The sequence below is a fragment of the Burkholderia sp. 10_S31 genome, assembly GCF_056930375.1.
On sequence record NZ_JBXOWK010000001.1, the window covers coordinates 1 to 57,671 of the forward strand.

At 66.0% G+C, this 57,671-nt stretch carries 43 protein-coding genes, 2 tRNA genes, 3 rRNA genes and 2 pseudogenes (1 of these 50 running past the window's edge); 14 read left to right on the forward strand and 36 right to left on the reverse strand.

Going from position 1 to position 57,671, the window contains the following annotated elements; genetic code table 11:
• Positions 1-79: 79 nt before the first annotated feature.
• The 12 genes from rrf to phnS form a co-directional block, all read right to left on the reverse strand.
• A 5S ribosomal RNA gene (rrf, locus tag AC1Z3W_RS00005) occupies positions 80-192 on the reverse strand.
• Between the two features lie 129 nt (positions 193-321).
• Positions 322-3,203 (reverse strand): 23S ribosomal RNA (locus AC1Z3W_RS00010).
• Between the two features lie 281 nt (positions 3,204-3,484).
• Positions 3,485-3,560, reverse strand: a tRNA-Ala gene (locus tag AC1Z3W_RS00015).
• Between the two features lie 38 nt (positions 3,561-3,598).
• A tRNA-Ile gene (locus AC1Z3W_RS00020) sits at positions 3,599-3,675 on the reverse strand.
• A gap of 63 nt (positions 3,676-3,738) precedes the next feature.
• Positions 3,739-5,271: ribosomal RNA gene (locus tag AC1Z3W_RS00025) — 16S ribosomal RNA — on the reverse strand.
• The 16S, 23S and 5S rRNA genes sit together here with 2 tRNA genes alongside, the layout of an rRNA operon.
• Before the next feature lie 508 nt (positions 5,272-5,779).
• Complete coding sequence (locus AC1Z3W_RS00030; RefSeq protein WP_124835832.1) at positions 5,780-6,331, reverse strand: phosphonate degradation HD-domain oxygenase; 552 nt, start codon at positions 6,329-6,331, stop codon at positions 5,780-5,782.
• Positions 6,332-6,335: 4 nt separating this feature from the next.
• On the reverse strand, positions 6,336-7,790 hold the full coding sequence (gene phnY, locus AC1Z3W_RS00035) for a phosphonoacetaldehyde dehydrogenase (protein ID WP_057930249.1): 1,455 nt from the start codon (positions 7,788-7,790) through the stop codon (positions 6,336-6,338).
• A complete protein-coding gene (gene phnA / locus AC1Z3W_RS00040; protein ID WP_483506579.1) occupies positions 7,787-9,097 on the reverse strand; it encodes a phosphonoacetate hydrolase in 1,311 nt (436 codons plus the stop codon). The genes phnY and phnA overlap by 4 nt, the downstream gene beginning before the upstream one ends.
• Entirely contained in the window at positions 9,094-9,954 is an 861-nt protein-coding gene (gene phnV, locus AC1Z3W_RS00045) for a 2-aminoethylphosphonate ABC transport system, membrane component PhnV (RefSeq protein ID WP_057930247.1), read from the reverse strand. The genes phnA and phnV overlap by 4 nt, the downstream gene beginning before the upstream one ends.
• On the reverse strand, positions 9,944-10,864 hold the full coding sequence (locus AC1Z3W_RS00050; protein ID WP_057930246.1) for a 2-aminoethylphosphonate ABC transporter permease subunit: 921 nt from the start codon (positions 10,862-10,864) through the stop codon (positions 9,944-9,946). The genes phnV and AC1Z3W_RS00050 overlap by 11 nt, the downstream gene beginning before the upstream one ends.
• Positions 10,842-11,945, reverse strand: coding sequence for a 2-aminoethylphosphonate ABC transport system ATP-binding subunit PhnT (phnT, locus tag AC1Z3W_RS00055; RefSeq protein ID WP_057930245.1), 1,104 nt, complete (start codon positions 11,943-11,945; stop codon positions 10,842-10,844). The genes AC1Z3W_RS00050 and phnT overlap by 23 nt, the downstream gene beginning before the upstream one ends.
• Positions 11,946-11,979: 34 nt before the next feature.
• The gene (gene phnS, locus AC1Z3W_RS00060) at positions 11,980-13,071 is read right to left on the reverse strand and encodes a 2-aminoethylphosphonate ABC transporter substrate-binding protein (protein WP_057930244.1); all 1,092 of its coding nucleotides are present in this window, start codon (positions 13,069-13,071) and stop codon (positions 11,980-11,982) included.
• Between the two features lie 254 nt (positions 13,072-13,325).
• Here phnS and AC1Z3W_RS00065 point away from each other — a divergent pair, with 254 nt between their 5' ends.
• Positions 13,326-14,435 carry a 2-aminoethylphosphonate--pyruvate transaminase gene (locus tag AC1Z3W_RS00065; RefSeq protein ID WP_057930243.1) on the forward strand — a complete coding sequence of 370 codons (1,110 nt, stop codon included), beginning with the start codon at positions 13,326-13,328 and terminating at the stop codon, positions 14,433-14,435.
• A 309-nt stretch (positions 14,436-14,744) separates the two neighbouring features.
• Here the strand turns inward: AC1Z3W_RS00065 and AC1Z3W_RS00070 are convergent.
• From AC1Z3W_RS00070 to aroQ, 4 genes and pseudogenes are all read right to left on the reverse strand, one after another.
• Positions 14,745-15,651: pseudogene (locus AC1Z3W_RS00070) on the reverse strand (IS110 family RNA-guided transposase).
• 130 nt (positions 15,652-15,781) lie between these two features.
• A complete protein-coding gene (locus AC1Z3W_RS00075; protein ID WP_057925708.1) occupies positions 15,782-17,125 on the reverse strand; it encodes an MFS transporter in 1,344 nt (447 codons plus the stop codon).
• Positions 17,126-17,167: 42 nt separating this feature from the next.
• Complete coding sequence (locus AC1Z3W_RS00080) at positions 17,168-18,022, reverse strand: shikimate dehydrogenase (RefSeq protein ID WP_175826364.1); 855 nt, start codon at positions 18,020-18,022, stop codon at positions 17,168-17,170.
• Positions 18,019-18,474 (reverse strand): type II 3-dehydroquinate dehydratase, encoded by a 456-nt coding sequence (gene aroQ, locus AC1Z3W_RS00085; protein WP_057925706.1) that lies wholly within the window; start codon positions 18,472-18,474, stop codon positions 18,019-18,021. Before aroQ ends, AC1Z3W_RS00080 begins: the two co-directional genes overlap by 4 nt.
• A 256-nt stretch (positions 18,475-18,730) precedes the next feature.
• Between aroQ and AC1Z3W_RS00090 the strand changes: the two genes are divergently transcribed.
• Together AC1Z3W_RS00090 and AC1Z3W_RS00095 are read left to right on the forward strand one after the other, a co-directional pair.
• Positions 18,731-20,623, forward strand: coding sequence for a bifunctional sugar phosphate isomerase/epimerase/4-hydroxyphenylpyruvate dioxygenase family protein (locus AC1Z3W_RS00090; RefSeq protein ID WP_483506582.1), 1,893 nt, complete (start codon positions 18,731-18,733; stop codon positions 20,621-20,623).
• A gap of 279 nt (positions 20,624-20,902) precedes the next feature.
• Positions 20,903-21,166, forward strand: coding sequence for a hypothetical protein (locus AC1Z3W_RS00095; RefSeq protein WP_057925704.1), 264 nt, complete (start codon positions 20,903-20,905; stop codon positions 21,164-21,166).
• Positions 21,167-21,240: 74 nt separating this feature from the next.
• Here the strand turns inward: AC1Z3W_RS00095 and AC1Z3W_RS00100 are convergent, their stop codons facing one another.
• Entirely contained in the window at positions 21,241-22,035 is a 795-nt protein-coding gene (locus tag AC1Z3W_RS00100) for an AraC family transcriptional regulator (RefSeq protein ID WP_057925703.1), read from the reverse strand.
• Positions 22,036-22,688: 653 nt separating this feature from the next.
• Between AC1Z3W_RS00100 and AC1Z3W_RS00105 the strand changes: the two genes are divergently transcribed.
• The gene (locus AC1Z3W_RS00105; RefSeq protein WP_057925702.1) at positions 22,689-23,825 is read left to right on the forward strand and encodes a branched-chain amino acid ABC transporter substrate-binding protein; all 1,137 of its coding nucleotides are present in this window, start codon (positions 22,689-22,691) and stop codon (positions 23,823-23,825) included.
• Between the two features lie 321 nt (positions 23,826-24,146).
• Entirely contained in the window at positions 24,147-25,457 is a 1,311-nt protein-coding gene (locus tag AC1Z3W_RS00110) for an MFS transporter (protein ID WP_057925701.1), read from the forward strand.
• 130 nt (positions 25,458-25,587) lie between these two features.
• On the opposite strand, the gene AC1Z3W_RS00115 is transcribed toward AC1Z3W_RS00110, so the two are convergent.
• The 4 genes from AC1Z3W_RS00115 to garD form a co-directional block, all read right to left on the reverse strand.
• Positions 25,588-26,025 (reverse strand): DoxX family protein, encoded by a 438-nt coding sequence (locus AC1Z3W_RS00115; RefSeq protein WP_057925700.1) that lies wholly within the window; start codon positions 26,023-26,025, stop codon positions 25,588-25,590.
• A gap of 195 nt (positions 26,026-26,220) precedes the next feature.
• Positions 26,221-26,676 (reverse strand): RbsD/FucU domain-containing protein, encoded by a 456-nt coding sequence (locus AC1Z3W_RS00120; protein WP_175826366.1) that lies wholly within the window; start codon positions 26,674-26,676, stop codon positions 26,221-26,223.
• Between the two features lie 70 nt (positions 26,677-26,746).
• Positions 26,747-27,139: a nuclear transport factor 2 family protein gene (locus tag AC1Z3W_RS00125; RefSeq protein WP_175826367.1), complete on the reverse strand. Its 393-nt coding sequence runs from the start codon at positions 27,137-27,139 to the stop codon at positions 26,747-26,749.
• Between the two features lie 290 nt (positions 27,140-27,429).
• The gene (gene garD / locus AC1Z3W_RS00130; protein WP_483506585.1) at positions 27,430-28,983 is read right to left on the reverse strand and encodes a galactarate dehydratase; all 1,554 of its coding nucleotides are present in this window, start codon (positions 28,981-28,983) and stop codon (positions 27,430-27,432) included.
• Between the two features lie 230 nt (positions 28,984-29,213).
• Here garD and kdgD point away from each other — a divergent pair, with 230 nt between their 5' ends.
• Complete coding sequence (gene kdgD / locus AC1Z3W_RS00135) at positions 29,214-30,128, forward strand: 5-dehydro-4-deoxyglucarate dehydratase (RefSeq protein WP_057925696.1); 915 nt, start codon at positions 29,214-29,216, stop codon at positions 30,126-30,128.
• Positions 30,129-30,266: 138 nt separating this feature from the next.
• On the opposite strand, the gene AC1Z3W_RS00140 is transcribed toward kdgD, so the two are convergent.
• Both AC1Z3W_RS00140 and AC1Z3W_RS00145 read right to left on the reverse strand, forming a co-directional pair.
• Positions 30,267-30,818: a hypothetical protein gene (locus AC1Z3W_RS00140; protein WP_057925695.1), complete on the reverse strand. Its 552-nt coding sequence runs from the start codon at positions 30,816-30,818 to the stop codon at positions 30,267-30,269.
• Between the two features lie 195 nt (positions 30,819-31,013).
• Positions 31,014-32,591 (reverse strand): aldehyde dehydrogenase (NADP(+)), encoded by a 1,578-nt coding sequence (locus AC1Z3W_RS00145; RefSeq protein ID WP_175826368.1) that lies wholly within the window; start codon positions 32,589-32,591, stop codon positions 31,014-31,016.
• 59 nt (positions 32,592-32,650) lie between these two features.
• Here AC1Z3W_RS00145 and AC1Z3W_RS00150 point away from each other — a divergent pair, with 59 nt between their 5' ends.
• Together AC1Z3W_RS00150 and AC1Z3W_RS00155 are read left to right on the forward strand one after the other, a co-directional pair.
• A complete protein-coding gene (locus AC1Z3W_RS00150) occupies positions 32,651-32,848 on the forward strand; it encodes a hypothetical protein (RefSeq protein ID WP_483506586.1) in 198 nt (65 codons plus the stop codon).
• Complete coding sequence (locus tag AC1Z3W_RS00155; protein WP_124832705.1) at positions 32,845-34,236, forward strand: MFS transporter; 1,392 nt, start codon at positions 32,845-32,847, stop codon at positions 34,234-34,236. The genes AC1Z3W_RS00150 and AC1Z3W_RS00155 overlap by 4 nt, the downstream gene beginning before the upstream one ends.
• 62 nt (positions 34,237-34,298) lie before the next feature.
• On the opposite strand, the gene AC1Z3W_RS00160 is transcribed toward AC1Z3W_RS00155, so the two are convergent.
• The gene (locus tag AC1Z3W_RS00160; protein WP_057925692.1) at positions 34,299-35,024 is read right to left on the reverse strand and encodes a site-2 protease family protein; all 726 of its coding nucleotides are present in this window, start codon (positions 35,022-35,024) and stop codon (positions 34,299-34,301) included.
• Positions 35,021-35,974, reverse strand: coding sequence for a DUF2167 domain-containing protein (locus AC1Z3W_RS00165; protein ID WP_175826369.1), 954 nt, complete (start codon positions 35,972-35,974; stop codon positions 35,021-35,023). The genes AC1Z3W_RS00160 and AC1Z3W_RS00165 overlap by 4 nt, the downstream gene beginning before the upstream one ends.
• A 257-nt stretch (positions 35,975-36,231) precedes the next feature.
• Here AC1Z3W_RS00165 and AC1Z3W_RS00170 point away from each other — a divergent pair, with 257 nt between their 5' ends.
• On the forward strand, positions 36,232-37,080 hold the full coding sequence (locus AC1Z3W_RS00170; RefSeq protein ID WP_057925690.1) for a helix-turn-helix domain-containing protein: 849 nt from the start codon (positions 36,232-36,234) through the stop codon (positions 37,078-37,080).
• Between the two features lie 234 nt (positions 37,081-37,314).
• Here the strand turns inward: AC1Z3W_RS00170 and AC1Z3W_RS00175 are convergent, their stop codons facing one another.
• From AC1Z3W_RS00175 to AC1Z3W_RS00200, 6 genes are read right to left on the reverse strand one after another with little or no spacing between them, the layout of a single operon-like run.
• A complete protein-coding gene (locus tag AC1Z3W_RS00175) occupies positions 37,315-38,526 on the reverse strand; it encodes an acyl-CoA dehydrogenase family protein (RefSeq protein WP_057925689.1) in 1,212 nt (403 codons plus the stop codon).
• Positions 38,523-39,380 (reverse strand): hypothetical protein, encoded by an 858-nt coding sequence (locus AC1Z3W_RS00180; RefSeq protein WP_483506588.1) that lies wholly within the window; start codon positions 39,378-39,380, stop codon positions 38,523-38,525. Before AC1Z3W_RS00180 ends, AC1Z3W_RS00175 begins: the two co-directional genes overlap by 4 nt.
• Positions 39,381-39,434: 54 nt before the next feature.
• Positions 39,435-40,091 (reverse strand): methionine ABC transporter permease, encoded by a 657-nt coding sequence (locus AC1Z3W_RS00185; RefSeq protein ID WP_057925687.1) that lies wholly within the window; start codon positions 40,089-40,091, stop codon positions 39,435-39,437.
• Positions 40,084-41,277, reverse strand: coding sequence for a methionine ABC transporter ATP-binding protein (locus tag AC1Z3W_RS00190; protein WP_483506589.1), 1,194 nt, complete (start codon positions 41,275-41,277; stop codon positions 40,084-40,086). The genes AC1Z3W_RS00185 and AC1Z3W_RS00190 overlap by 8 nt, the downstream gene beginning before the upstream one ends.
• An 18-nt stretch (positions 41,278-41,295) precedes the next feature.
• Positions 41,296-42,714, reverse strand: coding sequence for an LLM class flavin-dependent oxidoreductase (locus tag AC1Z3W_RS00195; protein ID WP_483506591.1), 1,419 nt, complete (start codon positions 42,712-42,714; stop codon positions 41,296-41,298).
• 10 nt (positions 42,715-42,724) lie between these two features.
• Positions 42,725-43,585 carry a MetQ/NlpA family ABC transporter substrate-binding protein gene (locus AC1Z3W_RS00200; RefSeq protein WP_057925684.1) on the reverse strand — a complete coding sequence of 287 codons (861 nt, stop codon included), beginning with the start codon at positions 43,583-43,585 and terminating at the stop codon, positions 42,725-42,727.
• Positions 43,586-43,997: 412 nt separating this feature from the next.
• Here AC1Z3W_RS00200 and AC1Z3W_RS00205 point away from each other — a divergent pair, with 412 nt between their 5' ends.
• The 5 genes from AC1Z3W_RS00205 to AC1Z3W_RS00225 all read left to right on the forward strand — a co-directional run bounded on the left by AC1Z3W_RS00205 (position 43,998) and on the right by AC1Z3W_RS00225 (position 50,280).
• Entirely contained in the window at positions 43,998-45,362 is a 1,365-nt protein-coding gene (locus AC1Z3W_RS00205; RefSeq protein ID WP_057925683.1) for a 2-hydroxycarboxylate transporter family protein, read from the forward strand.
• A gap of 159 nt (positions 45,363-45,521) precedes the next feature.
• Positions 45,522-47,435: a sensor histidine kinase gene (locus AC1Z3W_RS00210; protein WP_124832700.1), complete on the forward strand. Its 1,914-nt coding sequence runs from the start codon at positions 45,522-45,524 to the stop codon at positions 47,433-47,435.
• Positions 47,425-48,786 carry a sigma-54-dependent transcriptional regulator gene (locus AC1Z3W_RS00215; protein ID WP_124832699.1) on the forward strand — a complete coding sequence of 454 codons (1,362 nt, stop codon included), beginning with the start codon at positions 47,425-47,427 and terminating at the stop codon, positions 48,784-48,786. The genes AC1Z3W_RS00210 and AC1Z3W_RS00215 overlap by 11 nt, the downstream gene beginning before the upstream one ends.
• A gap of 25 nt (positions 48,787-48,811) precedes the next feature.
• Complete coding sequence (locus AC1Z3W_RS00220) at positions 48,812-49,153, forward strand: DUF3579 domain-containing protein (RefSeq protein ID WP_057925680.1); 342 nt, start codon at positions 48,812-48,814, stop codon at positions 49,151-49,153.
• Between the two features lie 272 nt (positions 49,154-49,425).
• Positions 49,426-50,280 carry an alpha/beta fold hydrolase gene (locus AC1Z3W_RS00225; protein WP_124832698.1) on the forward strand — a complete coding sequence of 285 codons (855 nt, stop codon included), beginning with the start codon at positions 49,426-49,428 and terminating at the stop codon, positions 50,278-50,280.
• Between the two features lie 104 nt (positions 50,281-50,384).
• Here AC1Z3W_RS00225 and AC1Z3W_RS00230 read toward each other — a convergent pair.
• The 5 genes and pseudogenes from AC1Z3W_RS00230 to AC1Z3W_RS00250 all read right to left on the reverse strand — a co-directional run.
• Positions 50,385-50,640: pseudogene (locus tag AC1Z3W_RS00230) on the reverse strand (chlorhexidine efflux transporter); the annotation flags it as partial.
• A gap of 183 nt (positions 50,641-50,823) precedes the next feature.
• Complete coding sequence (gene opcM / locus AC1Z3W_RS00235; RefSeq protein ID WP_483506593.1) at positions 50,824-52,359, reverse strand: multidrug efflux transporter outer membrane subunit OpcM; 1,536 nt, start codon at positions 52,357-52,359, stop codon at positions 50,824-50,826.
• Positions 52,360-52,369: 10 nt separating this feature from the next.
• Complete coding sequence (gene ceoB, locus AC1Z3W_RS00240; protein ID WP_124832697.1) at positions 52,370-55,585, reverse strand: multidrug efflux RND transporter permease subunit CeoB; 3,216 nt, start codon at positions 55,583-55,585, stop codon at positions 52,370-52,372.
• Positions 55,586-55,630: 45 nt separating this feature from the next.
• A complete protein-coding gene (gene ceoA, locus AC1Z3W_RS00245; RefSeq protein WP_124832696.1) occupies positions 55,631-56,848 on the reverse strand; it encodes a multidrug efflux RND transporter periplasmic adaptor subunit CeoA in 1,218 nt (405 codons plus the stop codon).
• A 31-nt stretch (positions 56,849-56,879) separates the two neighbouring features.
• Positions 56,880-57,671: the 3' portion of an alpha/beta hydrolase gene (locus tag AC1Z3W_RS00250; protein ID WP_057925676.1), read on the reverse strand. It continues 69 nt past the right edge of the window; the window shows 792 of its 861 coding nt (coding positions 70-861); its start codon lies off the right edge, out of view; the stop codon is at positions 56,880-56,882.

A 57,671-nucleotide genomic window follows, 5' to 3' on the forward strand; every position in this document is an offset into this window, starting at 1 on the left:
CGGCCATCGCCCTTTTCCTTTTCCGACGCCGCAAATGCAAAAACCCCCGCCTTTCGGGCGGGGGTTCTTGGCTTAGGGAGCCTGACGATTACCTACTTTCACACGGGAATCCGCACTATCATCGGCGTAGAGTCGTTTCACGGTCCTGTTCGGGATGGGAAGGGGTGGGACCGACTCGCTATGGTCATCAGGCAAAGAGGGTTGTTGCGCTGGCTTCGCAGCACAACCAATCTTGGAAGAAGCAGTAATTTAGGTTGTGTGTATCACACACGAGAATCCAACCCGTCCGACGCGCTCTCTAGCGCGAAACAGACTTGTTATAGGATCAAGCCTTACGGGCAATTAGTATCAGTTAGCTGAACGCATTACTGCGCTTACACACCTGACCTATCAACGTCCTGGTCTCGAACGACCCTTCAAGGGGATCTAGTCCCCAGGGATATCTCATCTTAAGGCGAGTTTCCCGCTTAGATGCTTTCAGCGGTTATCTCTTCCGAACATAGCTACCCGGCGATGCCACTGGCGTGACAACCGGTACACCAGAGGTTCGTCCACTCCGGTCCTCTCGTACTAGGAGCAGCCCCCTTCAAATATCCAACGCCCACGGCAGATAGGGACCAAACTGTCTCACGACGTTTTAAACCCAGCTCACGTACCTCTTTAAATGGCGAACAGCCATACCCTTGGGACCGGCTACAGCCCCAGGATGAGATGAGCCGACATCGAGGTGCCAAACACCGCCGTCGATATGAACTCTTGGGCGGTATCAGCCTGTTATCCCCAGAGTACCTTTTATCCGTTGAGCGATGGCCCTTCCATACAGAACCACCGGATCACTATGACCTGCTTTCGCACCTGCTCGACTTGTCGGTCTCGCAGTTAAGCACGCTTATGCCATTGCACTATCAGCACGATTTCCGACCGTACCTAGCGTACCTTCGTACTCCTCCGTTACGCTTTGGGAGGAGACCGCCCCAGTCAAACTGCCTACCATGCACTGTCCCCGACCCGGATCACGGGCCAAGGTTAGAACCTCAAACAAACCAGGGTGGTATTTCAAGGACGGCTCCACCGAAACTAGCGTTCCGGTTTCATAGCCTCCCACCTATCCTACACAGATCGGTTCAAAGTCCAATGCAAAGCTACAGTAAAGGTTCATGGGGTCTTTCCGTCTAGCCGCGGGTAGATTGCATCATCACAAACACTTCAACTTCGCTGAGTCTCGGGAGGAGACAGTGTGGCCATCGTTACGCCATTCGTGCAGGTCGGAACTTACCCGACAAGGAATTTCGCTACCTTAGGACCGTTATAGTTACGGCCGCCGTTTACCGGGACTTCAATCAAGAGCTTGCACCCCATCATTTAATCTTCCGGCACCGGGCAGGCGTCACACCCTATACGTCCACTTTCGTGTTTGCAGAGTGCTGTGTTTTTATTAAACAGTCGCAGCCACCAGTTTATTGCAACCCCTTCACCCTCTGCGCGCAGGCGCATCAAGCTACAAGGGCGTACCTTATCCCGAAGTTACGGTACCAATTTGCCGAGTTCCTTCTCCCGAGTTCTCTCAAGCGCCTTAGAATACTCATCTCGCCCACCTGTGTCGGTTTGCGGTACGGTCATCGTTAGACTGAAGCTTAGAGGCTTTTCTTGGAACCACTTCCAATTGCTTCGCTCCCTAAGGAGCTCGCGCCACACCCTTGAATTACGCACCCGGATTTGCCTAAGTGCCTTCTCCAATGCAGCGACCGGGACTTCCAACACCCGGACAACCTTCCGCGATCCGTCCCCCCATCGCATCTAACAATGGTGCAGGAATATTGACCTGCTTCCCATCAGCTACGCATTTCTGCCTCGCCTTAGGGGCCGACTCACCCTACGCCGATGAACGTTGCGTAGGAAACCTTGGGCTTACGGCGAGGGGGCCTTTCACCCCCTTTATCGCTACTCATGTCAGCATTCGCACTTCCGATACCTCCAGCACCCTTTACAAGGCACCTTCGCAGGCTTACGGAACGCTCTCCTACCATGCGTGCAAAGCACGCATCCGCAGCTTCGGTATATAGCTTAGCCCCGTTACATCTTCCGCGCAGGACGACTCGATCAGTGAGCTATTACGCTTTCTTTAAAGGGTGGCTGCTTCTAAGCCAACCTCCTGACTGTTTTAGCCTTCCCACTTCGTTTCCCACTTAGCTATATTTGGGGACCTTAGCTGGCGGTCTGGGTTGTTTCCCTCTTGACACCGGACGTTAGCACCCGATGTCTGTCTCCCGTGATTGCACTCTTCGGTATTCGGAGTTTGCTATGGCGGGGTAATCTGCAATAGACCCCCCAACCATGACAGTGCTCTACCCCCGAAGGTGAGACACGAGGCACTACCTAAATAGTTTTCGGAGAGAACCAGCTATTTCCAGGTTTGTTTAGCCTTTCACCCCTATCCACAGCTCATCCCCTAACTTTTCAACGTTAGTGGGTTCGGACCTCCAGTACGTGTTACCGCACCTTCATCCTGGCCATGGATAGATCACCTGGTTTCGGGTCTACGCCCAGCAACTGAACGCCCTATTCGGACTCGCTTTCGCTACGCCTGCCCTATACGGTTAAGCTTGCTACTGAACGTAAGTCGCTGACCCATTATACAAAAGGTACGCCGTCACCCCTTACGAGGCTCCGACTGTTTGTATGCATGCGGTTTCAGGATCTATTTCACTCCCCTCCCGGGGTTCTTTTCGCCTTTCCCTCACGGTACTGGTTCACTATCGGTCGATCACGAGTATTTAGCCTTGGAGGATGGTCCCCCCATCTTCAGACAGGATTTCACGTGTCCCGCCCTACTTGTCGCACACCTAGTTCTTTCATACTGTTTTCGCCTACAGGGCTATCACCTGCTATGGCCGCACTTTCCAGAGCGTTCGGCTAACAATACAAATAAAGAGTGCAAGGCTCATCCCATTTCGCTCGCCACTACTTTGGGAATCTCGGTTGATTTCTTTTCCTGCGGTTACTTAGATGTTTCAGTTCACCGCGTTCGCTTCACATGGCCTATGTATTCAGCCATGGATACTCCAAAAGGAGTGGGTTTCCCCATTCGGACATCTACGGATCAAAGCTCGTTTGCCAGCTCCCCGTAGCTTTTCGCAGGCTACCGCGTCCTTCATCGCCTGTGATCGCCAAGGCATCCACCACATGCACTTGTTCGCTTGACCCTATAACGAGTCTGTCTTGCGACAGTCGCTACAGGTTGAGTTCTCGCGTTGTGCCGTATTCCAATTGAGCCGAACATTAAGTTCGAATCATCTTGAGATACATCGATACAATCACAACCCGGATAGCTTTCACGTCCATCTCAAGACGCTTCCGCTATCCAAATTACTTACTTCTTCCAGATTGTTAAAGAACGACAGCCGATACATACTATGTATCACTCTGACTGGCTCAATCGCCAATGACAAAGATTCGACCAAGTCGAACGCTTGTCATTGAAGATTGGTGGAGGCAGACGGGATCGAACCGACGACCCCCTGCTTGCAAAGCAGGTGCTCTCCCAGCTGAGCTATGCCCCCATGAGTACAGATAACCTCAGGTACCTACCGCCAGACAATGGTGGGTCTGGTTGGATTCGAACCAACGACCCCCGCCTTATCAAGACGGTGCTCTAACCGACTGAGCTACAGACCCCTGAGTCTGTCTTTAAATTTACAGCCGATAAGCGTGAGCGCTCAATTTTGCGAGAAGCTCTGGAAAGGAGGTGATCCAGCCGCACCTTCCGATACGGCTACCTTGTTACGACTTCACCCCAGTCATGAATCCTACCGTGGTGACCGTCCTCCTTGCGGTTAGACTAGCCACTTCTGGTAAAACCCACTCCCATGGTGTGACGGGCGGTGTGTACAAGACCCGGGAACGTATTCACCGCGGCATGCTGATCCGCGATTACTAGCGATTCCAGCTTCATGCACTCGAGTTGCAGAGTGCAATCCGGACTACGATCGGTTTTCTGGGATTAGCTCCCCCTCGCGGGTTGGCAACCCTCTGTTCCGACCATTGTATGACGTGTGAAGCCCTACCCATAAGGGCCATGAGGACTTGACGTCATCCCCACCTTCCTCCGGTTTGTCACCGGCAGTCTCCTTAGAGTGCTCTTGCGTAGCAACTAAGGACAAGGGTTGCGCTCGTTGCGGGACTTAACCCAACATCTCACGACACGAGCTGACGACAGCCATGCAGCACCTGTGCGCCGGTTCTCTTTCGAGCACTCCCGCCTCTCAGCAGGATTCCGACCATGTCAAGGGTAGGTAAGGTTTTTCGCGTTGCATCGAATTAATCCACATCATCCACCGCTTGTGCGGGTCCCCGTCAATTCCTTTGAGTTTTAATCTTGCGACCGTACTCCCCAGGCGGTCAACTTCACGCGTTAGCTACGTTACTAAGGAAATGAATCCCCAACAACTAGTTGACATCGTTTAGGGCGTGGACTACCAGGGTATCTAATCCTGTTTGCTCCCCACGCTTTCGTGCATGAGCGTCAGTATTGGCCCAGGGGGCTGCCTTCGCCATCGGTATTCCTCCACATCTCTACGCATTTCACTGCTACACGTGGAATTCTACCCCCCTCTGCCATACTCTAGCCTGCCAGTCACCAATGCAGTTCCCAGGTTGAGCCCGGGGATTTCACATCGGTCTTAGCAAACCGCCTGCGCACGCTTTACGCCCAGTAATTCCGATTAACGCTTGCACCCTACGTATTACCGCGGCTGCTGGCACGTAGTTAGCCGGTGCTTATTCTTCCGGTACCGTCATCCCCCGGCTATATTAGAACCAAGGATTTCTTTCCGGACAAAAGTGCTTTACAACCCGAAGGCCTTCTTCACACACGCGGCATTGCTGGATCAGGCTTTCGCCCATTGTCCAAAATTCCCCACTGCTGCCTCCCGTAGGAGTCTGGGCCGTGTCTCAGTCCCAGTGTGGCTGGTCGTCCTCTCAGACCAGCTACTGATCGTCGCCTTGGTAGGCCTTTACCCCACCAACTAGCTAATCAGCCATCGGCCAACCCTATAGCGCGAGGCCCGAAGGTCCCCCGCTTTCATCCATAGATCGTATGCGGTATTAATCCGGCTTTCGCCGGGCTATCCCCCACTACAGGACATGTTCCGATGTATTACTCACCCGTTCGCCACTCGCCACCAGGTGCAAGCACCCGTGCTGCCGTTCGACTTGCATGTGTAAGGCATGCCGCCAGCGTTCAATCTGAGCCAGGATCAAACTCTTCAGTTTAAACCTGTTACTGTTTTCGGTTCTTTCGAACCGGTCGCTCACTCAAAGCTGACAGGTATATGAATCACTTCATAAACCTGACTTACTTTAGTGTGAGACTCTTGATACTTTCGCTATCTGATCCGAGGATCAGCTCGCGGCCATCAAGCGCCCACACTTATCGGCTGTTAATTTTTAAAGAGCGTTTCTGCGAGGAACTTCGTGTTTCTCAGCAGCGCTGCGTTTTCAGCAGCAGAGAAGCGAGATTATGAACCGTGTTTCTCAGTTCGTCAACAACTTTTTTAACTGCTTCGTTGCGACGGCTGGGGTTCAACTCCGTGTGCGCCGGGGCTCTACAACCCGCCCTCAACCGCACCGCTTCCCTTCTTCCCCCGCGCTGCGTTTCCGTTAGCGCGAAAGAGGCGTGATTCTATGCAGTCACCGCCAATCGCGCAAGAGGTTTTTCGAAAAAAATTTAAGGCCCCGCACGCTGCCGCGTGCGGGGCCTTAAATAGAGGCAGCCGAATCGTCAGGCCACGCGCACCTGGCGCGCGACTATCTCCATATAGTGATCGAGGCTCGGCGTCGCCTTGCCTTCTTCCTTGGCCGTATCGTCCCAGCGACGCAGGCGCAGCGCGTCTGCCGCGAACGGGCGCTGCAGGAACGCCACCGTCTCCTCTTCACTGAAGACGCCGCCCTGCAGCGCAAGGCTGCGCACCGAGTCCGGCGACAGGCTCTCGAAGTAGCCGGCGTCCGTCCGGCACAGACAACGCTTCGCGTCGACGTGCAGCCGGATCGGCTCCAGCACCGCGTCGTCGAACAACGACCGCAGGAACGGCAGCACGCAATACTGATGCAGATCGTCGATCCCGCGCGCGCTCGGCGTCTCGCCCTGTCGATTCAGCAGATGCCCGAGATCGTGCAGGAACGCCGCCGCGACCAGCGCCTCGTCCGCGCCCGCCTCCTCCGCCAGCAAGCCGCTCTGCAACGCGTGCTCCAGTTGCGTAACCGGCTCGCCGCTATAGGCGACATGGCCATGCTCGCGATACAGCCCGTGAATCTCTTCTACCGTCAGTGCCATCCGCTTACTCCCAAGGCAGCGAAAACGTCTTCAGGTTCGTAAAGCTCTTCATCGCTTCCTGAACGCCTTCCTTATAGCCAAGCCCCGAATCCTTGATCCCGCCGAACGGCGACAGCTCGATCCGGTATCCGGGCACCTCCCAGACATTCACCGTTCCGACTTTCAACTCGTTCACGAACCGCACGACCGCGGCCGTACTGTCCGTACAGACACCCGACGACAAGCCGAATGCCGTGCCGTTGCTGATCCGGATCGCATCGTCGATGGTGTCGAACGTCATGACGGGCGAGACGGGGCCGAAGGTCTCCTCACGCACGATCGTCATCGCCGGATCGACGTTGTCGAGCACGGTCGGCGCATACAGCGCGCCACGCCGCACGTTGCCGGTCAGCAACCGCGCCCCCTGCGCGACCGCCTCGCCGACCCGTGCCTCGAACAGCCGCGCCGCCGCATCGTCAATCACCGTGCCCATTTGGTTCGCCGGATCGAACGGATCGCCGTACTTCCATGCACGCGTCTTCTCGACGAGCAATTCGGTGAACGCCGGTGCGATCGAGCGATGTACCAGGATCCGCTTGACGGCCGTGCAGCGCTGCCCCGAATTCCGGTACGAGCCGAGCACGGCCAGCGATGCCGCACGCTCCAGATCGGCATCGTCGAGGACGATCAGCGGATCGTTGCCGCCCAGTTCCAGTACGATGCGCCGGTAACCGGCCCGCGCGGCGATCGCCTTACCGATCGACACGCCGCCCGTAAAGGTAATCAGCGACGCATGCGGATGCGTGACGAGTTCGTCCGCGATCTCGCGCGGATCGCCGGTCAGCACCTGCAGCATCGGCTCCGGCAATCCTGCTTCATACAGCAGGTCGGCCAGATAGAACGCCGACAGCGGCACCTTCTCCGATGGCTTCACGATCACGCGGTTGTTGGTCGCGATCGCCGGCGCGATCTTGTGCGCGACCTGGTTCATCGGGTGATTGAACGGCGTGATCGCGACGATCACGCCGTCGAGCGGCTGCCGCTGCGAGAACACGCGTCGCGCCTTGCCATGAGGTGTGAGGTCGCACGAGAAACTCTGCGCGTCATCGCGCAGCGCCTCGCCCGACGCGAACTTCAGCACGTCGGCGACGCGGCCGATCTCGTAGCGGGAATCCTGTTTCGACAATCCGGATTCGAGCGTGATCAGATCGGACGCTTCCTCCATACGCTCGCGCAGCAGCGCGGCCGCGCGTTCGAGGATCTGAGAACGCTCGTAACGCGTGAGCGCCGGCCGGTACGCCATCGCGTATTCGAACGCGGCGCGCACGTCATCGACGCTCGCCAGCGGCGCCGTACCGACACGCGTGCCGGTGTACGGATCGGTGACGTCGAAAACACGGTCGCGCACCGCGCGCGTGCCGCACCAGCGCAGCGCCTCGGCGCGAAACGCAGGGTGATCCTGTCGGGGATGAGCCATCATGATGCGCTCCGGTTCAGCACGAAATCGAAAACGTCGAAGTTGCGCGGACGACGTGCAGGGTCGTCCCGCTCGATCCGACGGTTGAACAGCAACGGCACTTCCTGCTCGGACACGCCGCCGTGCGAACGCAACGGCACGGTCAGGCCGGACAGGTCGTGTTCGCGCTCGCGCGTGCCGAGCGTCACGTCGCGCCGCGCGATCACGACGAGGTCGCCGATCCGGTCGGGCGGCAGCTCGAAGCGCGAGGCGGCTTCCGCGTTGTCGAGCACGAGCTCGACGCCGTCGCGCCCGCCGACGCGCCACATCGCATCGGTCCGGTCGACACCCGGCGTCAGGTACACGGTCGCGAACGAGCCGAGCGCGCCGTGGTGCACGACGTACGGATCGGTGATCGGCAGGATCACGCGCGCGGCCTGCGCGCCGTACCAGCCGTCGAACGCATCCTGCAGATAGATCACGTTCGGGCGGCCGGTCGCGGGATCGTGCTTCGCGTTCATCCCGTGGTCGGCCGTGAGCCCGATCGCCCAGCCGAGCGCGTCCAGCTGCGCGAGATAGCCGTCCATCATTGCGTAGAACGCGTTCGCACCCGCACTGCCCGGCTCGCACTTGTGCTGCACGTAGTCGGTGGTCGACAGGTACATCAGGTCGACCTGGCGCGTCTGTGCGAGCCGCACGCCGGCCGCGAACACGAATTCGGACAGCGCCGAGCTGTATACGTCGGGCGACGGCAGGCCGACCCAGTCGAGCACGTCGACGATGCCGTTTTCCGCAAGATTCGCCTGCGCGGCCTTCTCGGCGGAAAAGCAGACGCCGTTCATCTGCCAGCCGAGCAGCCGGCGCAGCTTGTCCTTGGCGGTGACGACGGCCACCCGCGCGCCGGCGTCGGACGCCGCCGCGAGCAGCGTGCCGGCCCGCAGGTAGGCCGGGTCGTTCATCATCACTTCGGCGCCGCGACCGCCGTCGGCGGCCGGATCCCAGAAGTAGTTGCCGCAGATCCCGTGGACCGACGGCGGTACGCCGCAGACGATCGACAGGTTGTTCGGGTTGGTGAAGGTCGGCACGACGCAGTCGGCGCGCCATGCGGTGCCTTCCGCGATCATCCGGCCGATGAACGGTGCGACACCTGCCTCCACCGCACGCTCGAGATAGTCGTACTCGCAGCCGTCGACGCAGACGACGACGGTCGGTTCGACCGGCAGCCGGTAGCGCCGGCCGTTCACGTCGACGGAGCGCCCCGCGAGATCCGTCGAACTCTTGCCGGCGGGTGATTGCTCGCCGGGCAGACGCAACGCGAATGCGGCGTTCATGGTGCGGCCCGCTTGCCACGCGGCACGCGCGCGGCGATCAGCAGCAGCGCCGCAAGCGACGCGCCGAGCATCAGCAGCGACAGCGCCGATGCGGGAAGGTAATAGCCGCGCTCCACCTGGCCGATCACGACGATCGGCACGGTCGCGAAACCGGGCGGATAGACGGTCAGCGTCGCGCCGAGCTCGCCGAGCGACAGCGCGAAGCCGAGCGCGAGGCTCGCGCGCAGCGCCGGCACGAGCTGCGGCAGCAGCACGCGACGCAGCACCATCGCGGGCGGCGCACCGAGGCTCGCGGCCGCTTCGCGCAGCACGGTCAGTTCCGGGCGCAGCGCGGCGGCCGCGCAGCGATAGCAGAACGGCAAGATCAGCGCGAGCTGCACGAGCACGACGATCGCCGCGGAGCTCGACAGGTCGAGCGGCTTCTGGTGATACGCGATCAGCACCGCGAGCCCGAGCACGACGCTCGGCACGCCGTTGGGCACCATCACGAGCGCGTCGACGACCGCACCGAGGCCGCGCCGGTCGCGTCCTTCGAGCGCAAGCGCGAGCCACAGCCCGAGGATCGTGCCGATTGCCGACACGCCGAAGCCGATTTCGAGGCTCGTCAGCAGCGCGTCGTATTCGGGCGACCCGAGCCGCGCGAACCAGCGCAGGCTGTAACCGGCCGGCAGGATCGTGCCCGACCATTGCGTCGACACGCTCGACAGCGCGACGACGATGACGGGCAACACGAACAGCCAGAAACAGGCGAACGCGGCCAGCGCGAGCGCCGCGCGCGACGCATGCTTGAGCACCGTGTCGCCCCAGCCGATCTGGTGGCGCGGCACGGCTTGCCCGATACGGAATTCAGCGGACATCGTTCCCTCCCGTCGCGCGCCGGTTCACCCGGCGATAAACCGCATACAGCGCCAGCGACAGCGCGAGCATCACGACCGCGCCGGCCGACGCGGTCGGCAGGTCGAGATCGACGGTCGCGCTGCTGTAGATCGCGACCGGCAGCGTCACGAGCCGCGCGCTGCCGAGCACGAGCAGGATCCCGAATTCGTTCAGTGTCAGCAGGAAACACAGCACGGTGCCGGCGGCGATGCCCGGCCACGCGATCGGCAGCACGACGCGGCGCGCGAGCATCCAGCCGGACGCGCCGAGACTGCGCGCGGCTTCGATCAGCCGCAGGTCGAGCGTCGCGAACGACGCGAGCGTCGGCCGCACGACGAACGGCGTATAGAACACGGTCTGCGCGAGAATCACGCCGCCGATGCCGAACAGGAAATCGAGCGGCGGATTCTCGAGATGGAACAGGTGCTGCAGCGCGATGCTGATCGAGCCTTGCGAGCCGTACAGGAAGATCAGCGTGAACGCGACGAGGAACGACGGGAACGCGACGTACAGTTCCAGGAAGCGCGTGACGAGCGATGCGCCCGGGAACGGCTTGAAGAACAGCAGCGCTGCCAGCAGCACGCCGAGCACCGATGCGGTGCCCGCGCTCGCGAACAGCACGCCGACGGTCGTCAGCAGCACGCTGCGCGTATCGGGATTGCCGAAGAACATCCGGTACGCGGCGAAGCTCAGTCCGTGATCGCCGGACACGCTCAGCAGCACGAGCCGCACCAGCGGATAGACGACGAGCGGGCCCAGCACGACGATCGCGAGCGCGGCGAGGTGCAGGTCGCCCATGCGCTTGCGGCGCCGCGCGGCAGCGGCATGCGCGGCGGCCGACGCGAGCACGTGCGGCGGCAGGCCAGCTTCAGGGCTCGATAAGGACGACATCGTCTGCCTCGCAATGCAGGGAAACGCGCGCACCGCGCTCGGGAGCCGCGCCGCGGCCGCGTTGCATCGTGACGCGCACGGGTTCGTCGGGCGCCGCGTCGATCACGACCGCGATCGACAGGTCCGCGCCCTGCCATTCGACGGACGACACGGTACCGTGCAGCCCGCCCGCCGCGAGCGGTATCACGGTCAGGCGCTCGGGGCGCACGCATGCGACCTTGCCGCGCACATCGTGACGCGGATCGCCGAGCGGGAAGATCACGTGCGGCGGCAGCAGGTTGGCCGGGCCGAGATAGCGCGCGACGTAGCCGTCCTGCGGCGCGTCGTACAGCTGCTGCGGCGTGCCGAGCTGCGCGATGTGGCCATCGCGCATCAGCAGCGCGCGGTCGGACAGCACGAGCGCATCGTCGCGGTCGTGCGTCACGCAGACGACGGTCAGGTTCGGCAGGCGCTCGTGCAGCGCCTTCAGTTCGCTGCGCACCGATGCGCGCAGGTTGGCGTCGAGCGCCGACAGCGGCTCGTCGAGCAGCAGCACGTCCGGCTCGATCACGAGCGCGCGCGCCAGCGCGACGCGCTGCTGCATCCCGCCCGACAGCTGCGCGGGCAGGTGGTGGCCGGCATCGCCGAGCTGCACGAGCTTCAGCGCGTCGGCGACGCGGCGCGTCACTTCCGACGAGGCCATGCCGCGGGCGCGCAGCCCGAATGCGACGTTCTCGAACACCGACAGGTGTGGGAACAGCGCGTAATTCTGGAACAGCAGACCGAGATTGCGCTTGTGCGGCGGCGCATAGGTCAGGTCGCGTCCGGCCACGGTCAGCGTGCCGGTCAGGCCGTCGGCCTTCACGAACCCGGCGATGAAGCGCAGCAGCGTGGTCTTGCCGCAGCCGCTCTTGCCGAGCACGGTCAGAAATTCACCGGCGCCGATCGACAGCGACAGATCTTCCAGCACCGTACGTGCGCCGTAGCGCACGTTCAGGTGTTCGATCTGCACGCCGCCCGGCGCGCCGGACCGCAGCGTCGCACGCGGCTCGGCGGCGCCGAATGCGCCGGGATGGGTCAGGGCGGTTTCCACCGGGTTCATCCTCTTGCTCACTAATACAGGCGGCGTGCGCCGGTCACTTCGGCTTGACGACGTCGAGCGGCTTGCCCGAGCTGCCGATCACGTCCTTCTTCCAGCGCTCGATCCACACCGGCTTCTTCGCCATCACCTGGGTCCAGTCGACCGGGATCAGCCTCACGCCCGCGATCGCCTTCTTGACCGCTTCGCCGTTCTTGCCGGCCAGCGGCACGTCCGTGCGGCCCGGGATGCCGTACATGTCCGGCACCTTCGACTGCACTTCCGTCGACATCAGGTAGTCGATCAGCTTCTTGCCGGCGTCCTGGTTCGGGCCGCTCTTGATCAGGCCGATGCCGTACGGCAGCTGGAACGTGGTCGGCTGGTCGCCTTCCTTCGCGGCCAGGAAGATCGGCTTGACGGACAGCGCGCCGTGCTCGGCGTCGTCGAGGTCCATCTGCAGGTCGCCGTTCGCGACGCTGATCTCGTTACGCGACAGCAACACGTTCAGGTAGCCCGTGCCCTTGGTGTGGAACTTCACGCTCTGCGACAGCTTCGCGAGATAGTCGAACGCCTTGTCCTCGCCCATCAGCGTGGTCGTCAGGATCAGCACGGCCATCCCGTCGCCGGCGGTCGCCGGGTTCGAGTACGCAACCTTGCCGGCATAGCCCGGCGACAGCAGGTCGGCGAACGTCTTCGGCTGGTTCTTCACGACGTCCGGGTTGATCGCGAACGAGAAGTAGTTGTTCACGAACGTCGCCCACGTACCGTCCTCCGCTTTCGCGATCGCCGGCACGTTCTTGTAGTTGACGCTCTGGTACGGCTGCAGCAGGCCCATCTGGCCGGCTTGCTGGATGAACGGCGGCAGCGTGACGATCACGTCCGCCTTCGGCGAATTCTTTTCGATGTTCGCGCGGTTGACGACTTCGCCGCTGCCCGCCGTCACGATGTTGACCTTGACGCCTTCCTTCTTCTCGAACGCCGGCAGCACGTCGCGATAGAGGTTCTCGAGACCATCCGCCGTGTACAGCACGACCGCGTTCGCCGCATGCGCGGGCATCGCGGCGCCTTGCAGCAGACCAGCGGCGCAGGCAGCCAGCGCGAGCTTGCGGAACGCGCCGGCAGCGGCGCGCGAGGAATTCTGCAGTGTCATCTCACTTCTCCGTAGACGGAACACCAAGCGGCCGGGGCACGATCCGGCTCGTTTCAGTCGGGCAGACCGACAACCGGCCGGCCTCGCTGCCGCGCTGCAGGTGGTTTCGCGCGGCAACCGAAGGATCACAGCGTTCGATGACAACCCCGTGACGAGTGCCACAATTTCCACAAAGTGACACATTTTGCCAATATCATGCAAGTCATTCAGAAATGCCGCCCCGGTGTTTCGTCCGAGCTTTGCTGGAGAAAACCATGTCCGACCCGATTCTGCTGACGCCCGGCCCGCTCACCACGTCCGCCACAACACGCCACGCCATGCAACATGACTGGGGGTCGTGGGACACGGCTTTCAACCAGTTGACGGCGAGCGTCTGCGCGGATCTCGTCGCGATCGCGCACGGCGGCGACCAGTACGTGTGCGTGCCGATGCAAGGCAGCGGCACGTTTTCGGTCGAGGCGGCGCTCGGCACGCTGGTGCCGCGCGACGGCGTCGTGCTGGTGCCGGACAACGGCGCGTATTGCGCGCGCATCCTGAAGATCCTCGGCCGGCTCGGCATCGAAGCGATCGCGTTACCGTTCGGCGAGGATGCGGCGGTCGATCCGGCGGCGGTCGACGCCGCGTTCGCGCGCGAGCCGCGCATCACGCATGTCGCGCTGGTGCACCTGGAAACGAGCGCCGGCATCCTGAATCCGCTCGACGCGATCGCGGCCGTGTGCCGGCGGCACGGCAAGCGGCTGATCGTCGACGCGATGAGTTCGTTCGGCGCGCTGCCGATCGCGCTGGCAGACAGCGGGATCGACGCGCTGGTCTCGGCGAGCGGCAAATGCCTGGAAGGCGTGCCGGGGATGGGGTTCGCGATCGTGCGGCGCGACGCGCTCGACGCATGCGAAGGCAATTCGCCGTCGCTCGCGCTCGACCTCCACGATCAGTACGCGTACCTGCGCAAGACGGGCCAGTGGCGCTTCACGCCGCCGACGCACGTGATCGCCGCGCTGCGCGCCGCTCTCGACCAGTACCTCGCCGAAGGCGGCCAGCCGGCGCGTGGCGCGCGCTACGCGGAGAACTGCCGGACGCTGGTCGAATCGATGCGCGCGCTCGGCTTCACGCCGTTCCTCGACGCCGGCGTGCAGGCGCCCGTGATCGTCACGTTCCATGCGCCCAAGCATCCGGCCTACGATTTCCGCCGCTTCTACGACGCGGTGCGCGACGCGGGTTTCATCCTGTATCCGGGCAAGCTGACGCAGCGCGAGACGTTTCGCGTCGGCTGCATTGGCGCGATCGATGCCTGCGACATCCGGCGCGCGGTCGCGGCGATCGCGCAGGCGGTCGAATCACTCGGGATTGCCGTGCAGCGCGCGTGAGCGCTGTCGCACGAACCCGCCCGCAATCCGGCCGCAGAAACAAAAATCTATGGTCAGCCCGATTTTTGCAAGCGAGGCAGTGTTGACCTAAAGTGGACTTGCTCGAATCTATCCGGGGTCGCGGATGGGAAAGATCCCGCCCCATGATGGGAGCCGCGCCGGGCAAACCTCAAAAAGCCCACAGCATTGACGTGCTGTTTTTTGTGTCAGGTTACTTGCCCGGCCGTTGAGTCGTTTATGCCTTCACGTATCTCGCGTCGCAAAACCAGAGGTGACTACTGAAACTGAAGCCGTAAGCGATAGGAGGCGTCAGACTGAGGGAACAGCCTCGATGCTTCGGTAGTGTGTCCCTTTGGCGAGGATGGCCCAGGCGATCCTCGCCAATTTATTGGCCAGGGCACAGGCGACCACGTTCGAGTGTCGTCGCGCCAACAGACTGCGAATCCAGACGCCTAATGCATCCGTGCGGTGCTCGATGTGCTGCATGATGGTCCGCGCACATTGCACCAGCAGCCGTCGCAGTTCCTTGTCGTCGCACTTGCTGATGCCCAGTAGCGTTGGTTTGCCGCCGGTGCTGTACTGTCGCGGCACCAGACCGACCGAAGCTGCAAACTGCCTTGCCGAACCATATTGATGGGCATCGCCCAACTCGGACACCAACATGCTGGCGGTCATCGGGCCAATGCCGGGAATCTCCAGCAGCCGTTCGCTGCGTTCATCCTCGTGTAGCTGGGTAAGCAGCTCACGTTCGAGCTGGCGGATCTGCTCGTCCAGATACTTGAAATGCGCCTGCAAGCGTTCGAGCACGACCACCAACCTCGGCGGCAACGATTCTGCCTCCAGCACGGTGGGGAGTCGCCGGATCGCTGCCATGCCGCGCGGCAAGCTGATACCGAACTCCAACAGAAACGCATGCTCGGACGGGAAGCTGCTTCGCAGATCGCCTGGGCGTCCGCGAAATCGTTCTTGTTGCCTTGCCGGAACGGTTTGACGAATTGCGGAGAAATCAGCTTGGCCTCATGGCCCAGCGCTTGAAGTCGACGTGCGATCCAGTGAGCACCGGCGCAGGCCTCCATGACCACCATACAACGCGGAAAATTGCCCAGCAGCGTGAACATCTGGCTACGCGTGAGCTTTTCCTGCCTGACGCATCCTGTCCATGCAGGTGGAAGCAGTGCTTGCCGAGATCGACTCCGATCAGCGATACCGTGTCCATGATGGCCCTCCAGAAGGACAAAATCCTCACTCAGCGTAGTCCACTGAGTGAGGATCGGGCTGACCATCCTATTAAGCCCGGCGACCCAAGGTCACCGGGCGAATGCACCGAGTGTGCGTGGAGCCGGTGCTTACAGTTCGATCCGCTTGATGTCGCCGACGACGAAGATGTACGACAGCGCGCCGATCAGCGCGATCACGCCGATGAACACGAGTGCGCCGACGAACGATCCGGTCGATGCGACGATGAAACCGACGACGAGCGGCGTGACGATCCCCGCGAGGTTCGCCGCGAAGTTGAAGATGCCGCCCGTCACGCCGAGCAGGCCGTCCGGCGCGATGTCGGACACGAGCGTCCAGCCGAGCGCGGCCATCCCCTGGGCGAAGAATGCTACCGACATGATCGCGATCACGGCTTCGTTGCTCTTCACGTAGTTCGCGAGAATGATCGTCGACGCGAGCAGCAGGCCCGCGATGATCGGCAGCTTGCGCGCGAGGTTCGCCGACTTGCCGCGACGCAGCAGCCAGTCGGAGAAGATCCCGCCGAACATCACGCCGACCGACGCGGCGATGAACGGCATCACCGCGAAGAAGCCGATCTTCAGCCAGCCCATATGGCGCTCGGTCGCGAGATAGGTCGGGAACCAGGTCAGGAAGAACACGAGCGTCGAGTTGCCGGCGAACTGGCCGAGGCAGATACCCGCGAGCTGGCGCTTCTTCAGCAGCCGGCCGGCCATCGACCAGCTGAACTTCGTCTGCGCAGCCTTGCCGCTCTTGTCGCCGTCCTTGCGCGCGCTGTGCACGAGACCGCCGCCGGCCTCGATGTAGGCCAATTCCTCCGCGTTCGCGGCCGGATGATTACGCGGCTCGTGGTAGAACTTCCACCAGACCAGACCGAATACGACCCCGATCGTACCGACGACCCAGAACAGCGAGCGCCAGCCGAACGCCCCCATCAGCGCGAACAGCACGGGGCTGAAGAACGCGAGGCCGATGTATTCGCCGACGGTGTAGGTACCGGTTGCCATCGCGCGTTCGTTCTGCGGGAACCACGTCGCGACGACGCGGCTGTTGGTCGGAAAACACGGCGCTTCCGTCACGCCGAGACCGAGCCGGCATGCGAGCAGCGTCCCGACGCCGGGCACGAAGCCCTGCAGGAACGTGCACAGCGACCACAACGTCATCGACCAGTAATAGGTGATCTTGCTGCCGAAGCGGTCGAGAAACAGACCGCCCGGCACCTGCATTGCGACGTAGGTCCACGAGAACGCGGAGAACATGATGCCCATCACCGCGGCGTTGATGCCGAGCTCCTTGGTGAGCTGCGGCGCAGCCACCCCCAGCACGGTACGGTCGAGATAGTTGATCATCGTGCCGATCGCGAGCAGCGCGAGGATCTTGTAGCGCGCCGCTGTCCGCCGGACCGTGCCGGCCGCCTGCGCAGGCGCGGCGTTCGTGTGGGTGGTGTGCTGCATGGTCGTCTCCTGGTCTCTCTTTACGTCTAGTAGGTAGAAGGGTCAGCGCGCGACGAGCGACTGAAAGTGTTCGAACATCCGCTCGTCGTCCGGCGTACGTCCGGTAAAGATTTCAAATGCATCGACGGCCTGGTACACGGCCATCCCGCCGCCCGGCAGCGTCGCGCAGCCGGCCGCGCGCGCCGCGCGGATCAGTTCGGTTTCGAGCGGGAAATACACGATGTCGGCCACCCACATCCCCGTGTGAAGCAGTTCGGCCGGCAGCGGCAGGCCCGGGTGCTTGGCCATGCCGGTCGGCGTGGCATGGATGAGGCCCGTCGCGGCTTGCATCGCGGCCGCGAGATCGCCGCCCGGCGTGACCCGCGCGGCCGGGAAGCGCTGCTGCAGTTCGCCCGCGAGCGCGGCGGCACGCGTACCGTCGACGTCGAAAATCGTCAGTTCGGCGGCACCCATCTGCAGCGCCGCATGCGCGACGGCCGCGCCCGCGCCGCCCGCGCCGAGCTGGACGACACGCTCGAGCGATGCGTCGGGCAGCCCGCGGCGGAACGACTTCGCGAAACCCGACCAGTCGGTGTTATGGCCGATCCGCTTGCCGTCCTTGAACAGCACCGTGTTCACCGCACCGAGCGCGCGCGCATCATCCGACAGCGCGTCGAGGTGCTCGATCACGCGCTGCTTGCACGGATGCGTGATGTTGAGCCCGTTGTAGCCCATCCGCTGCGCGGCCTCGAGCAGTTGCGGCAGGGCGTCGACGCTCAGGCCGAGCGCGTCGAGATCGATGCGCCGGTATACGTAGCCGAACCCCTGGCGGAAACCTTCTTCCTCATGCATCGCGGGCGACAGCGAACCGCCGATGCCCTGGCCGATCAGGCCGATCAGAAAAGACGGGCGGCTCATCGTGCGGCTCCCTGGGCAAAAAGGGTCGACAGGCGCTGCAGCGCGAATACGTAGCCTTCGGTGCCGCAGCCGCAGATCACGGCTTCGGCCACCGCCGACACATACGAGTGGTGACGGAAGGCCTCGCGGCGATGCACGTTGGAAATATGTACCTCGATCACCGGCTTCGCGATCGCGGAAAGCGCGTCGGCCAGCGCGACCGACGTGTGCGTGTAGGCAGCCGGGTTGATCACGATGCCGTGCGTGTCGTGACGCGCGGCATGCAGCCAGTCGATCAACTGGTGCTCGGCGTTCGACTGGCGGAAGTCGATCTCCAGCCCGAGCCCGTCGGCCGCCGTGCGGCAACGCTGCTCGAGGTCGGCAAGGGTTTCCGCGCCATAGATATGGGGCTCGCGGGTCCCCAGCAGATTCAGGTTCGGGCCGTTCAGCACCAGTACCTTGTGCATGCTCATGTCGGTTGCGCTCCAAAAACGGGGGCGAATCGCTAGTCGACTTCGCCCCCAGACGTCAAGATTTGGCGCTAGTGTGCACTTGCGCAAGCGCAATGTCTTTTCGGGTTTTCGCTAATTTGTACCATCTAGTTAGTTTGTATAATTCTCCTCACCTCCCTAGTAAATTCGGGATATGGCGCTCGCCCTGAATTCAACGACTGGTTCATTCGGGTTCGATCGGCCGACGCCACACCCCGCTCACCCGCAGGATTCGCCCATGCAGCGCTCGATCGCCACCGTGTCACTGTCCGGCACCCTCGCCGAGAAGCTCGCCGCCATCCAGGCCGCCGGCTTCGACGGTGTCGAAATCTTCGAGAACGACCTCGTCTACTTCGACGGGTCGCCCGCCGACGTGAGGGCCATGGCTGCCGATCTCGGCCTCGACATCGTGCTGTTCCAGCCGTTTCGCGACTTCGAGGGCGTGAGCCCGGCCCAGCTCGCCCGCAACCTCGACCGCATCCGGCGCAAGTTCGACGTGATGCACGCGCTCGGCACCGACCGCATCCTGGTGTGCAGCAACGTGTCGCCCGACACGATCGCGGACGACGCGCTGCTGGTCGACCAGCTCGGCGCGCTCGCCGAAGCCGCGCGGCAGGCCGGCGTGGTCGCCGCGTACGAGGCGCTCGCGTGGGGCCGCGTCGTGAACCGGTACAGCCACGCATGGCAGCTCGTGAACGCGGTGAACAGCCCGCACCTCGGCCTCGCGCTCGACAGCTTCCATACGCTGTCGCTCGACGATTCGCCGGACGCGATCGCCGACATTCCCGGCGACCGGATCGCGTTCGTGCAGATCGCCGATGCGCCGAAGCTCGCGATGGACGTGCTCGAATGGAGCCGCCACTACCGCTCGTTCCCCGGCCAGGGCGACTTCGACCTCGCGCGCTTCACGGCCCGCGTGATCGAGTCCGGCTATACGGGGCCGCTGTCGCTGGAGATCTTCAACGACGGCTTCCGCGCCGCGCCGACCGCGATCACGGCCGCCGACGGCCACCGCTCGCTGCTCTATCTGGAAGAACTGACGCGCGCACGGCTCGCGCAGGACGGCCGCACGCCGGCCGCCGACCAGCCGCTGTTCGCGCCGCCGGCACCGCCCGCGCACGTCGGGTTCCAGTTCATCGAATTCGCGGTCGACGCACAGGCGGCGGCCACCGTCGGCGAATGGCTCGGCCGGATGCGGTTCCGGCTCGCGGGCCGCCACCGCTCGAAGGACGTGACGCTGTTCCAGCACGGCGCCGCATCGATCGTGCTGAACGCCGAGCGCGACTCGTTCGCCGATGCGTTCTTCCAGCAGCACGGGTTGTCGCTGTGTGCGTCGGCGTTCCGCGTCGACGATGCGAAGGTGGCGTTCGAACGCGCGGCCGGCTTCGGCTACGCGCCGTTTTCCGGGCGCGTCGGGCCGAAAGAGCGCGTGCTGCCGAGCGTGCAGGCGCCGGACGGCAGCCTCGAATACTTCGTCGACGAGGCGCCGAACGCGCCGACGCTGTATGAATCGGATTTCGTGCTGACCGACATCGATGGCCCCAGCGAGGTCGGCCCGCTGACGGGCATCGACCACGTCTGCCTCGCGCTGCCGGCCGACGCGCTCGATACGTGGATTCTCTTCTTCAAGACGGCATTCGGCTTCGAGGCCGAGCGCAGCTGGCTCGTGCCCGATCCGTACGGCCTGATGCGCAGCCGTGCGGTGCGTAGCGCGGACGGCTCGGTGCGGATCGCGCTGAATGCGTCGGTCGACCGCCATACGGCCGTCGCCGAATCGCTCGACCGCTATCACGGCACGGGGCTGAACCACGTCGCGTTCCGGACCGACGACATCGTGAAGACGGTCGCCGCGTTCGCAGCCGACGGCGTGCCGTTCCTGCGGATCCCGCCGAACTACTACGACGATCTCGCCGCGCGCTACGCGCTGCCGGACGAGCTGATCGACACGCTGAGCGCCCACCATCTGCTGTACGACCGCGACGAAAACGGCGGCGAATTCCTGCACGCGTATACGGAACTGGTCGACAACCGCTTCTCGCTCGAGATCGTCGAGCGGCGCGGCGGCTACGACGGTTACGGCGCGACGAACGCGGCCGTGCGGCTCGCCGCGCAGGCCCAGCGCAGGAAATAAGGGCGCACCGGCGTTCTATTTCGGGGTCGGATTGAATGGAGCAACCTCACCGCCCCCCGCCGGGCGGACGCACCATCGTGGTGAATGTCGCGACGGCGCCCCGTCCGGCAAGGCTGACCGCCCGCACCCCGAAACGGCCGCTCGGCGGGGGTTACATCCGGTAATGTTTGCCGCACCGCACCATCCAAGCGGTCACCGAGGTTTTAAGAATCGCTTAAGTCTTTCTCGGCACCATCCGCAACCAGTAACCCGATGGATATCCCGAAAAGGAGGACAGCGATGAGCGCCGTAGATGCACCCGCGGGCCGCCCGGCCGCCCCCCCTGCAAAGAAGACGATGCTGCGCCGCCTGCTCAGCCATCACGAGATCGCGACGCTGCTCGTGCTGCTGCACGCACCGATCGGCGCGAATGCCAAAGCCGACTTGCCGGCGCTGCAGGAAGCCGGCCTCGTCGAGATGGTCAAGCTCGACGCCGACACGGCACCGAGCTTCCGGCTGACCGAAGACGGCACGGCCGTCCTGAAAGGGCTCGGCTACCGCTGAGCCGCCGCTTTCCCGTTCCCCGCCCCCGTACCACCCCGATCATCCCGACCCGTCGGCCCGGCCGGCGCGTCACCTCACCCCGCCCGGTCCTGCAGCATCAGCCGGTATTCGGTCGGCGTCACGCCGACCGTCGCCTTGAACTGGCGCGTGAACGCGCTGTGATCCGTATACCCGCATAGCGCCGCGACGTCGGTCACCTTGTCGTGCGTGACGAGCAGCGCCGTGGCCGCGTCGAGCCGCGTTTTCAGCAGCACCTGGCGCGGCGTCAGGTGAAACACCTTGTGGAAGTAGCGTTCGAGCTGCGCGACCGACATCCCGGCCATCTGCGCGAGCTGCTTCAGGTTCAGCGGCTGCACGTAGTGATCCTGGATATGCTGGACCACGTCGGCGAGCTTGCTGTAGGCCGGATGCGAACCCTCGTGCGCCTTCAGGTCTCGCGAGATGCCCGCGAGGCCGACCACCTTGCCGGCCGCGTCGCGCAGCGGCTCCTTGCAGGTCAGGCACCAGCCCGGCTGGCGACCCGGATACAGATGCAGCTCGAGCTGGTCCATCAGTTGCTGGCCGGCGTTGATCGTCGCCATGTCCTGCTCGAAATAGGTGCGGCCGAAGCGGCGCGGAAACACTTCGTCGGTCGTCTTGCCGAGCAGGTCGCGCTTGTCCTTGTAGCCGCAGCGCATCGCCAGCGTGCGGTTGACGAGCGCGTAGCGGCCGTTCGCGTCCTTCACGAAAAATGCGACGTCGGGCAGCGCGTCGAACACCGGCTCGAGCAGGCGGAAGTGCGCGAGCATCGCGCCGAGATCGGTGTTGTCGGGCTGGTAGCGCAACGTATCGGACAGGCTCATGGGTGGTGCGGCAAGGAAGGACGTCATCCCGGCGTCTGCGAAGGGAGTGGCTGATGGCGTCGATTATAGGAGCGCCCTTTCGAACGCGTCGTGGCGATCTCGGGCAAGCGGGCCGGCGACTCGGCGCACGGCGGCCCGTGCAACGCGCCGCCGATCGGCGGTGATCGAGCGATTGCATACGTTGGCGCGCAGTGCGCTTGTAGTTGTGCGAACAACCATCTCGCCGCTCGCGTACCGGCACTGACGATTTCGCGTCGGCAGGCTGCATGTCGCCGCGCATCGAGCAGCGCCGGCGGCGATGGCAGCGCGCCCCGCTGGCGCCGGGACAACACGCGCCCGGACCGTCATCCTAAAAATGCCGGCGTGTCGCGTCTTGGCGCGATTGCGCACTAGGCATGACGATTTCAGCATATATCAGGGTTATCGACGATATGCCGAAATCGTCGCCGGCCACGCACCGAACGCGCAAGACGCGTGCATTTTCGCTACCTAGACTTCATTCAACGGTTACGAGATGACATCCCGTCGTCGCCGCGCAAGCCGATTCCGGCACAGCCACCGGCGCGCGGCGAGCCTGCACCGCCCTCGCATCGGCGTGCAAACCGATACGTCTCGCCCGGTTTACCGCAGCGGCCCGCTGGCCGGCTGCGGCCCAACCACGCCATCAAGGGGAAGTGAAAGTGAAGCTGAAGGTATCGCACGTCGCGCTGGCTGCTGCCTGCGCACTGTCGGGCGCACACGCCATCGCCGCCGACGTCGTCAAGATCGGTTTCGCCGCACCGCTGACGGGGCCGCAGTCGAACTACGGCACGGACATGCAGAAAGGTGTGCAGCTCGCGATCGCGGATTTCAACGCGACGCATCCGACGATCGGCGGCAAGCCGGTCACGTTCCAGCTCGACTCGCAGGACGATCAGGCCGACCCGCGCACCGGCACGACGGTCGCGCAGCGGCTGATCGACGACAACGTCCGCGGGGTCATCGGCCACTTCAACTCGGGCACGAGCATTCCGGCGTCCGACCTGTACGATCGCGCGAGGTTGCCGCAGATCTCGATGGCGACGTCGCCGCAATACACGGCGCGCGGCTACAAGACGACCTACCGGCTGCTGACGAGCGACGCGCAGGCCGGCCGCATCGTCGGCACGTATGCGGTGAAGACGCTGCACTTCAAGCGCATCGCGATCATCGACGACCGCACGGCCTATGGCCAGGGCATCGCCGACGAATTCGCGAAGGCCGTGCAGGCGGCGGGCGGCACGATCGTCAAGCGCGACTTCACGAACGACAAGGCGCTCGACTTCTCCGCAATCCTGACCAACCTCAAGGGGATGAACCCGGACGCGATCTTCTACGGCGGCGGCGATGCACAGTCTTCGCCGATGATCCGCAAGATGCGCCAGCTCGGGATGAAGTCGGCATTCGTGACCGGCGAGATGTCGCGCTCGCCGACGTTCCTGAAGGTCGGCGGTGAAGCGGCGGAAGGCGCGATCGTCTACATGGGCGGGCTGCCGAAGGAAAAGATGCCCGGCTTCGCCGGCTACGCGTCGCGCTACAAGGCACGCTTCAACGAAGACGTGATCACCTATTCGCCCTATTCGTACGACGGCACGATCGCATTGCTCACCGCGATGAAGGACGCGAACTCGACCGACCCGAAGGTCTATACGCCGTATCTGGGCAAGGTGTCGATCAAGGGCGTATCGGCGCCGAGCATCGCGTACGACACGAAGGGCGACCTGAAGGATGCGCCGGTGACGATCTACAAGGTCGAGCGCGGCGCGTTCAAGCCGGTCGACACGATCGCCGGCAACTGATCGCGCAGCCCCTGACACACACGGCGCGGCAAGCGGTTCACCCGCCTGCCGCGCCGTGTGCATTTCACGCTCGACGAAGTCCGAAGCGTTCCTCGGTGCAGCCCCGCGCTCGCGCATTTCGCGCTCCTGTAGAATCCTCCCACCCGCTTTGACGCTTCGTCTCCGTCGTGCCCCATCCCGGTGCGACGGCGCCTGTCACGCGCCCTATCCGGCGCTCGGCACACGCTCGACGACGCAGGCCGCGCCTTGCCAGTCCATGCCGATAGCGGGCTCTGGAGACGCAGCACCGACAACAACATTCGAAAACCGATCGTCCTGACCATGCAAGCTTCCGAATTGAGCGGCGTGCCTCGCGCCGCCGAACGCGCACTCACGCGCAGCGACTACAAAACCCTCGGCCTTGCCGCACTCGGCGGCGCCCTCGAGTTCTACGACTTCATCATCTTCGTGTTCTTCGCGCCCGCAATCGGGCAACTGTTCTTCCCGCACGACATTCCCGACTGGCTGCGCCAGCTACAGACGTTCGGCATCTTCGCGGCCGGCTATCTCGCGCGCCCGCTCGGCGGCGTGATCATGGCGCACTTCGGCGACCTGTTCGGCCGCAAGCGGATGTTCACGCTGAGCGTGCTGATGATGTCGGTGCCGACGCTGCTGATGGGCCTGCTGCCGACCTTCGACTCGATCGGCATCCTCGCGCCGGTGTTGCTGCTGCTGTTCCGCGTGCTGCAGGGCGCGGCGGTCGGCGGCGAAGTGCCGGGCGCATGGGTGTTCGTGTCCGAGCACGTGCCGTCGCGCCACATCGGCTATGCGTGCGGCACGCTGACCGCGGGCCTCACGGCCGGCATCCTGCTCGGCTCGCTGGTCGCGGCGGGCATCAACAGCCGTTACTCGGGCGCCGAGGTCATCGCGTTCGCGTGGCGCATTCCGTTCCTGCTCGGCGGCGTGTTCGGCCTGTTCTCCGTGTATCTGCGCCGCTGGCTGCACGAGACGCCGGTGTTCGCCGAGATGAAGGCGAAGAAGGCGCTGGCGGCAGAGATTCCGCTGAAGGCCGTGCTGCGCGACCACGGCCGCGCGGTGATCGTGTCGATGCTGCTCACGTGGATGCTGTCGGCGGCGATCGTCGTCGTGATCCTGATGACGCCCGCGCTGCTGCAGAAGCAGTTCCACCTGACGCCCGCGACCACGCTGTTCGCGAACAGCATCGCGACGCTGTGCCTGACGGCCGGCTGCATCACCGCCGGCTCGCTCGCGGGCTGGATCGGCGCGAAGCGCGTGCTCGGCATCGGCGGCCTCGTGCTGGCCGCGTGCTACTACCTGCTGTTCGTGCAGGTCGCGGCCGACGCGTCGACGCTGCCGCTGTACTACGGGATCGCCGGCTTCACGGTCGGCACGATCGGCGCGGTGCCGTTCGTGATGGTCAGGAGCTTCCCGGCCGTCGTGCGCTTCTCGGGCATCTCGTTCTCGTACAACGTCGCGTATGCGATCTTCGGCGGCCTCACGCCGGTGATCGTGTCGCTGATGATGAAGTCGAATCCGCTCGCACCGGTCGCGTACGTCGCGGCGATCTGCGTGCTCGGCGCGATCGCCGTGCAGTTCTCGAAGGATGCGAAGGACCTGAAGGACGCACACTGAACGTCGGCGCGCACGCGCCGGCTGGATGAACGAAGGGCCGAATCCCGCGGCGTGCGGGATTCGGCCCTTTTGTCTTGCTTCAGCGCAACGACGTACGCGCGTTGCCCGGTTCGGTTTGATCCGGCTCGGTTCAGCGCAGCGCGCCGTACGACGAACTCGGGCGGCGCAGCGCATCGATGCTCGCACCACCGGCGCCCGTGACGTACAGCAGCAGGAAACCGCCGGCGATCGCGACGTTCTTCCAGAAGTGGATCACCATGTCATGCTGGATCGCGGCATCCGTCGCGTCCCAGAAATTGTGTCCGATCATTGCAGTCGCGATCGTATAGAACGCCATCAGCAACGCGAGCGGCCTCACCTTGTAGCCGACGATCAGCAGCAGGCCGCCGAGCGCTTCGATCGTGACGACGACCGGCCCCATCACCTGCGGATAGGGCACGTTCAGCCCGTGCAGATAGCCGATGAAATCGCTGTAGCCGAGCAGCTTCATCACGCCACCCCACAAGAACAACGCCGCCAGCGCCAGGCGTGCGAAAAAAATGACGCCGGAATCGACGGAACGCGTCATGCCTCTCTCCTCGTATGCAATTCGGCCGTCCGCACGGAGTGCGCCCGTGCGATTCGGCGCCGCGCGGCCCTGCGGGGGCCCGCAGCAAATGGGCCAGCATAGACAGAGTTTCGGCCGCGTCCAAGAAAAAGGTTGTAGCAAATCTTTACACGGCGGCCGCCGCGCGGCCCGAAGGCGGCGGGACGGGAAAGGCGTTTAGCCCGCGTCGCTCAACAACACGCCTTTCTTGAAGATGAAGCAGCCGTAGCCGCGCAGCTCGCCGGTGACGATCACCGCGTACGTCTGCTGCGCGCGCTCGTAGAACGCGAACCGTTCGATGCCCGCGAGCGGCACCGCGCGCCCTTCCGCACGGTCGATCTCGGTCTGCACCTCGCGCTGCACGGGCGGCACCGCGGCCGCGTCGCCGACGACTTCCATCCGCCACGCGGGCGTGTCGACGAACGAGTCGAGCGGCAGCACGGACAGCACCGCCCGCACGACGCGCGCCGAATCGGCGCCGTCGATCCGCAATGCGCGGCCGACCACCGTGTGCTCCGCGACGGATTCCGCCGGGAAATTCGCGTCGCAGATGGCGATTTCATCACCGTGACCCATCGCGCGCAGCGCGTGCAGGATGTCGGCGTGCAGCAACGGGTCGAGATTCTTCAGCATGTCGGCTAGTCTCCGGGATCAGGAACGAACCGCATAACGTTACCCGATCCCGGTGGCCTTTGTGCATGCATCACGACGCCGCGACCGGCATTTCGTCGATGAAACCCGTGACCGATGCGAGGCGGCCCGACGCGTCGACGATGCCGAAGTCCGAACCCTTCACGACCGCCGCACCGTCGGACGACACGAGCGCCCACGAGAAGCGCAGGTGCTGGCCGAATGCGTCGACGTCGGTCGTGCGGCGGAAGCGGAACGCGGGGAAGCGCTCCTGCACGGCTGCGATCATCGCGTCGATGCCCGCGTGGCCGTCGCCGGTCATCAGTGGATCGCGATAGGCCGCGTCGCTCGCGTAGGTCGCATCGATCAGCGCGCGGCGCCGCGCGACGTCGGGTTCGTTCCATGCGTCGAAGTAGCGGTCGATCAGATCGGTGTGAACGGACGACGCGGATTGGGCGGTGTTCATGGCCAGGCTCCTTGTGTCGATGAGGGGACGATGGCGCGAACGTGGCGTGTTGCGTATTCGCGTGCAGTCATCGTCGCCGGCCTCGCGCGGGCGGTCGATTACGTGCGGGGTAAGGAAATCGCGCCGGCCGCTTCGAGCGTGAGGGCCGCTCCGCGCTCCGCGCGCGACCTGCGATGAAGCATGGTTTTCCTCATCGTGGATTGGACATGCAGCCGACGTTTGCTTCGTCGCAATGAAAATGAAAACGGGCGCCCGAAGGCGCCCGCATCGTCTGCCACGGCAACCGCGCTTCAGGTCACCGGCGCCGGATTGAACAGCACCAGCGCATTCGCGAGCTTCCATTGCTCGGCCCACGTGCGGCGCTTGCCGCTCGCGACGTCGAGCATCAGCCGGAACAGCTCCCAGCCCACGTCCTCGATCGAGGCCGCGCCGGTCGCGATCTGCCCCGCGTCGAGATCCATCAGGTCGTGCCAGCGGCGCGCCAGATCGCTGCGCGTCGCGACCTTGATCACCGGCACCTGCGCGAGACCGTACGGCGTGCCGCGGCCCGTCGTGAAAATATGCAGGTTCATCCCCGCCGCGAGTTGCAGCGTGCCGCAGATGAAGTCGCTCGCGGGCGTCGCCGCGTACAGCAGCCCCTTCTGCCGCGCGCGATCGCCGGGACGCACGACGCCGGCGATCGGCGCGCTGCCCGACTTCACGATCGAGCCCATCGCCTTCTCGACGATGTTCGACAGGCCGCCCTTCTTGTTGCCGGGCGTCGTGTTCGCGCTGCGATCGACGCGGCCGCGCTGCAGATAGCGGTCGTACCAGTCCATCTCGCGGATGATCTCGCGGGCGACGTCCTCGTTCGCGGCGCGCGACGTGAGCTGCGCGACGCCGTCGCGCACTTCGGTCACTTCCGAGAACATGATCGTCGCGCCCGCGCGCACGAGCAGGTCGGCCGCGAAGCCGACCGCCGGGTTCGCGGTGAGCCCCGAGAACGCGTCGCTGCCGCCGCACTGCACGCCGACGACGAGATCCGACGCCGGGCAGGTCTCGCGACGGCGGCGATTCAGCCGCTCGAGGTGCGATTCGGCCATCGTCATGATCGAGTCGATCATCGAGTTGAAGCCGACGTGCGCGGCGTCCTGCAGGCACACGACACCGCCGTTGTCCGTCGCGCCGTCGGCCGCCACCGGAATCGCGCCGGGCGGCAGCAGGCGCTCGGGCTGCAGCTTCTCGCAGCCGAGGCTCACCGTCATCACCTCGCCGCCGAAGTTCGGGTTCAGGCTGATGTTGCGCAGCGTTCGGATCGGGATGTCGGCATCGGGCGCATCGATCGCGACGCCGCAGCCATACGTATGCTCGAGCCCGACCACGTCGTCGACGTTCGGATAACGCGGCAGCAGTTCTTCCTTGATCCGCTTCACCGCATGCTCGACGACGCCGGACACGCACTGCACGGTCGTCGTGATCGCGAGGATGTTGCGCGTGCCGACCGAGCCGTCGGGATTGCGGAAACCCTCGAACGTATAGTCTTCGAGGGGCGCCAGCGGCGGCGCGGCACGCGTGGCGAGCGGCAGGTCGTCGAGCCCCGGCGGCTCGGGCATGCGCATCGTGCGCTCGTTGACCCAGCTGCCGCGGCGCAGCTCCGTGAGCGCGTAGCCGATCACGACGTTGTAGCGGACGATCGGGTCGCCGGCCGCGAGGTCGGTCAGCGCGACCTTGTGACCTTGCGGCACGCCTTCGCGCAACGTCAGGCCGTCGGCGAACGTCGCGCCTTCGGGCAGGCCGCCGTCGTTGACGACGATCGCGACATTGTCGTCCGGATGCACGCGAATATAGAGAGGGGAAGCAGTCATCGGAATTCCTGGGAGGGCTACCGTCAAATCGTTAGTCATCATACGACATTGAACACCCATCCGTGATGCTGCGTAAACCCTTATCCGGAAAGACCCTACCCTTTGCCAGCCAGCAAACCGCTTGCGCCGCCCTTGCTTGCGTTGTACGATGACATACAACGACATCGCCAATATGACTCGGATGCCGTGCCCGACGAACCCAGCACTCGCGCTAGACGGACGACCCAACCATGACTTCACCGCAAGAACTCAAACAGATCATCTCCCACGGCCTGCTGTCGTTTCCGCTGACGGATTTCGACGCTGACGGCAGCTTCCGCCCGACGACCTATGCCGAGCGTCTGGAATGGCTGGCGCCGTACGGCGCGACCGCGCTGTTCGCGGCCGGTGGCACCGGCGAATTCTTCTCGCTCACGCAGCGTGAGTATTCGGACGTGATCCGCGTCGCGACGGAAACCTGCAAGGGCAAGGTGCCGATCCTGGCCGGCGCCGGCGGCGCGACGCGCGTCGCGATCGAATATGCGCAGGAAGCCGAGCGCCTCGGCGCGAGCGGCGTGCTGCTGATGCCGCACTACCTGACCGAAGCCAGCCAGGAAGGCATCGCCGAGCACGTCGAGCAGGTGTGCCGCGCGCTGAAGATCGGCGTCGTGGTGTACAACCGTGCGAATTCGAAGCTGAACGCCGACATGCTCGAGCGCCTCGCCGATCGTTGCCCGAACCTGATCGGCTTCAAGGACGGCGTCGGCGAAATCGAGAGCATGGTCACGATCCGCCGCCGCCTCGGCGACCGCTTCGCGTACCTCGGCGGCCTGCCGACGGCCGAAGTCTATGCAGCCGCGTACAAGGCGCTCGGCGTGCCGGTGTACTCGTCGGCCGTGTTCAACTTCATCCCGAAGACGGCGATGGAATTCTACGAAGCGATCGCCAAGGACGACCACGCAACGGTCGGCCGCCTGATCGACGAGTTCTTCCTGCCGTACCTGAAGATCCGCAACCGTCGCGCGGGCTACGCGGTCAGCATCGTGAAGGCGGGCGCGAAGCTCGTCGGCCACGATGCGGGCCCGGTGCGCGCACCGCTCGTCGACCTGACCGACGCCGAAGTGGCCGAGCTGGACGTGCTGATCAAGAAGATGGGCCCGCAGTAAGCGGGTGCGGCCGACGTGGTGCGCTCTGCGGCGCCGCGCGCCGGCCTGGTTGCCTGTTTTGCGTCGCGGCCGGCTTTTGCCGGCCGCAGTCGTTTGTGACGACAGCCGCGCGACACGCCCCGCCGCGCAGCACGCCATTCACATCTGCGCGATGACGCCGATGATCCGGTGACGCACGTTGCCGAGCTTGATCCGGGTCGCCTCGATCTGTCCCTGCGCACCCGCACGCGTGCGGGCGTTCGACTCGCCGCCCAGAATCTGTCCCAGCACGTCGCGGTCGACGACCGCATCGAAGAACCGGCCGACCGTGATCGTCGCGGACTGCTTCGCGGTCAGGAGCTGGCTGTTGGCCTGCATCAGCGCTTCCGTGCGCAGGTTCTGGTCGCGCTCGTCAATGCTGCGGCGATGCTCGAGCGCGAACACCAGCGCTTCCATGTCCTGCCTGAAGCGCCGCACGGCGAGGCCGAACATGAGCGAATGCGCGTCGGAGCCCGTGACGGGCCGCCCCTGGTTGATGGTCACGTCGAATTCGCTGCCGCCCAGGTCGCGCTGGAATTCCAGCAGCGCATTCGCGAGCACGCGGCCTTCGCTGTACTGGCCGATCCGGCTGCGCACGGCATGCGCGACGTCGCCGATCGCCTTCCACAATCCGGCGGCGAACAGGTGATCGCCGCGCTTGCTGATGTTCATCGGATGGCTCCTTGTTGGTCTTTTTACCGGTCTCTCAGGCTCGCCTGCGGGCCGGGCGGCCCGAGGCTTCGCTACTGTAGGAGAAATTCCGGCGACGCGGAAGCCGTCACGAAAAAAGCGGAGGCAGCCAGCCGGCCACCTCCGCTTTCATTCATTCAGCAAGCGGCCGGGCTTGTGCACCGAGCCGCCGCATCCTCACTCCGCCTTCCCGTCCCGCAGCCGCGGAATCTCGAGCGGGTTGCTTTCCTGCAACCCTTCGGGCAGCAGGTCGTCCGGGAAGTCCTGGTAGCACACGGGCCGCAGGAAACGCTCGATCGCGGTCGCGCCGACCGACGTGACGGCCGGGTTCGACGTCGCCGGGAACGGCCCGCCGTGCACCATCGCGTCGCACACCTCGACGCCGGTCGGGTAGCCGTTGACGAGCAGACGCCCGGCCTTGCGTTCGAGGATCGGCAGCAGGCGGCGCGCGAGCGGCTTGTCGTCGGCGTCCATCTGCAGCGTGGCCGTCAACTGGCCTTCCACCGCGTCGAGCACGCGCGCGACTTCGTCGAGATCGCGGCAGCGCACGATCAGCGATGCCGGCCCGAACACCTCGTGGCTGAACGCCGGTTCGGCCAGGAACGCCTGTGCGGCGACTTCGTACAGCGCGCCGCCTGCCTGGCATTCGGTCTGCGCCGCCTCGCCCGCGCCGATTTCACGCACGCCCGGCAGTTCGGCCAGCTTGCCGCGACCGTTGCGATACGCGTCGGCGATGCCGCGCGTCAGCATCACGCCGGCCGGCTTCTTCGCGAGCGCCTGCGCGGCGACCGACTCGAAGCGGTCGAGGTCGGGGCCGTCGATCGCCAGCACGAGGCCCGGGTTCGTACAGAACTGGCCGACGCCGAGCGTGAGCGAATCGACGAAGCCGGTCGCGATCGCGTCGCCGCGCGCGGCCAGCGCGGCCGGGAACAGCACGACCGGGTTGATGCTGCTCATTTCCGCATAGACGGGAATCGGCTGCGGGCGCGCGTTCGCGAGCTGCACGAGCGCCATGCCGCCCTGCCGCGACCCGGTGAAGCCGACGGCCTGGATCGCCGGATGGCTGACGAGCGCCGCGCCGATCACGCGGCCGGGGCCGACCAGCAGCGAGAACACGCCGGCCGGCATCCCGCATTTGGCCACCGCCGCGCGAATCGCGCGACCGACCAGCTCGGACGTGCCGAGGTGCGCCTCGTGAGCCTTCACGATCACCGGGCAGCCGGCCGCCAGTGCCGACGCGGTATCGCCGCCGGCCACCGAGAACGCGAGCGGGAAGTTGCTCGCACCGAACACGACGACGGGCCCGAGCCCGACCTTCTGCAACCGCAGATCCGCGCGCGGCAGCGGCGTGCGCGCGGGCTGCGCGGGATCGATCGACGCGGCGAGGAAGCGCCCGTCGCGCACGACGCGCGCGAACAAGCGAAGCTGGCCGACGGTGCGGCCGCGCTCGCCCTGCAGCCGCGCGACGGGCAGGCCCGTTTCGGCGTGCGCGCGTTCGATCAGCGCGTCGCCGAGCGCGACGATTTCGTCGGCGATCGCCTCGAGAAACGCCGCGCGGGCCGCGAGCGGCTGCGCGCGGTACGCGTCGAAGGCGTCGCGCGCGAGTTCGCACGCGCGCTCGACGTCGGCCTGCGTCGCGACGCCGAATGCCGGCGCATCGATCGGCGCGCCCTTCGTCGGGTCGAACGCGCGCAAGGTACCGGCCGAGCCGGCCACCGCTTCAGCGCCGATCAGCATTTCTCCAGTCAGTTGCATGGGGTATGTGCTCCGTGGTTCTTCGGGAATGGTTCGTCCATTGTATCTCAACAGATACGATGTCTGCCGACAGCATTGCATCATTCTCGCCGCCTGCGAAGGCGCCGACGATACACGCGAAAGCCTTGTCCGGCCAGCGCAGCATGACTTTCCCACACTGTGACGACGATCTGCAAAGGGAAAACCCGAAGTTTCTGAATTCGGGCATTGTCAATAAACTTCCCGCCATGTCATACGACGACGTACATTTAAAGTGAACAATCCCCTCCCTCCCCGCGATCTTCCGATCGATCTCGCCGGCAGCGCGCGCCGCACCGCCGTGCGCTACTGGATCCTGGCGATGCTGTTCGTCGTCACGACGCTCAACTATGCGGACCGCGCGACGCTATCGATCACCGGCACGCCGATCCGCAAGGCCTTCGGCATCGATCCGGTGACGATGGGCTACATCTTCTCGGCGTTCAGCTGGGCGTACGTGCTCGCGCAGTTGCCGAGCGGCTGGCTGCTCGACCGGTTCGGCGCGCGCCGCGTGTATGCGACGAGCATCTTTCTGTGGTCGGCGTTCACGCTGCTGCAAAGCACGATCGGCCTCGGCGGCAGCGCCGCGTTCGCGGTGACTGCGCTGTTCGTGATGCGCTTCGCGGTCGGCATCGCCGAAGCACCGGCGTTTCCCGCGAACGCGAAGGTCGTCGCGAGCTGGTTCCCGACTGCCGAGCGCGGCACGGCGTCGGCGATCTTCAACGCCGCGCAGTATTTCGCGGCGGTGGTGTTCTCGCCGCTGATGGCTTGGCTCACGCATGCGTACGGCTGGCACCACGTGTACCTGTGGCTCGGCCTCGCCGGCATCGCGCTCGCGTTCCTGTGGCTGCGCGTGATGAAGGACCCGGCCGACCATCCCGGCGTGAACCGCGCGGAACTCGAGCATATCGAGCAGGGCGGCGGCCTCGTGCGCACGACGAGCCGGCCGGCCGCGGCGCGCGGCACCGGCACGGCATCCGAGGGCAGCCGCGTCGCGGGCTGGTACTACGTGCGCCAGTTGCTGTCGAACCGGATGCTGCTCGGCGTCTATCTCGGCCAGTACTGCGTGAACGTGCTCACGTACTTCTTTCTCACGTGGTTCCCGATCTACCTCGTGCAGGCACGCGGGATGTCGCTGCTGAAGGCCGGCTTCATGACGTCGCTGCCGGCGATCTGCGGCTTCCTCGGCGGCGTGCTCGGCGGGATGCTGTCGGACACGCTGATCCGTCGCGGCGTGTCGCTGACGCTCGCACGCAAGATCCCGATCGTCGGCGGGATGCTGCTGTCGATGGTCATCATCGGCTGCAACTACGTCGACAGCGAAGTGCTGGTGATCGTGCTGATGGCCGTGTCGTTCTTCGGCAAGGGCATCGGCTCGCTCGGCTGGGCCGTCGTCGCGGACACCGCGCCGAAGGAAGCGATCGGCCTGTCGGGCAGCCTGTTCAACATGTTCGGCAACACGGCCGGCATCGTCGCGCCGATCGCGATCGGCTACCTGGTCGGCACGAGCGGCTCGTTCAACGGCGCGCTCGTGTTCGTCGGGCTGAACGCGCTCGTCACCGTGTTCAGCTATCTCGTAATCGTGAAGGACATCAAGCGCGTCGAGCTGCGTCATCGCGACGCCTGAGCATCGGCGGGAATGGAAGGAAGACGACGGCGGCGGCGCGCAAGCGCGCCGCCGTTTTTACATCAGGCCGCGGAATGCGCGACACGCAGCATGTCGTGCACGCCGGACGTCATCAGCGCGAGAAACGCGAGCAGGCCGACGTAGCAGAGCGCGTAGGTCGTCTTCGTCTCGACCGACGTCGCGTAGTACACGCGGTTCTCCGGCGCGGCGGGATCGTAGCGCCACGCGCGTTTCAGCTGCGGCAGCGCGAGAATCGCCATCACGATCAGCAGCGGGCTCGGACGGTAGACGAACAGCGCGATCAGCACGGGCACGCCGGCGAACCAGATGCGCGGCGACAGCACCGCGGTGATGCGCCCGCCGTCGAATGGCGACAGCGGAATCATGTTGAACAGGTTCAGGAAGAAGCCCGTATAAGACAGCGCGAGCAGCAGGTTGCTGTCGTAGTGCCGCGCGGCCGCGTAGCAGGCCAGCGCGCCGAGCGTGCCGACGAACGGCCCGGCCAGCCCGACGTATGCCTCGGTTTCCGCGTCGTGCGGCATCTCCTTCAGCTGGATCCATGCGCCGACGAACGGGATGAACGTCGGCAGCCCGACGTCGAGCCCGCGCCGCTGCGCGGCCAGGTAGTGGCCGGCTTCGTGCACGAACAGCAGCGCGACGAAGCCGGCCGCGAAGCGCCAGCCGTAGAACAGCGCGTAGACCGCGATCGACGCGAGCATGGTGCCCGCCGACACGAGCACCTTGCCGAGCTTCAGGCCGCCGAAGATCAGTAGCAGCAGCTTCGTCATTCCTTGCGCTCCGTCTCCGGCGCGCCGGACGCATCGGCGACGACCGGTACCGCGGCTGCCTTCGGTTTGCGCCCGAAGAAGCGCTTCAGCCCCGCGCCGGCTGCGAGCAGCGCGACCGCGCCGATCTTGAAGAACTTCACGGCGAACGCGCCGATCACCGCGAGCAGGCCGAGCTTCTTCGCGCCGACGCCGACGATCAGCGCCGCGAGGCCGTACTCGGCGACGTGGTCGGTCGACTTGTTGAAATCGGCGTAGCGCTTGCCGTCGTTGAAGCGGATGTTCGCGAGCAGGTCATCGGCCGAGGCCTTGTACTTCGGCAGATCGGCGAGCGTCGACGCCATCGTCAGCGACAGGTAGCCGTCGCGGCCGAGCACGAGCGTCCGGTAGTTCACGCCGTCGCTCTCCGCGTTCGCGGCCGCGCCCTTGTCGCGGATGATCGCGGACCACACGAGCCGGTGTGTCGCGGCGTCGTACGCAGGCGCCTTCGCCCAGCCGACCACCTCGGTTTCGGGCAGGCCGCGTTCCTTGCGCGCCGGGTTGCCTTCCTCGGTGCCGGCCTGCAGGCTCTTCAGCAATTCGTCGGGTTTCCAGTCCTTCGCGTCGTCGTCGCGGATGTAGCCGCTCGGCTCGAACGACACGACCGAAATCCAGTCGGCGTCCGGATCCTCGGGCAGCACGAGGCCGACCAGCTTCGACTCGTCGATCGAGTTGCCCATCGAGCGCAGGTAGCGGCCGGCTTCGGCCGCCGGTACGAACGATTCGCCTTCCTTCAGCTTCAGCACGGCTTCGTGCTTCACGTCGATATCGGTCGGCCCGTTCACGACGGCCTTGTTGGCGGCCGCGGCGGCGGCCCTCATTTCGACCTGTGCGGCTTCGGTTTGCGCATGGCCGCTGGTCGCGACGAGTGCGAGCATCGCCACGCAGGCGAGTCGGACGGCGAGTCTTTTCATTGTTGGATTCCCCTGGATTGCCTTGTCGTGAATGTGCGCGGCGTCCGGCCCGGGGCTTCGTGGCCGCGGGTCCGGCGCCGCCTCTCAGATGGCACGGAGGCTATGGTAACGCAGCGCCGGAGAGCGTCCGTGAACGAAATGCGGGGGTGGAAGGACGCCTCGGGGGGCGGCCGGCGGATTCGGCGACGCGCGCCGGTGCGGAATGCTTACCTCGCAGGTAATGCCCGGCGCGCGCGGGATTGCCTATCATCGTGACCATGAACTCGACCGCCGCCCTCCATTCGCTCCCCCCGTCCGCCGGCCGCGCGGCCGGCATCGGCCCGCTGCTGCGCACCTGGCGTCAACGCCGGCGCCTGAGCCAGATGGCGCTTGCGCTGGAAGCGGAGGTGTCCGCGCGGCACCTGAGCTTCGTCGAATCGGGCCGCGCACAGCCGAGCCGCGACATGGTGCTGCATCTCGCGGAGCGCCTCGACGTGCCGCTGCGCGAGCGCAATGCGCTGCTCGTCGCGGCCGGCTATGCGCCGCTGTTTCGCGAGCGGCCGTTCTCCGATCCGCAGCTCGATGCGGCGCGCCACGCGGTCGAGGCCGTGCTGCGCGGCCACGAGCCCTACCCGGCGCTCGCCGTGGATCGCCACTGGACGCTGCTCGCCGCGAACCGGATGCTCGGCGCACTGGTCGCGCAGGCCGATCCGGCGCTGCTGCAGCCACCCGTCAACGTGCTGCGCCTGAGCCTGCATCCGGACGGCCTCGCGTCGCAGATCGTCAACTGGCACGAATGGCGCGCGCACATCCTGCATCGGCTGCAACGGCAGATCGACGCGAGCGGCGACCGCACGCTGCACGCATTGCGCGACGAACTCGCCGCGTATCCAGCGCCGGCCGGGCAGCCCGACGACACGCTTGCACGCACCGACTATGCGGACATCGCGGTGCCGCTGCGGCTGCGCACAGCGGCCGGCGAGCTGACGTTCTTCAGCACGACGACGGTGTTCGGCACGCCGGTCGACGTCACGCTGTCGGAGCTCGCGATCGAGGCGTTTTTCCCGGCGAATCCGGAGACGGCGGACGCGATGCGGGCACTGGCGGACGCGTTGCCAGCGCAGTAACGCACGGCGAACGAAGAACCGATGCTTCCGGCGCTCGGGCCCCCACCGGCCATCGTGCCGACCGGCCGGTGGCGAGCAGCGCATCCATGGTCGCCTTCGCTGCCGGTGTCGGCTACCGCAGGTAATCCACCCGCAGCGGCGACGCGTCAGGGAGCAGCCTCCTGACGCGGAAAGCCGGCCACCGGCGCGGCGGCGCCGATGGCGTGACGATTGGATGATCGTCCTGGGCCACCGTCACGTATAGAGCGACGCCGGCGGCAACTCCCCGGTCAGCGCAAACCGGCCGACGTCGCGCAGCCGATAGTCGAGCGGATCGTGCAGCGTATGCGTGCGTGCATTCCGCCAGAAGCGATCGAGGCCGAGCGATGCAGCCGTCGCGCGGGCGCCGCACGCATCGAACAGCGCCTCGCCGTTGGCGAGCGCCGCGCGCTGCGCGACGATCTTCGCGTCCGACACGGCGAGCGCCACCTCGGCCCGTTCGCCGGCCGTCAACGCTTCGCGCCGCGTCCATGCGCGCTGCAACTCGACGGCCGCGCGGTCGGCCAGCGATGCCGCCGCGACCGCCTGCACGCGCATGTCGCCGAAGCGCTGCAGCGTGTACGGATCGTCGCTCGCTCGCGCGACACCCGAGTGGATCCACGGCCGGCCGTGCTTCAGCACGTAGTCGCGCGCCTCGGCCAGCGCGCCCTCCGCAAGCCCGACGAACAGGTTCGTCAGCACGAGCTGCGACACCAGCGTGCGCAGCGTCGCGCGCGGCGTCGGCGGCGTCTCCGACCGGTGCAGTACATCGTCCGGCGCGAGCGTCACGCCGTCGAAGCGCACGCTGCCGCTGTCGGTCTGGCGCTGGCCGATCGGATCCCAGTCCTCGTCGACCGTCATTCCGTCGCGATCGGTCGGCACCACGCCGAACACGGCGCGCCCCGTTTCCGGATCGTGCGCGGACACGGTCATCCGCTGCGAACCACGCGTGCCCGAGCAGAAGCCCTTCACGCCGTCGAGTCGATAGCCGCCGTCCGGCGTCGCGGTCGCCACCAGCCGCGTGTCGAGCGGATTGACCGCATTGCCCCACCACCAGCGATGCTCGACCGTGCCGCGCAGATAGCGTTCGCGCTGCGCCGCGCTGCCCCATACGTCGACGCTCACGACCTGCAGGACCTGAAACCCGACCAGATGCGCAAGCGCGCTGTCGACGCGCGCGATCCGCCGGATCGTGTCGTAGATCGCCGGCCATGCGGCTTCCTGTCCGCCGAATTCGCGCGGCACCGCGAGCGTCAGCAGGCCCGCATCGGCGAGCCGCTGCTTCGCGTCGGCCGCGTGACCGCCCGCGCGGTCGCGCGCGGCCGCCGTCGCGCGCAGCGCGTCGAGCGCATGCGTCAGTGCATCGGCGTCGATCGCACGTGCATCGGGATCCGGCGCAAACGTCGCCGGGCCGCGGGGATCGTTCATGCGACGGCTTCCTGCGCAATAGTTGCGTGCGCAACGACTTCGCCGGACAGCGGCACCAGCGCAGGGAGCCTGCGGCCGGTCAGCCGCGACAGGATCTCGCGCCGCCAGTCGTCGTAGATCGCGCGGTATTCGTCGATATCCGCACCGAACACGTGCGCGGTATGCGCGTATTCGTCATGCAAGTAGCCGTCGAGCCGTATCTGCGTTTCCTCGTCGGCCGCGATCACGCGGTCGATCAGCGCGTCACGCTCGGCGGTCGGCAACGCCTTCAACGTGTCGAACCACCACCGGACGATCTGCACGCGATGCCACTCCTCGTCCGGACGGATCCGGTTTTCGCCGTGCTCGCGCATCGCACCGTCGGCGATGCGGCCGGTCTTGCGCTGAATCCACAGCTTCGCGAGGATGTGCAGCTCGTAATGCCATTCGAACGCGAGGAAGCCCGCGACGTCGCGCACCGCGATGTCGCCGATGCGTGCCCAGTGCGCGCCAACGAGCCGCTCGACCTCCGGCAGCGGATCGCGTCCCGTCAGTTCGGTCACGCGCTCGCGGCCGATCGCCGCATGCGTGCCGTCGTCGCCGAGCTGGCGCGACAGGATCAGCTGGAAATGCGGATCGTCGCGGAACAGCGTGTCGATCGCCTTCGCGACGACCTGCACGATGAACAGGTCGTGCGACGCCATCTTCGTGTAGTAGTCGGCGACGGCGGCCAGTTCGTCTTCGCCGCGCGGTTCGCGCGGCGGCGTCGCGAGCTTGGCCGGAAAGCCGGGACGATGGCGTCGCGCCACGTCCAGAAACAGCGCTTCCTCGAATTGTCCGTTCCAGTCGCGCGGTGCGCCGATAGGCAAGGTCATGGGTATCGTTCTCTCAGGGTCTTGAAGGAAGGGAGCCGGCGCTCGTGGCACCGCTCAGGTACGCCGGGTCACGCGTCGGACCAGGCGGTCGCCCGTGATCTGCACGGCCGATACGAGTGCGATCAGGATCACGATCACGGTTGCCATCACGGTGGTGTCGAAGCGCTGGTAGCCGTAGCGGATCGCGAGATCGCCGAGCCCGCCCGCACCGACGGCGCCCGCCATCGCGGTCGAGCCGATCAGCGCGACGACGGTGATCGTGAAGCCGCCAAGCATGCCGGGCAGCGCCTCCGGCAGCAGCACGTGCCATACGATATGGCGGCGTTTCGCGCCCATCGCGAGCGCGGCCTCGATCAGCCCGCGATCGACTTCGCGCAGGCTCACTTCGGCAATCCGCGCGAAGAACGGGATCGCGGCGATCGACAGCGGCACGACGGCCGCCCACACGCCGATCGTCGTGCCGATCAGCACGCGTGTGAACGGCAGCAGCGCGACGAGCAAGATGATGAACGGGGTCGAGCGGAACACGTTGACGAGCGCGCCGAGCACGGCGTTCACGCCGCGCCGCGCGTAGATGCCGCCGGGCGCGGTCGTCACAAGGATCACCGCGAGCGGGATGCCGATCAGCGCAGCAACCGCGGCCGACGCGGCGACCATCGACAGCGTGTCGCGGATCGCGTCGAGCAGTTCGGGCCACCAGAGCTCAAACATAGCCGAGCACCTCCGCGCGATTCGCATGGCGGCGCGCGCGTTCGAGCAACGCGGCGACCGCGCCGCCGCGTGCCGGCGCCTGCCCGGGTTCATCCGCGCGCGGCGCGGCAGCAATCACGAGCCGCCCCTGCGCATGCCCCTGAATCCGCTCGATGCCGCCGTGCAGGAAGCGCACCGAGCCGCCGAGCGCCGCCGCGAGCGCGCCGACGTCCGGCTCGCCGCCGCTTTCGCCCGTATAGCGGATGTCGAGCACGACCTGTGCACCGTCCGGCAGCGCGGCCTCTTCGGGCAACGGCTGCACGCGCGCGGCCAGTTCGGCCGGCAGGTCGTGCACGAGCGTGCTGAACAGCGCGCGCGTCGCGCCGTGGCGCGGATCGCCGAACACGCGCCACACCGGGCCCGTTTCGACGACCTCGCCCTGTTCGATCACCGCGACCGTGTCGCATACCGCGCGGATCACTTCCATCTCGTGCGTGATCAGCACGATCGTCAGCCCGAGGCGGCGGTTGATGTCGGCGAGCAGTGCGAGGATCGACTGGGTCGTCTCGGGATCGAGCGCCGACGTCGCCTCGTCGCACAGCAGCACCTCCGGATCGTGCACCAGCGCCCGCGCGATGCCGACGCGCTGCTTCTGGCCGCCCGACAGGCTCGCCGGATACGCATCGCGCTTCGCGGCGAGCCCGACGAGATCGAGCAGCGCATCGACCCTGCGCGTGCGCTCGGCCTTCGGCACGCCGGCGATCTTCAGCGGCAGCGCGACGTTCTCGAACACCGTCTTCGCCGACAGCAGGTTGAAATGCTGAAACACCATCCCGGTGCGGCGGCGCAGCGCGACGAGCCCGTCCTCGTCGAGCGTGCCGACGTCGATACCCTGCACGCGCACGCTGCCCGAACTCGGGCGCTCGAGGCCGTTGACGAGCCGCAGCAGCGTCGACTTGCCGGCGCCGCTGCGACCGATGATTCCGAACACTTCGCCGCGCCGCACGTCGAGCGTCACGTCGCGCAGCGCGGCGGCCTGGCCGCGCGGCGTCGCGAATACCTTGCCGACGTGTGCGAGCGACACGGCGGCGCCGTCGGCCGGCGCGGCCGCTACGTCATGCGACTCATGCTCCTCTGCGCCGACACCGGCGCCAGCCCGCACGGCGGACGTCTCGATGAAACCCAGCGTATCGAACAGTTGCGTCATCGCTTCGCTCCGTCACGTTCATGCATGCGCGGGATGCGCGGGTTCCGTTGCCGGCACGGCGGGCAGCCGGTGCTGCGCGCCCGTATGCCAGGCCGGCAGCCGTGCACCGGCGCCGAACAGTTTCTCGCGCAGCGTCGGCGCGGGATCGTAGTCTTCCTTGTAGATGCCGCGGTTCTGCAGCTCGGGCACGACCCAGTCGACGAAATCCTCGAACGACTCGGGCATCACGGTGCGCGTCAGGTTGAAGCCGTCGATGCCCGTCTCGTCGATCCACGACTGCAGTTCGTCGGCGACCTGCGACGGCGAACCGACGATCGGCGCGTAGCGGCCGCCGAGCGACATCTGTTCGAGCATCCGGCGCACGGTCCACGTGCCGGTCGTGCTCTTGCGCGAGATCGCGTCGACGGCCGACTGGATCGAATCGGTCTTCACGTACGAGATCGGTTCGTCGAGGCCGTACTTCGCGAAGTCGATGCCGGTCGAGCTCGCGAAATGCGCGAGGCCGGCTTCGGGGCTCGCGTAGCGCCGGTATTCGTCGAACTTCTCGCGCGCGAGCCGCTCGGTCTCCGCCGTCACGACACTCACGCCCGCGAAGATCTTGATCGACGCCGGATCGCGCCCCTGCCGCACGGCGGCCGCGCGGATGTCGAGCGCCGCCGCGCGCGCAGCAGCCTTGCTCTGCCCGTTCACGAACACGCACTCCGCATGCCGCCCCGCGAACTCGACGCCGCGCGCGGACGAACCGGCCTGGTACAGCACCGGCGTGCGCTGCAGCGACGGTTCGCTCAGGTGGATCGCATCGATCGAATAGAACGGCCCGTCGTGCTTCACGCGCCGCACCTTGCCCGGTTGCGCGAACACGCGCGCCTGCGTGTCGCGGATCACCGCGTCGTCGTCCCAGCTCCGTTCCCACAGCTTGTAGACGACGTCCATGTAGTCGTCCGCGCGTTCGTAGCGGTCGTCGTGACCGATCTGCTGCGCGAGGCCCATTCCGCGTGCGGCGCTGTCGAGATAGCCGGTCACGATGTTCCAGCCGACGCGCCCCTTCGTCAGGTGGTCGAGCGTCGACATCCGGCGCGCGAACAGGTAAGGCGGCTCGTAGGTCAGGTTCGCGGTCACGCCGAAGCCGAGATGTTGCGTGACCTGCGCCATCGCGGACACGAGCAGCAGCGGATCGTTGACGGGCACCTGCACCGATTCGCGCAGCGCGGCATCCGGGCCACCGCCGAACACGTCGTACACGCCAACGATGTCCGCGAGAAAGATCCCGTCGAACTTGCCGCGTTCGAGCGTCTTCGCGAGATCGGCCCAGTAGTCGAGATCGGTGTAGTGCGCGGAGCGGTCGCGCGGATGCGTCCACAGACCGTGGTTGATGTGCCCGACGCAATTCATGTTGAACGCGTTGAGCAGGATCTTCTTGCGGTTCGCCGTCGTCATGTCGCCTCCGTCACCACGCGATCGCGTACAGCGAGCCGAACGCGTTGTCGAGCGCACGGCGCACCGCGGGCGAGTGCTGGTAGATCGCGATGAACTGGCGGATGCGCGGATCGTTCACGCTCTCGGGCCGCACGACCCACTGGATCGCGAAATTCTTGTTCTCGGTGCCGTCGAACAGCAGCGCGCTGTTCGGGTCGGCCGTGCCGGCAAGCTTGATGAAGCTCGGGTAGCCCTGCGCGAGGTCGACGTCGTCGAGCGAGCGCGCGAGCTGCGACGCCTCGAGCGGGATGATCTTCAGGTGCTTCGGGTTGGACACGATGTCGTGCGTCGTCGCGCGGTAGTCGGCACCCGGCTTCAGCGTGATGAGGCCCGCGCGCTGCAGCAGCAACAGCCCGCGCCCGCCGTTCACCGGATCGTTCGCGATCGCGACGCGCGCGCCGTCCTTCAGCTCGGCGAAACGTTTCACCTTCTTCGAATAGAGGCCGATCTTCATGATCGTGCCCGGTGCGATCGACACGAAGTCGTAGCCGCCCTGCTTCTTCGCGTTCTCGAGGAACGGGATGTGCTGGAAGTAGTTGACGTCGATGTCCTTGTTCGCGAGCGCCGCGTTGGGCGTATTCCAGTCGGTGAACTCGACGATCCGCACGTCGAGTCCCTGCGCCTTCGCCTCCTTCGCGGCGATCTTCAGCGCTTCGATCTGCGGGCTCGTCGAGATGCCGACCTTCAGCGGCGCGGTGTCGGCGCGCGCGCCGCCCGGCAGCGCGACGCCGAGCAACACCGCGAGCAGCGCGGCCGTCAGCAGCCGGGCCGGCCGGATGAGCCTTACGACACGGCTGGCGGAAAAGGGGGCGGAAAAAACGGCATGCAGCATGGGACCACTCTCCTGTCCAAAGACGGTATCGACGGATGAGCGACGCCGCGGCGAACGCGCGGGCGTTCTCCGGACAGTCGTCGTCGCATCGGAAAAGGATCAGCCGATGATAGAGAGCGGCAGGAAGGCGGTCTACGAAGCGATTGTGCGAAGAAAATCGCGCGCGGCGATATGGCACGCGATCAGGGCCGGCCGCCCGGCCGCCCGGCCGAAATCTCGGCCTGCGCGCCGGGCGGATTCCGAAATCTCGGCCAGCCTGGGCTGAAGCCATTTCATCATACGAAACAAATCCCTTATGAATCAAAGAATTAAAAATATTCCGGCAGACCGGATTTCTGGCACGGGGGTTGCGTAATAGACGGCACACGATGCCGCGAAGCCATGCTGGCATTCCAACATCAGGAGACACGTCTTGCAGACATCTATCCATACCCAATCCAGTCCGGAGCCGATTTCCGAGGCCGGTCCCGCCACGCGCGAACGCTTCTGGCCGGAAGGCTGGTGGAAGCTGATGGAAATCCGCATCGGCATCATCCCGCTGCCGGTCTACGTGATCCTGTTCGGGCTGATCGTCGGCTTCGCGGTCACGGGCAAGGTGCCCGGCGAGATTTCGATGGCGATCGCCGTGCTGGCGTTCTTCGGCTTCACATGCGCGGAACTCGGCAAGCGCCTGCCGCTCCTGCGCAACATCGGCGCGGCCGCGATCTTCGCGACCTTCGTGCCGTCGGCGCTCACCTACTACCACGTGCTGCCGAAGCCGGTGCTGAACCTCACCGTCGAGTTCACGAAGTCGACGAACTTCCTGTACCTGTTCATCGCGTCGATCATCGTCGGCAGCATCCTGAGCATGGACCGGCGCGTGCTGATCCAGGGCTTCGTGAAGATCTTCATCCCGCTCGCCGCCGGCTCGGTCGCGGCCGCGATCGTCGGCACGGCGGTCGGCACGGCGCTCGGCCTCGGCGCGCGCCACACGCTGCTGTACATCGTCGTGCCGATCATGGCGGGCGGCGTCGGCGAAGGCGCGATTCCGCTGTCGATCGGCTATTCGGAACTGATGCACCTGCCGCAAGGCGAGATGTTCGCGATGGTGCTGCCGCCGGTGATGCTCGGCAGCCTGACCGCGATCATCCTGTCGGGCGCGCTCGACATGCTCGGCAAGCGCCTGCCGCACCTGACCGGCAACGGCCGCCTGCAGGTCGGCGAAAACGGCGACATGACGCCGGAAAACGAAGAGATCCGCGGCCACGTCGACGTCACGCACATCGCGGGCGCCGGCATCACGGCGATCACGCTGTACCTCGTCGGCCTGATGGCACACAAGCTGTTCGGCCTGCCCGCGCCGGTCGCGATGCTGTTCCTCGCGGTGCTGGTGAAGCTCGCGCGCGCCGTGTCGCCGCCGCTGCAGGAAGGCGCATTCGTCGTCTACAAGTTCTTCTCGACCGCCGTCACGTATCCGCTGCTGTTCGCGATCGGCGTCGCCATGACGCCGTGGGACAAGCTGACCGCCGCCTTCACGATCGTCAACGTCGTCACGATCGTGTCGACCGTCGCGACGCTGATGGGCACCGGTTTCGTGGTCGGCCGCCTGCTGAAGATGTACCCTATCGACACCGCAATCGTGAACGCCTGCCACAGCGGGCAAGGCGGCACCGGCGACGTCGCGATCCTGACCGCCGCGAACCGGATGCAGCTGATGCCGTTCGCGCAGATCGCGACGCGCATCGGCGGCGCGATCGTCGTCACGGTAACGCTGATCCTGGTCGCGCACTTCGGATGATGCGCGGCCGCGCGCACCGTCGCGCAGGCTGCTTCGCACGCGCCGCCGCCGGCTCTGCCGGCGCGCGGCGCGCGTCGTTCCAGCGGGGCGATTGCGGAGGGCCGGTCGCGAAAGGTTGGTTGCGGACGGCCGGTTGCGGACGGCCGGTTGCGGGCTTCGATGAGGGCGAACGTGCAGAAGAGCTTCAAGGGAATCCCGTGGTGGGGCTGGGCGTCGGCCGCCGTGCTGTATGTCGGCGTGGCGGGCGCGGCGGTCGATTTCGCGTGGGAACGCGCGATCGACGCGCTCGAGGAAACCGGCGCGCACCGGCTCGACCTGTATGCGTCGAGCCTGAAGAGCGAGCTCGGCCGTTTCGAGATCCTGCCCGGCCTGGTCGCGCGACAGGATGGCGTGCGCGCGCTGCTGAAGGCCGCGCCGCAGGACCGCACCGCGCTCGCTCACACGGTGAACACGTATCTCGAGGCCGTGAACCGCGACGCAGGCAGCGGCGCCGTCGACGTGATCGACCTGCGCGGAGAAGTGATCGCCGCCAGCAACTGGAACGAGACGATCAGCTTCGTCGGCACGAACGTGTCATACCGGCCGTACTTCAAGGACGCCCTCGCGCACGGCAGCGGCCGCTTCTTCGGGATCGGCACCAATACCGGCGTGCCGGGCGTCTACTTCGCGAGCGCGGTGCGCGACGGCGGCGTGCCGATCGGCGCGGCGGCCGTGAAGATCAGCGTCGACCCGCTCGAATCCGCGTGGCGCGCGCCGGGCGTCGCGGCGATGGTGGTCGACGGCAACGGCGTGGTCGTGATCTCGACCGAGCCGGCGTGGAAATTCACCGCGCTGCGCCCGATCACCGCGCAGCAGCAGCGCGACATCCAGGCGTCGCGGCAATACGCGGGCCGCACGGTCGACGTGCTGCCGTACCGCCACATCGGCGACCGCAGCGCCGCCGCGTGGTTCGGCACGTTCCCCGACCCGCGTCACACCGGCCGCAACACGCGCTATCTCGTGATGTCGCGCCCCGCACCGCAGGCTGGCGATTCGCTGATGGTGCTGCTCGACATCGCCGGCGCGCGGCGCCAGCAACAGACCGCGTTCGTGTTCGTCACCGGCGCGTTTCTGATCGCCGCACTGCTGGTCGGCTACGCGATCCAGCGCCGCCGGGCGATCGTCGCGCGGCTGAACGCGCAGGACGCGCTGCGCCGCGCGAACGACCGGCTCGAGCTGACCGTCGCGCAGCGCACCGCTGCGCTGACGGCCGCGAACGAGCAGATGCAGCGCGAGATCGTCGAACGCGAACGCACCGAGCAGCGGCTGCGCGATTCGCAGCAGGAAGTCGTGCATGCGGGCAAGCTCGCGGTGCTCGGGCAGATGGCGGCCGGCCTCACGCACGAGCTGAACCAGCCGCTCGTCGCGATCCGCACGCTGTGCGACAACGCGCGCACGTTCTTCGAGCGCGGCCAGCCGGCACCGGCGTACGCCAATCTCGAACGAATCGGCAAGCTCGTCGACAGCATGGCCGTGCTCACCGGCGAGCTGAAGACCTTCGCGCGCAAGCCCGACGTCGAGCGCGTCGCCGTGTCGCTGAACGAGGCCGTCGCGCATGCGCGGCTCATCTACGATGCGCGGATCCGCGACGAAAGCGTGCAGCTCGACGTGAACATCGTGCCGGGCACGACGGTGTCCGCCGAATCGAGCCAGCTGCAGCAGGTGATCGTGAACCTGCTCGGCAACGCGCTCGACGCGGTGCACGACGCGCCCGTGCGGCGCATCGTCATCGAAGCCGCCAAGGCGGACGAATCCGACGATTCGGACGATGCGGACGAAGCCGGTCGCGTGCGCTTCACCATCGCCGACAGCGGCGCCGGCATCGCGCCCGAGGTGCTGCCGCACCTGTTCGAGCCGTTCGTCACCACCAAGCCGCGCGGCCAGGGCCTCGGGCTCGGCCTCGCGATCACGTCCCGCATCGTCGAGGCGTTCGGCGCGAAGATCGCCGCGACGAACCGCGACGCAGGCGGCGCGCAGTTCACCATCGAATTCGCGGCGGCGACGCCGCAACAAAGGACAGAGCATGGAAGATGAGATTCGCGTGCTGGTCGTCGAGGACGATGAAAACGTCCGGATCGGCGTCGAGCAGGCCGTCGCGCTCGCCGGGTTCCCGGTCGACGCGTTCGCGTCGGCCGCCGACGCGCTCGCGCACGTCGCGCCCGGCGCGCCCATCGTGATCGTGTCGGACGTGCGGATGCCGGGCATCGACGGGCTGCAGCTGCTCGAGCGCGTGATGACCGTCGATGCGCAGATCCCGGTCGTGCTGATCAGCGGCCACGCCGACATCTCGACGGCCGTCGGCGCGATGCAGGACGGCGCGTACGACTTCATCGAGAAGCCGTTTTCGTCGGACGTGATCGCCGGCCGCGTCGCGCGCGCGGTCGAAAAGCGCCGGCTCACGCTCGAGGTGCAGGGGCTGCGCGCGGCGCTCAACAACTGGCAGGGCATCGAGGCGTTCGTGCTCGGCAAGTCGCCCGCGATGGCCGACGTGCGCAAGAAGATCCTGCGCCTCGCCGATACGTCGGTGTCGGTGCTGATCACCGGCGAGACGGGCACCGGCAAGGAACTGATCGCGCGCAGCCTGCACGACTTCGGCGGACGGCGCGATGCGCATTTCGTCGCGCTGAACTGCGGCGGCCTGCCCGAGCAGGTCTTCGAGAGCGAGCTGTTCGGCCATGAGGCCGGCGCATTCACCGGCGCGATCAAGAAGCGCATCGGCAAGATCGAATGGGCGCACGGCGGCACGCTGTTCCTCGACGAGATCGAGACGATGCCGATTCCGCTGCAGATCAAGATGCTGCGCGTGCTGCAGGAGCGCGTGGTCGAGCGGCTCGGCGCGAACGAGCTGATTCCGGTCGACTGCCGTGTCGTCGCCGCGTCGAAGGCCGATCTCGCCGAGCTCGCGGCCGACGGACGCTTCCGCGCCGACTTGCTGTATCGGCTCAACGTCGCGCAGATCGAGCTGCCGCCGCTGCGCGAGCGGCGCGAGGATGTGCCGCTGCTGTTCGAGCATTTCGTGCTCGCGGCCGCGCGGCGCTTCGGACAGCCGGCACCCATCGTCACGGCTGCGCAGGTGTCCGAACTGATGACGCATGCATGGCCCGGCAACGTGCGCGAACTGCAGAACGTGGCCGACCGCTTCGTGCTCGGCCTGACCGGCGACAGCCTGCTGTCGTCGGGCGGCGCACCCGCGACGGGCGGCACGCTCGCGGAGCAGCTCGCGTATTTCGAGCGGATGCTGATCGAGGACATGCTGCGGCGTCACAACGGCAACGTTGCGGACGCAAGCGTCGCACTCGGCATGCCGAAGAAGACGCTCTATCACAAGCTGCGCAACCTGCGGATTCCCGCGCGCGGCGACGCTGCGGCCGACGGCGGCGAATGACGCGAACGAGGATACGCACATCAGCATGGATCGCATCGACATCACCGAACACGACCGCCTCATGGGCCAACCCCGCGGCCACCTGATCCGCGGCGTGACCCGCGCGCAGAAGACCTTCCGCCCGAGCGACTGGCCCGAACGGCTCGCGGGCGTCATCACGCTGTTCGTCGGCGAACGGCGGCCCGGCTATCCGTGCGCGCTGTCGCGGCTCGCGATGCCGGTCGTCGACGGCGGCGTCAAATGCCTGGTCGTGTCGGACGAATTGCGCGACGTGTGTGCGGATGCGTTCGACTTCGCGATGCAGTTCGCCGCCGACAACGACCTTCCCGTCGAGCTTCAGACCGCGCCCGCGCTGGCGGTGCGGTGACGGGCGGGCCGCGTTCGGCGGCCCTTCTTTCTCCCTTTCTCCCCTTTTTCCTCGCGCCCCGATGCGCGTGTGCGCAGGCATTCGCACGCGTTTTCAACCGAGAAATCAATCGTCGGATGATTGAAAGATTCGACACATCACCACGCCCCGACAAGGGTTTTCAGCCGAGCCATCAATAAAATTGATCGTGACGATGAAAATTATGCGTTTTCCTTGCAGGTCGCCGTGATGCATAGTTGCGTCGTGTTGACGCACCTTTGAGTCTTTCAGCCATGAACATGCGAATCGAGCCTTCGGTGCTCGCGAACCCCGACCTGCAATTTGCGACGCTTTCGTCGGGCATCAGCCTGCCGTATGTCGAGCGGGGCAGCGGCGCGCCGATGGTGTTCGTGCACGGATCGTTGTGCGACTACCGTTACTGGGATCCGCAACTCGCCTCGCTGTCGGCGCACTACCGCTGCATTGCACCAAGCCTGAGCCACTACTGGCCGGCCGTCGAAGCGGGCATCCAGGACGAGTTCAGCTGGCAGAACCACGTCGACGAGCTCGCCGAATTCATCGACGCGCTCGATCTCGGCCCCGTGCATCTGGTCGGCCATTCGCGTGGCGGCAGCATCGCGTTCAACGTCGCACGCCAGCATCCGCAGCTCGTCGACACGCTCACGCTCGCCGATCCGGGCGGCCCGCTGCAGCAGCAGCCGGGCGTGCGCGAAGCCGCGCTGCCGGCTGCCGCGATCGCACTGCGCACGAAGGCCGTGAACCTGATCGGTCAAGGCGAAGTCGAAACCGGCCTCGAGATGTTCGTCGATTCGGTGAGCCTGCCCGGCGCATGGAAGAAGAGCACGTCGCGCTTTCGCACGATGGCGATCGACAACGCAAGCACGCTGCCGAAGCAGCTGCGCGATCCGCTGCCCGCCTATTCGCAGCACACGGCATCGGATATCGCATGCCGCACGCTGCTGATCGACGGCCAGCGCAGCCCGAAGATGTTCCGCAACAACGTCGACACGCTGTCGCAGTGGATCGGCGATGCACAACGGCAGACCGTCGCCGGTGCGTCGCACGGGATGAACGCGGCGAGCCCCGCGGTGTTCAACCGTTACGTGCACGAGTTCGTCGCCGCGTAAGGTTCACGCGCGGCTCGCGGGCGGCATGCGCGCCGCCCGTTACCCCCCTCTCTTCCGAAACGAAACGATGCGGGCTGGCCCGTGTCGATTCGTTTTCCTATCCGTTACGCGACCGGCTCGGCCTTGCGCGTCACCGCATCCGGCAATCCGAACACGCTGTCGAACGACCCGTTGCACGCGAACGTGAAGATCGGGAAGAACACGATCGGCACCGCATCGTAGCGGAACGCCTGCGGCAGCGACACGTCGAGCCACCACGCGCTCAGCGGGATCAGGCACGTCACCAGCGATCTGGAATCCGATCGCGTGCCAGACGCGCCGCCCGACGGTGCGCGTGGTTTCCGCTCGCCGACGTTCCCACGGGTGCGTGCGGCGGGGCACCGCCGCACGCACCGTTCGCCGGTGCTGCACGAGCTTGACCGTTAGTTGCGATATCAGCCCGACGCTCCATGAAAAACCCCCGGTCACGCAGGCCTGAGCCTGCATGCCGGGGGCTTCGATTCGCGACCGACGGCCGGGGCGACGAATCGCCGCCGTTCACGCTCAGCGCGCAGCCACCTCCGCCTGGCCCGTCGCCGCATCGCCGACCGCCACCGGCGCCGCCCCCCAACCGCCGCCCAGCGCGCGAATCAGGTTCACGGTCGACACCGCCTGCGCACCGGTCAGCTGGTTCGCCTGCAATTGCGACTGCAGCACCGACCGTTCGCTGTCGATCACGTCGAGATACGCGACCTCGCCTTCCTGATACTGCGTACGCGACAACGTCGCCGCCCGGCGCGACGCATTGACCGCCGCATCCTGTGCGCGAATCTGGTCGTCGAGCAGACGCAGATCGGCGAGATTGTCCTCGACCTCGCGGAACGCGACGAGCACCTGCTGCCGGTAGTTCGCGACCTGCTCGTCGTACTGCGCGCGCGCCTGCTGCACGCCGGCCGCACGCCGTCCGCCGTCGAACAGCGGCAGCGTCAGCGCGGTACCGGCGAACGGCCCGAGCAGGAACGTGCGGCTCGACCACAGGAACAGGTTGCCGAGCGTCGACGCCTCATACCCGAACGCACCCGTGATATCGAGCTTGGGGAAGTACGCCGACTTCGCGAGACCGATCCGCGCATTCGCGGCCGCCATCGCACGCTCGGCCGCCGACACGTCCGGGCGCCGTTCGAGCAGCGCGGACGGCAGGCCCGCGGGGATCTTCACCGCGACCGGCACGATCGGCGTCTCCTTGAACGCGAAGTCCGCAGGCGCCTTGCCGAGCAGGATCGCGAGCGCATGCTCGGACGCCGCGCGGCGGCGCGCGACGCCGACCGCATCGGCCTGCGCGGTCGCCAACTCGTTCTTCGCACGCGACACGTCGAGTTCGCTGATGTCGCCTTCGTTGAAGCGGCGCTGCACGAGCTTCAGCGCCTGGTCACGCAGTTCGACCGTGCGACGGTACAGGTCCTGGTCCGAGTCGAGCTGGCGCAATTCGAAGTAGTTCTGCGCGACGTCCGCCTGCAGCGCGAGCTGCACCGAGCGGAACAGCGCTTCGCTCTGCGCCTGGTCGGCACGCGACGCCTCGACGTTGCGGCTCACGCGGCCGAACAGGTCGGCCTCGTAGGACACCGTGCCCTGTGCGCGCCACAGCGTCGCGGTGGTCGGGCCCGTGCCCTGCGGCTGGAACTGCGACGCCGACGACAGCCCCTCGCGCGTCGGCCCGAACCCGGCGCCGACCTGCGGGAACCACTGCGAGCGCGCGGTGCGGGTCGCCGCACGCGCTTCCTCGACGCGCGCGGCCGCGGCCTTCAGGTTCTGGTTGGCGGCGAGCGCCTGCGACTCGAGCGCGTCGAGCACCGGATCGCCGAACGCCTTCCACCATTCGCCGCGATGCTCGCCGTCGGCCGGTTCGGCGGTCTTCCACGTGCCGGCCTGTTCGCCGGCCGTGAGCGTCGGCGCTTCCTTGAACGCCGCGGGCGTCGACACATCCGGGCGCTTGTAGTCGGGCCCCACCGCGCACGCGGCGAGCAGCGTCGCGAGCAGGGTGCTCGCGGCCGCCACCTTCGCGAAGCGCATCAGGCCAATCGAGTTGTACATGTTGTCCATCTTGTTTTCCTCAAGCATCCGAAGCCGGCACGCCCGTAGCCGGCGCACCCGAAGGCGACACGCCATAGCCGGCCGAGTCCTTGCCGGCGACGTGGATCTTGCCGCCCGCCAGCGTGCGCAGCACGACATAGAACACCGGCGTCAGCATCAGCCCGAACAGCGTCACGCCGAGCATCCCGAAGAACACCGCGATACCCATCGCATGCCGCATCTCGGAGCCCGCGCCCGTCGACGTGACGAGCGGCACGACGCCCATGATGAATGCGATCGACGTCATCAGGATCGGGCGCAACCGCAGGCGGCTCGCCTCGATCGCGGCCTCGAGCGGCGTCCTGCCGTCATGCTCCAGTTCACGTGCGAATTCGACGATCAGGATCGCGTTCTTCGCCGACAGCCCCACCAGCACCATCAAGCCGATCTGCGTGAAGATGTTGTTGTCGCCCTGCGTAAGCCACACGCCCGTGAGCGCCGACAGAATGCTCATCGGCACGATCAGGATCACCGCCAGCGGCAGCGTCAGGCTTTCGTACAGCGCGGCGAGCACGAGGAACACGAGCAGCACGCTGATCGGGAACACCCACATCGCCGAATCGCCCGCGAGGATCTGCTGGTACGTGAGGTCGGTCCATTCGAACCGCACGCCACGCGGCAGCGTTTCATGCGCGATGCGCTCGATCGCGGCCTGCGCCTGCCCCGACGAGAAGCCCGGCGCCGGGCCGCCGTTGATGTCGGCCGCCGTGTAGCCGTTGTAGCGCACGACCATTTCCGGACCGAACGTCGGCGTCACGGTGACGAGCGACGACAGCGGCACCATTTCGCCCTTGTCGTTGCGCGTCTTCAGCTGCAGGATGTCGTCCGCGCGCTGACGGAACGGTGCATCGGCCTGCACGCGCACCTGGTACACGCGTCCGAAGCGATTGAAGTCGTTCACGTACAGCGAACCGAGATACACCTGCATCGTGTTGAACACGTCGGTGACCGGCACGCCGAGCTGCTTCGCCTTCACGCGGTCGAGATCGACGTTCAGCTGCGGCACGTTGATCTGGTAGCTCGTGAACAGCGGACCGAGTTCCGGCGCCTGCTGCGCACGCTTGATGAAGTCGTTGGTCGCATCCGACAGCTTCGCGTAGCCGACCGCGCCGCGATCCTCGATCTGCATCTTGAACCCGCCGAGCGTGCCGAGGCCGAGCACCGGCGGCGGCGGGAACACCGCGACGAACGAGTCCTTGATCGCACCGTATTTCTGGTTCAGCGCACCGGCGATCGCACCGGCCGACAGCGCCTTGCCGTGCCGTTCCGAGAACGGCTTCAGCGTGACGAACACGATGCCCGCGCTCGAGCTGTTGGTGAAGCCGTTCACCGACAGCCCCGGGAACGCCACCGCGCTCTCCACGCCCGGCTGCTTCAGCGCGATCGAGCCCATGTCGCGAATCACCTTCTCGGTGCGGTCGAGCGACGCGCCGTTCGGCAACTGCGCGAACGCGATCAGGTATTCCTTGTCCTGCGCGGGCACGAAGCCGCCCGGCACGACCTTCGACACGAGCACGGTCGCGCCCACCAGCACGAGGTACACGCCGAGCATCAGCGTCTTGCGCGACAGCACGCCGCGCACGCCGCGGCCGTAGTTCTCCGCGCCGCGATGGAACACCTTGTTGAAGCGCTTGAAGAAGCCGCCGAGCACGCGGTTCATCACGCGCGTGAGCCAGTCTTCCTTGTCGCCATGCCCCTTCAGCAGGATCGCGGCCAGCGCCGGCGACAGCGTGAGCGAGTTGAACGCCGAGATCACCGTCGAGATCGCGATGGTCATCGCGAACTGCTTGTAGAACTGGCCGGTCAGGCCCGACATGAACGCGAGCGGCACGAACACGGCGACAAGCGTCAGCGCGATCGCGATGATCGGCCCGCTCACCTCCTGCATCGCCTTGTAGGTCGCCTGCCGCGCGTTCATCCCGCTTTCGATGTTGCGCTCGACGTTCTCGACCACCACGATCGCATCGTCGACCACGATACCGATCGCGAGCACCATCCCGAACAGCGACAACGCGTTGATCGAATAGCCGAAGCCGAGCAGCAGCGAGAACGTGCCGATGATCGACACCGGCACCGCGATCAGCGGAATCAGCGATGCGCGCCAGGTCTGCAGGAACACGATCACGACGATCACGACCAGCGCGATCGCTTCGAGCAGCGTGTGCGCCACGGCCTTGATCGACGAACGCACGAACTGCGTCGGGTCATAGACGATCTTGTAGTCGACGCCCGCCGGCATGTCCTGCTTCAGCTCGGCCATCGTCTTGCGCACTTCGTCGGAGATCTGCAGCGAGTTCGCGCCCGGCGACTGGTTGATCGCCATCGCGACGGCCGGCTTGTTGTCGAGCAGCGAGCGCAGCCCGTATTCGGACGCGTCGAGCTGGATCCGCGCGATGTCGCGCAGGTGCGTGACGCCGCCGTCCGGCGTCGTCTTCACGACGATGTCGCCGAACTCGTCTTCCGTCTGCAGACGGCCGCGCGCGTTCACCGACAGCTGCAGCGGCGTGCCGGGCAGCGACGGCGATGCACCGATCACGCCGGCCGCGACCTGCACGTTCTGCTCGCGGATCGCCTGCACGACGTCCTCGGCCGACAGCCCGCGCTGCGCGACCTTCTGCGGATCGAGCCACACGCGCATCGCGTAGTCGCCCGAACCCCACAGCTGCACCTGGCCGACGCCCTGGATCCGCGACAGGCGATCCTTCACGTTGATCAGCGCGTAGTTGCGCAGATAGGTCATGTCGTAGCGGTTGTCCGGCGAGATCAGGTGGACCACCATCGTCAGCGTCGGCGAGCTCTTCACCGTCGTGATGCCGAGCCGCTGCACGTCTTCCGGCAGGCGCGGCAGCGCCTGGTTCACGCGGTTCTGCACGAGCTGCGTGGCCTTGTCCGGATCGGTGCCGAGCTTGAACGTGACGGTGATCGTCATGTTGCCGTCGCTGTTCGCCTGCGACTGCATGTAGAGCATGTCCTCGACGCCGTTGATCTGCTCCTCGAGCGGCGACGCGACCGTCTCGGCGATCACTTTCGGGTTCGCGCCCGGGTACTGCGCCTTCACGATCACGGAAGGCGGCACGACTTCCGGATACTCGGAGATCGGCAGCAGGAACATCGCGATCACCCCGCCGAGCAGGATGATCACCGATAGGACTCCTGCGAAGATCGGCCGGTCGATAAAGAATTTGGAAATGTTCATGGGTTGCTCTGTCTGGTTGAACGCGGATGCGAAGCGGCTGGCCGCTTACGAATCCGCCTTCGCCGGTGCGGCCGGCTTCGCGGTGCTCGCGAGCGGCGCGGACGGTGTATCGCCGCCCGTCATCGGGACCATGTGCGGCTTCACCTGCTCGCCCGGCCGCACGCGCTGCGTGCCGTTCACGATCACGCGATCGCCGGCGGAAAGCCCGCTCACGATCACCCGCCGGTTGCCGTGCTGCATGCCCTGCTGCACTTCGCGATACGACACGCGGCCCTGCTGGTCGACCACGAACACGAACTTCTTGTCCTGGTCGGTGTTGATCGCCGCGTCGTCGACGAGCAGTGCCTGGTGCGGTGCGCTGCCTCCCACCTTCACGCGTGCGTAGAGGCCCGGGACGAGCGTACCGTCCGCGTTGTCGAAACGCGCACGTACGCGGATCGTGCCGGACGACGTGTCGAGCCGGTTGTCGACCGAATCGATCTCGCCGCTGCGCGAGTAGCCGGATTCGTTCGCAAGGCCGAGCTCGACCGGCACCTTGCGGCCGTTGCGTGCGCCGTTGATGTATTGCAGGTAGGTCTGCTCGTCCGCGTCGAACGACGCGTAGATCGGCGACACCGACACCAGTGTCGTCAGCGGTGCGGCCGATGCGCCGGCCGACACGACGTTGCCCAACGTGATTTCCGCACGCGACACGCGGCCCGATACCGGCGCGGTGATCCGCGTATAGCCGAGGTTGATGCGCGCCGTTTCCAGCGCGGCATCGGCTGCCTTCAGGTTCGCATTCGCCTCGCGCGCGGCGTTCTGCTTCTCGTCGTAGTCGCGCTTCGCGATCGCGTTGTCGCCGATCAGCCGCTGCGCGCGCTGCCAGTCGCTCTGCGCGTAGCCGTTGCGTGCCTGCGCGGCGGCAAGCTGCGCGGCCGCGCGGTCGGCTTCGGCCTGATACGGACGCGGATCGATCACGAACAGCACGTCGCCTTTCTTCACGAGCGCGCCGTCCTTGAAGTTCACCGCGACGATCGTGCCGGACACCTGCGGGCGCACGTCGACTTTCTCGACCGCCTCGAGGCGGCCCGAATAGCCTTGCCAGTCGGTGACGGTCTGCGGCACGACGGTCGCGACGTCGACTTCGGGCAGCGGCGCCGCCGCCTTTTCGGGTGCGTTCGCGTTCACGCGCATCGCGCCGAACGTGCCGAGACCGACGACGGCGAGCGTGACGATCGCCGCGGTCGCGATTCGGGAACGGGAGGTGCGTAGGATGGCCATGTGGATCTCCAGTAAGCGTGGATTGGTCTGGTTATTCGGAACGGTTCGGCTGGCGCGCCTGGAAGCGGCACTGGAGGAAGCGCACGGCTTCCTCGAGCGCGGCCTCGTGCGTCGCGAGCGCCGCGTGCGTGACGTCCGGGTAGCGGATCACCTGCGTGAGCACGCCCGACGAGATCAGGCAGCCCGCATATTTCTCCGCTTCGACGTGCAGCACGTCGTTCTGCGCGGTGACGACGAGCGTCGGCGGCAGGCCCGCGAGGCGCACCGATTCGAGCGGCGCCGCATACGGATGCATGCGTTGCGCCGCCTGCGGCAGATACGCGCGATAACAGGCCGCGCATTCGCGCGCGGTGATGTCGGAGGACAGGCGGTCGGCGTCGCCGATGCGCGTCATGCTCGGGTCGAGCATCGGCCCGAACAGCGCCTGCGCGGCAATCGACACTTCGCCGCGATCGCGCGCGATGAACGCGAGGCAGTTCGCGAGCTGGCCGCCCGCATCGTGCCCCGCGACACCGATCTTCTTCGGATTGCCACCGAACGCGCGGGCGCGCGTCGCGGCCCATACGGCCGCGCGATACGCATCCTCCGGCGCCGCCGGAAAAGGAAAGGCCGGCGCGAGCGAATAATCGACCGACACTACGAGAGCTGGTAAGCGTTCTGCTAAAAAACGCGCGGCGAAGTCGGCGTCGTCGAGCGTACCCCGCACGAAGCCGCCACCGTGGAAATAAAGCACTACAGGCAATCCGGTCTTGTCCGCGCGCCGATAGAGGCGCAGCACGATGTCCTGCGCGTAGCCGGGGATTTCCACCTCCGCGACCGTCAG

What these genes read in the sequence shown, in the direction of transcription:
- AC1Z3W_RS00030 (WP_124835832.1), bottom strand. Translation starts at nt 6,331, where the DNA reads ATGGCACTGACGGTAGAAGAGATTCACGGGCTGTATCGCGAGCATGGC.
- phnY (WP_057930249.1), bottom strand. Translation starts at nt 7,790, where the DNA reads ATGATGGCTCATCCCCGACAGGATCACCCTGCGTTTCGCGCCGAGGCG.
- phnA (WP_483506579.1), bottom strand. Translation starts at nt 9,097, where the DNA reads ATGAACGCCGCATTCGCGTTGCGTCTGCCCGGCGAGCAATCACCCGCC.
- phnV (WP_057930247.1), bottom strand. Translation starts at nt 9,954, where the DNA reads ATGTCCGCTGAATTCCGTATCGGGCAAGCCGTGCCGCGCCACCAGATC.
- AC1Z3W_RS00050 (WP_057930246.1), bottom strand. Translation starts at nt 10,864, where the DNA reads ATGTCGTCCTTATCGAGCCCTGAAGCTGGCCTGCCGCCGCACGTGCTC.
- phnT (WP_057930245.1), bottom strand. Translation starts at nt 11,945, where the DNA reads ATGAACCCGGTGGAAACCGCCCTGACCCATCCCGGCGCATTCGGCGCC.
- phnS (WP_057930244.1), bottom strand. Translation starts at nt 13,071, where the DNA reads ATGACACTGCAGAATTCCTCGCGCGCCGCTGCCGGCGCGTTCCGCAAG.
- AC1Z3W_RS00065 (WP_057930243.1), top strand. Translation starts at nt 13,326, where the DNA reads ATGTCCGACCCGATTCTGCTGACGCCCGGCCCGCTCACCACGTCCGCC.
- AC1Z3W_RS00075 (WP_057925708.1), bottom strand. Translation starts at nt 17,125, where the DNA reads ATGCAGCACACCACCCACACGAACGCCGCGCCTGCGCAGGCGGCCGGC.
- AC1Z3W_RS00080 (WP_175826364.1), bottom strand. Translation starts at nt 18,022, where the DNA reads ATGAGCCGCCCGTCTTTTCTGATCGGCCTGATCGGCCAGGGCATCGGC.
- aroQ (WP_057925706.1), bottom strand. Translation starts at nt 18,474, where the DNA reads ATGAGCATGCACAAGGTACTGGTGCTGAACGGCCCGAACCTGAATCTG.
- AC1Z3W_RS00090 (WP_483506582.1), top strand. Translation starts at nt 18,731, where the DNA reads ATGCAGCGCTCGATCGCCACCGTGTCACTGTCCGGCACCCTCGCCGAG.
- AC1Z3W_RS00095 (WP_057925704.1), top strand. Translation starts at nt 20,903, where the DNA reads ATGAGCGCCGTAGATGCACCCGCGGGCCGCCCGGCCGCCCCCCCTGCA.
- AC1Z3W_RS00100 (WP_057925703.1), bottom strand. Translation starts at nt 22,035, where the DNA reads ATGACGTCCTTCCTTGCCGCACCACCCATGAGCCTGTCCGATACGTTG.
- AC1Z3W_RS00110 (WP_057925701.1), top strand. Translation starts at nt 24,147, where the DNA reads ATGCAAGCTTCCGAATTGAGCGGCGTGCCTCGCGCCGCCGAACGCGCA.
- AC1Z3W_RS00115 (WP_057925700.1), bottom strand. Translation starts at nt 26,025, where the DNA reads ATGACGCGTTCCGTCGATTCCGGCGTCATTTTTTTCGCACGCCTGGCG.
- AC1Z3W_RS00120 (WP_175826366.1), bottom strand. Translation starts at nt 26,676, where the DNA reads ATGCTGAAGAATCTCGACCCGTTGCTGCACGCCGACATCCTGCACGCG.
- AC1Z3W_RS00125 (WP_175826367.1), bottom strand. Translation starts at nt 27,139, where the DNA reads ATGAACACCGCCCAATCCGCGTCGTCCGTTCACACCGATCTGATCGAC.
- garD (WP_483506585.1), bottom strand. Translation starts at nt 28,983, where the DNA reads ATGACTGCTTCCCCTCTCTATATTCGCGTGCATCCGGACGACAATGTC.
- kdgD (WP_057925696.1), top strand. Translation starts at nt 29,214, where the DNA reads ATGACTTCACCGCAAGAACTCAAACAGATCATCTCCCACGGCCTGCTG.
- AC1Z3W_RS00140 (WP_057925695.1), bottom strand. Translation starts at nt 30,818, where the DNA reads ATGAACATCAGCAAGCGCGGCGATCACCTGTTCGCCGCCGGATTGTGG.
- AC1Z3W_RS00145 (WP_175826368.1), bottom strand. Translation starts at nt 32,591, where the DNA reads ATGCAACTGACTGGAGAAATGCTGATCGGCGCTGAAGCGGTGGCCGGC.
- AC1Z3W_RS00150 (WP_483506586.1), top strand. Translation starts at nt 32,651, where the DNA reads ATGTCTGCCGACAGCATTGCATCATTCTCGCCGCCTGCGAAGGCGCCG.
- AC1Z3W_RS00160 (WP_057925692.1), bottom strand. Translation starts at nt 35,024, where the DNA reads ATGACGAAGCTGCTGCTACTGATCTTCGGCGGCCTGAAGCTCGGCAAG.
- AC1Z3W_RS00165 (WP_175826369.1), bottom strand. Translation starts at nt 35,974, where the DNA reads ATGAAAAGACTCGCCGTCCGACTCGCCTGCGTGGCGATGCTCGCACTC.
- AC1Z3W_RS00170 (WP_057925690.1), top strand. Translation starts at nt 36,232, where the DNA reads ATGAACTCGACCGCCGCCCTCCATTCGCTCCCCCCGTCCGCCGGCCGC.
- AC1Z3W_RS00175 (WP_057925689.1), bottom strand. Translation starts at nt 38,526, where the DNA reads ATGAACGATCCCCGCGGCCCGGCGACGTTTGCGCCGGATCCCGATGCA.
- AC1Z3W_RS00180 (WP_483506588.1), bottom strand. Translation starts at nt 39,380, where the DNA reads ATGACCTTGCCTATCGGCGCACCGCGCGACTGGAACGGACAATTCGAG.
- AC1Z3W_RS00185 (WP_057925687.1), bottom strand. Translation starts at nt 40,091, where the DNA reads ATGTTTGAGCTCTGGTGGCCCGAACTGCTCGACGCGATCCGCGACACG.
- AC1Z3W_RS00190 (WP_483506589.1), bottom strand. Translation starts at nt 41,277, where the DNA reads ATGACGCAACTGTTCGATACGCTGGGTTTCATCGAGACGTCCGCCGTG.
- AC1Z3W_RS00195 (WP_483506591.1), bottom strand. Translation starts at nt 42,714, where the DNA reads ATGACGACGGCGAACCGCAAGAAGATCCTGCTCAACGCGTTCAACATG.
- AC1Z3W_RS00200 (WP_057925684.1), bottom strand. Translation starts at nt 43,585, where the DNA reads ATGCTGCATGCCGTTTTTTCCGCCCCCTTTTCCGCCAGCCGTGTCGTA.
- AC1Z3W_RS00210 (WP_124832700.1), top strand. Translation starts at nt 45,522, where the DNA reads ATGAGGGCGAACGTGCAGAAGAGCTTCAAGGGAATCCCGTGGTGGGGC.
- AC1Z3W_RS00215 (WP_124832699.1), top strand. Translation starts at nt 47,425, where the DNA reads ATGGAAGATGAGATTCGCGTGCTGGTCGTCGAGGACGATGAAAACGTC.
- AC1Z3W_RS00220 (WP_057925680.1), top strand. Translation starts at nt 48,812, where the DNA reads ATGGATCGCATCGACATCACCGAACACGACCGCCTCATGGGCCAACCC.
- AC1Z3W_RS00225 (WP_124832698.1), top strand. Translation starts at nt 49,426, where the DNA reads ATGAACATGCGAATCGAGCCTTCGGTGCTCGCGAACCCCGACCTGCAA.
- opcM (WP_483506593.1), bottom strand. Translation starts at nt 52,359, where the DNA reads ATGGACAACATGTACAACTCGATTGGCCTGATGCGCTTCGCGAAGGTG.
- ceoB (WP_124832697.1), bottom strand. Translation starts at nt 55,585, where the DNA reads ATGAACATTTCCAAATTCTTTATCGACCGGCCGATCTTCGCAGGAGTC.
- ceoA (WP_124832696.1), bottom strand. Translation starts at nt 56,848, where the DNA reads ATGGCCATCCTACGCACCTCCCGTTCCCGAATCGCGACCGCGGCGATC.